This window comes from Mesorhizobium escarrei, assembly GCF_935825525.1.
Taxonomy (GTDB): Bacteria; Pseudomonadota; Alphaproteobacteria; order Rhizobiales; family Rhizobiaceae; genus Mesorhizobium; species Mesorhizobium escarrei.
In genome coordinates, this window is the sequence record NZ_CAKXZT010000113.1 from 111,859 (window position 1) to 167,434 (window position 55,576).

General features: G+C 63.5%; 56 protein-coding genes and 2 pseudogenes (1 of these 58 cut by a window edge). 35 read left to right on the top strand and 23 right to left on the bottom strand.

Going from position 1 to position 55,576, the window contains the following annotated elements; all coding sequences use genetic code 11:
• The first annotated feature begins 66 nt into the window (after positions 1-66).
• From NMG80_RS08165 to NMG80_RS08175, 3 genes are all read left to right on the top strand, one after another.
• Complete coding sequence (locus NMG80_RS08165; RefSeq protein ID WP_254017645.1) at positions 67-294, top strand: DUF1127 domain-containing protein; 228 nt, start codon at positions 67-69, stop codon at positions 292-294.
• Between the two features lie 97 nt (positions 295-391).
• Positions 392-724, top strand: a complete 333-nt coding sequence (locus NMG80_RS08170) for an NIPSNAP family protein (protein WP_254017646.1) — start codon at positions 392-394, stop codon at positions 722-724.
• Positions 721-1,065 (top strand): antibiotic biosynthesis monooxygenase family protein, encoded by a 345-nt coding sequence (locus NMG80_RS08175; protein WP_254017647.1) that lies wholly within the window; start codon positions 721-723, stop codon positions 1,063-1,065. The genes NMG80_RS08170 and NMG80_RS08175 overlap by 4 nt, the downstream gene beginning before the upstream one ends.
• 6 nt (positions 1,066-1,071) lie before the next feature.
• Here the strand turns inward: NMG80_RS08175 and mbfA are convergent, their stop codons facing one another.
• The gene (gene mbfA, locus NMG80_RS08180) at positions 1,072-2,055 is read right to left on the bottom strand and encodes an iron exporter MbfA (RefSeq protein WP_254017648.1); all 984 of its coding nucleotides are present in this window, start codon (positions 2,053-2,055) and stop codon (positions 1,072-1,074) included.
• 172 nt (positions 2,056-2,227) lie between these two features.
• Between mbfA and NMG80_RS08185 the strand changes: the two genes are divergently transcribed.
• The 4 genes from NMG80_RS08185 (at position 2,228) to NMG80_RS08200 (ending at position 6,203) form a co-directional block, all read left to right on the top strand.
• Positions 2,228-2,551: a hypothetical protein gene (locus NMG80_RS08185; protein WP_254017649.1), complete on the top strand. Its 324-nt coding sequence runs from the start codon at positions 2,228-2,230 to the stop codon at positions 2,549-2,551.
• Between the two features lie 126 nt (positions 2,552-2,677).
• A complete protein-coding gene (locus NMG80_RS08190) occupies positions 2,678-3,655 on the top strand; it encodes a threonine/serine dehydratase family protein (RefSeq protein ID WP_254017650.1) in 978 nt (325 codons plus the stop codon).
• An 84-nt stretch (positions 3,656-3,739) separates the two neighbouring features.
• Positions 3,740-4,402, top strand: coding sequence for a glutathione S-transferase family protein (locus tag NMG80_RS08195; protein ID WP_254017651.1), 663 nt, complete (start codon positions 3,740-3,742; stop codon positions 4,400-4,402).
• 130 nt (positions 4,403-4,532) lie between these two features.
• Positions 4,533-6,203 carry an FAD-dependent oxidoreductase gene (locus NMG80_RS08200; protein WP_254017652.1) on the top strand — a complete coding sequence of 557 codons (1,671 nt, stop codon included), beginning with the start codon at positions 4,533-4,535 and terminating at the stop codon, positions 6,201-6,203.
• Between the two features lie 10 nt (positions 6,204-6,213).
• Here the strand turns inward: NMG80_RS08200 and NMG80_RS08205 are convergent, their stop codons facing one another.
• The 4 genes from NMG80_RS08205 to NMG80_RS08220 are packed head-to-tail and all read right to left on the bottom strand — an operon-like array spanning position 6,214 to position 9,954.
• Positions 6,214-7,350: an ABC transporter permease gene (locus NMG80_RS08205; RefSeq protein ID WP_254017713.1), complete on the bottom strand. Its 1,137-nt coding sequence runs from the start codon at positions 7,348-7,350 to the stop codon at positions 6,214-6,216.
• An 8-nt stretch (positions 7,351-7,358) separates the two neighbouring features.
• Positions 7,359-8,279, bottom strand: a complete 921-nt coding sequence (locus tag NMG80_RS08210; protein ID WP_254017653.1) for an ABC transporter ATP-binding protein — start codon at positions 8,277-8,279, stop codon at positions 7,359-7,361.
• Positions 8,276-9,229 (bottom strand): HlyD family secretion protein, encoded by a 954-nt coding sequence (locus NMG80_RS08215; protein WP_254017654.1) that lies wholly within the window; start codon positions 9,227-9,229, stop codon positions 8,276-8,278. The genes NMG80_RS08210 and NMG80_RS08215 overlap by 4 nt, the downstream gene beginning before the upstream one ends.
• The gene (locus NMG80_RS08220; protein ID WP_254017655.1) at positions 9,226-9,954 is read right to left on the bottom strand and encodes a CerR family C-terminal domain-containing protein; all 729 of its coding nucleotides are present in this window, start codon (positions 9,952-9,954) and stop codon (positions 9,226-9,228) included. The genes NMG80_RS08215 and NMG80_RS08220 overlap by 4 nt, the downstream gene beginning before the upstream one ends.
• 91 nt (positions 9,955-10,045) lie before the next feature.
• Between NMG80_RS08220 and NMG80_RS08225 the strand changes: the two genes are divergently transcribed.
• Both NMG80_RS08225 and NMG80_RS08230 read left to right on the top strand, forming a co-directional pair.
• A complete protein-coding gene (locus tag NMG80_RS08225; RefSeq protein ID WP_254017656.1) occupies positions 10,046-10,519 on the top strand; it encodes a CYTH domain-containing protein in 474 nt (157 codons plus the stop codon).
• Positions 10,516-11,463, top strand: coding sequence for a CHAD domain-containing protein (locus NMG80_RS08230; RefSeq protein ID WP_254017657.1), 948 nt, complete (start codon positions 10,516-10,518; stop codon positions 11,461-11,463). Before NMG80_RS08225 ends, NMG80_RS08230 begins: the two co-directional genes overlap by 4 nt.
• Positions 11,464-11,514: 51 nt before the next feature.
• Here the strand turns inward: NMG80_RS08230 and NMG80_RS08235 are convergent, their stop codons facing one another.
• The 4 genes from NMG80_RS08235 to NMG80_RS08250 form a co-directional block, all read right to left on the bottom strand.
• Positions 11,515-13,236: a SulP family inorganic anion transporter gene (locus NMG80_RS08235; protein ID WP_254017658.1), complete on the bottom strand. Its 1,722-nt coding sequence runs from the start codon at positions 13,234-13,236 to the stop codon at positions 11,515-11,517.
• A 118-nt stretch (positions 13,237-13,354) separates the two neighbouring features.
• Positions 13,355-13,624: a helix-turn-helix domain-containing protein gene (locus NMG80_RS08240; RefSeq protein ID WP_254017659.1), complete on the bottom strand. Its 270-nt coding sequence runs from the start codon at positions 13,622-13,624 to the stop codon at positions 13,355-13,357.
• Positions 13,625-13,823: 199 nt separating this feature from the next.
• Positions 13,824-14,525, bottom strand: coding sequence for a phosphatase PAP2 family protein (locus NMG80_RS08245; RefSeq protein WP_254017660.1), 702 nt, complete (start codon positions 14,523-14,525; stop codon positions 13,824-13,826).
• 120 nt (positions 14,526-14,645) lie between these two features.
• A complete protein-coding gene (locus tag NMG80_RS08250) occupies positions 14,646-14,984 on the bottom strand; it encodes a hypothetical protein (protein ID WP_077376061.1) in 339 nt (112 codons plus the stop codon).
• 203 nt (positions 14,985-15,187) lie between these two features.
• Between NMG80_RS08250 and NMG80_RS08255 the strand changes: the two genes are divergently transcribed.
• The gene (locus NMG80_RS08255) at positions 15,188-17,179 is read left to right on the top strand and encodes a PhoX family protein (protein WP_254017661.1); all 1,992 of its coding nucleotides are present in this window, start codon (positions 15,188-15,190) and stop codon (positions 17,177-17,179) included.
• A 128-nt stretch (positions 17,180-17,307) separates the two neighbouring features.
• On the opposite strand, the gene NMG80_RS08260 is transcribed toward NMG80_RS08255, so the two are convergent.
• Positions 17,308-18,069 (bottom strand): ABC transporter permease, encoded by a 762-nt coding sequence (locus NMG80_RS08260; RefSeq protein ID WP_254017662.1) that lies wholly within the window; start codon positions 18,067-18,069, stop codon positions 17,308-17,310.
• A complete protein-coding gene (locus NMG80_RS08265; RefSeq protein ID WP_254017663.1) occupies positions 18,066-18,992 on the bottom strand; it encodes an ABC transporter ATP-binding protein in 927 nt (308 codons plus the stop codon). Before NMG80_RS08265 ends, NMG80_RS08260 begins: the two co-directional genes overlap by 4 nt.
• Between NMG80_RS08265 and NMG80_RS08270 the strand changes: the two genes are divergently transcribed.
• The 7 genes from NMG80_RS08270 (at position 18,979) to NMG80_RS08300 (ending at position 24,642) form a co-directional block, all read left to right on the top strand.
• Positions 18,979-19,158 (top strand): hypothetical protein, encoded by a 180-nt coding sequence (locus NMG80_RS08270; RefSeq protein ID WP_143744499.1) that lies wholly within the window; start codon positions 18,979-18,981, stop codon positions 19,156-19,158. The two genes, NMG80_RS08265 and NMG80_RS08270, sit on opposite strands and share 14 nt — an antisense overlap.
• Before the next feature lie 54 nt (positions 19,159-19,212).
• Positions 19,213-20,571, top strand: a complete 1,359-nt coding sequence (locus NMG80_RS08275) for a cytochrome ubiquinol oxidase subunit I (RefSeq protein ID WP_254017664.1) — start codon at positions 19,213-19,215, stop codon at positions 20,569-20,571.
• A 10-nt stretch (positions 20,572-20,581) separates the two neighbouring features.
• Positions 20,582-21,586, top strand: a complete 1,005-nt coding sequence (locus NMG80_RS08280; RefSeq protein ID WP_254017665.1) for a cytochrome d ubiquinol oxidase subunit II — start codon at positions 20,582-20,584, stop codon at positions 21,584-21,586.
• Between the two features lie 200 nt (positions 21,587-21,786).
• Positions 21,787-22,557 carry a transporter substrate-binding domain-containing protein gene (locus NMG80_RS08285; RefSeq protein ID WP_254017714.1) on the top strand — a complete coding sequence of 257 codons (771 nt, stop codon included), beginning with the start codon at positions 21,787-21,789 and terminating at the stop codon, positions 22,555-22,557.
• A 40-nt stretch (positions 22,558-22,597) separates the two neighbouring features.
• A complete protein-coding gene (locus tag NMG80_RS08290) occupies positions 22,598-23,269 on the top strand; it encodes an amino acid ABC transporter permease (RefSeq protein WP_254017666.1) in 672 nt (223 codons plus the stop codon).
• A gap of 10 nt (positions 23,270-23,279) precedes the next feature.
• Positions 23,280-23,939 (top strand): amino acid ABC transporter permease, encoded by a 660-nt coding sequence (locus NMG80_RS08295; RefSeq protein ID WP_254017667.1) that lies wholly within the window; start codon positions 23,280-23,282, stop codon positions 23,937-23,939.
• On the top strand, positions 23,917-24,642 hold the full coding sequence (locus NMG80_RS08300) for an amino acid ABC transporter ATP-binding protein (protein ID WP_254017668.1): 726 nt from the start codon (positions 23,917-23,919) through the stop codon (positions 24,640-24,642). The genes NMG80_RS08295 and NMG80_RS08300 overlap by 23 nt, the downstream gene beginning before the upstream one ends.
• A gap of 192 nt (positions 24,643-24,834) precedes the next feature.
• Here the strand turns inward: NMG80_RS08300 and msrA are convergent, their stop codons facing one another.
• The 3 genes from msrA to NMG80_RS08315 form a co-directional block, all read right to left on the bottom strand.
• On the bottom strand, positions 24,835-25,575 hold the full coding sequence (msrA, locus tag NMG80_RS08305; RefSeq protein ID WP_254017669.1) for a peptide-methionine (S)-S-oxide reductase MsrA: 741 nt from the start codon (positions 25,573-25,575) through the stop codon (positions 24,835-24,837).
• 101 nt (positions 25,576-25,676) lie between these two features.
• The gene (locus NMG80_RS08310; protein ID WP_254017670.1) at positions 25,677-25,955 is read right to left on the bottom strand and encodes a hypothetical protein; all 279 of its coding nucleotides are present in this window, start codon (positions 25,953-25,955) and stop codon (positions 25,677-25,679) included.
• A 212-nt stretch (positions 25,956-26,167) separates the two neighbouring features.
• Positions 26,168-27,217 carry a TadE/TadG family type IV pilus assembly protein gene (locus NMG80_RS08315; protein WP_254017671.1) on the bottom strand — a complete coding sequence of 350 codons (1,050 nt, stop codon included), beginning with the start codon at positions 27,215-27,217 and terminating at the stop codon, positions 26,168-26,170.
• Between the two features lie 158 nt (positions 27,218-27,375).
• Between NMG80_RS08315 and lepA the strand changes: the two genes are divergently transcribed.
• Entirely contained in the window at positions 27,376-29,181 is a 1,806-nt protein-coding gene (gene lepA, locus NMG80_RS08320) for a translation elongation factor 4 (RefSeq protein WP_254017672.1), read from the top strand.
• A 115-nt stretch (positions 29,182-29,296) separates the two neighbouring features.
• Here the strand turns inward: lepA and NMG80_RS08325 are convergent, their stop codons facing one another.
• The gene (locus NMG80_RS08325; RefSeq protein WP_436798566.1) at positions 29,297-29,896 is read right to left on the bottom strand and encodes a TetR/AcrR family transcriptional regulator; all 600 of its coding nucleotides are present in this window, start codon (positions 29,894-29,896) and stop codon (positions 29,297-29,299) included.
• Between the two features lie 107 nt (positions 29,897-30,003).
• Between NMG80_RS08325 and NMG80_RS08330 the strand changes: the two genes are divergently transcribed.
• From NMG80_RS08330 to NMG80_RS08350, 5 genes and pseudogenes are all read left to right on the top strand, one after another.
• Positions 30,004-31,212, top strand: a complete 1,209-nt coding sequence (locus NMG80_RS08330; protein WP_254017674.1) for an MFS transporter — start codon at positions 30,004-30,006, stop codon at positions 31,210-31,212.
• Positions 31,213-31,345: 133 nt separating this feature from the next.
• Positions 31,346-31,605 (top strand): annotated as a pseudogene (locus NMG80_RS08335) (endonuclease domain-containing protein).
• A gap of 181 nt (positions 31,606-31,786) precedes the next feature.
• A complete protein-coding gene (locus NMG80_RS08340) occupies positions 31,787-33,808 on the top strand; it encodes a hydantoinase/oxoprolinase family protein (protein WP_254017675.1) in 2,022 nt (673 codons plus the stop codon).
• Between the two features lie 216 nt (positions 33,809-34,024).
• Positions 34,025-36,217 (top strand): malate synthase G, encoded by a 2,193-nt coding sequence (locus NMG80_RS08345; RefSeq protein ID WP_254017676.1) that lies wholly within the window; start codon positions 34,025-34,027, stop codon positions 36,215-36,217.
• Positions 36,218-36,361: 144 nt separating this feature from the next.
• Positions 36,362-36,904 (top strand): hypothetical protein, encoded by a 543-nt coding sequence (locus NMG80_RS08350; protein ID WP_254017677.1) that lies wholly within the window; start codon positions 36,362-36,364, stop codon positions 36,902-36,904.
• Between the two features lie 291 nt (positions 36,905-37,195).
• Here NMG80_RS08350 and NMG80_RS08355 read toward each other — a convergent pair.
• Positions 37,196-37,651 (bottom strand): annotated as a pseudogene (locus NMG80_RS08355) (magnesium chelatase subunit ChlI family protein); the annotation flags it as partial.
• A 284-nt stretch (positions 37,652-37,935) separates the two neighbouring features.
• Complete coding sequence (gshB, locus tag NMG80_RS08360; RefSeq protein WP_254017678.1) at positions 37,936-38,877, bottom strand: glutathione synthase; 942 nt, start codon at positions 38,875-38,877, stop codon at positions 37,936-37,938.
• A 307-nt stretch (positions 38,878-39,184) separates the two neighbouring features.
• Between gshB and NMG80_RS08365 the strand changes: the two genes are divergently transcribed.
• The 12 genes from NMG80_RS08365 (at position 39,185) to NMG80_RS08420 (ending at position 50,181) form a co-directional block, all read left to right on the top strand.
• A complete protein-coding gene (locus NMG80_RS08365) occupies positions 39,185-39,952 on the top strand; it encodes an SDR family NAD(P)-dependent oxidoreductase (protein ID WP_301943078.1) in 768 nt (255 codons plus the stop codon).
• A complete protein-coding gene (locus NMG80_RS08370; protein ID WP_254017679.1) occupies positions 39,949-40,896 on the top strand; it encodes a 2-dehydro-3-deoxygalactonokinase in 948 nt (315 codons plus the stop codon). The genes NMG80_RS08365 and NMG80_RS08370 overlap by 4 nt, the downstream gene beginning before the upstream one ends.
• 22 nt (positions 40,897-40,918) lie before the next feature.
• A complete protein-coding gene (locus tag NMG80_RS08375) occupies positions 40,919-41,560 on the top strand; it encodes a 2-dehydro-3-deoxy-6-phosphogalactonate aldolase (RefSeq protein ID WP_254017680.1) in 642 nt (213 codons plus the stop codon).
• Positions 41,557-42,438, top strand: coding sequence for an SMP-30/gluconolactonase/LRE family protein (locus NMG80_RS08380; RefSeq protein ID WP_254017681.1), 882 nt, complete (start codon positions 41,557-41,559; stop codon positions 42,436-42,438). The genes NMG80_RS08375 and NMG80_RS08380 overlap by 4 nt, the downstream gene beginning before the upstream one ends.
• Before the next feature lie 160 nt (positions 42,439-42,598).
• Positions 42,599-43,669, top strand: a complete 1,071-nt coding sequence (locus NMG80_RS08385) for a D-alanine--D-alanine ligase family protein (RefSeq protein ID WP_254017682.1) — start codon at positions 42,599-42,601, stop codon at positions 43,667-43,669.
• A 156-nt stretch (positions 43,670-43,825) separates the two neighbouring features.
• Positions 43,826-44,494 (top strand): helix-turn-helix domain-containing protein, encoded by a 669-nt coding sequence (locus NMG80_RS08390; protein WP_254017683.1) that lies wholly within the window; start codon positions 43,826-43,828, stop codon positions 44,492-44,494.
• A 30-nt stretch (positions 44,495-44,524) separates the two neighbouring features.
• Positions 44,525-45,595 (top strand): extracellular solute-binding protein, encoded by a 1,071-nt coding sequence (locus NMG80_RS08395; protein ID WP_254017684.1) that lies wholly within the window; start codon positions 44,525-44,527, stop codon positions 45,593-45,595.
• A 10-nt stretch (positions 45,596-45,605) separates the two neighbouring features.
• On the top strand, positions 45,606-46,496 hold the full coding sequence (locus NMG80_RS08400) for an ABC transporter permease (RefSeq protein ID WP_254017685.1): 891 nt from the start codon (positions 45,606-45,608) through the stop codon (positions 46,494-46,496).
• Complete coding sequence (locus NMG80_RS08405) at positions 46,496-47,281, top strand: ABC transporter permease (RefSeq protein WP_254017686.1); 786 nt, start codon at positions 46,496-46,498, stop codon at positions 47,279-47,281. Before NMG80_RS08400 ends, NMG80_RS08405 begins: the two co-directional genes overlap by 1 nt.
• 1 nt (position 47,282) lies before the next feature.
• Positions 47,283-48,392 (top strand): ABC transporter ATP-binding protein, encoded by a 1,110-nt coding sequence (locus NMG80_RS08410; protein WP_254017687.1) that lies wholly within the window; start codon positions 47,283-47,285, stop codon positions 48,390-48,392.
• Between the two features lie 24 nt (positions 48,393-48,416).
• A complete protein-coding gene (locus NMG80_RS08415) occupies positions 48,417-49,802 on the top strand; it encodes an NAD(P)/FAD-dependent oxidoreductase (protein ID WP_254017688.1) in 1,386 nt (461 codons plus the stop codon).
• A 25-nt stretch (positions 49,803-49,827) separates the two neighbouring features.
• The gene (locus tag NMG80_RS08420) at positions 49,828-50,181 is read left to right on the top strand and encodes a cupin domain-containing protein (RefSeq protein WP_254017689.1); all 354 of its coding nucleotides are present in this window, start codon (positions 49,828-49,830) and stop codon (positions 50,179-50,181) included.
• 23 nt (positions 50,182-50,204) lie between these two features.
• Here NMG80_RS08420 and NMG80_RS08425 read toward each other — a convergent pair whose 3' ends face one another.
• The 6 genes from NMG80_RS08425 to dnaK form a co-directional block, all read right to left on the bottom strand.
• Entirely contained in the window at positions 50,205-50,492 is a 288-nt protein-coding gene (locus NMG80_RS08425; RefSeq protein ID WP_077374344.1) for a DUF1330 domain-containing protein, read from the bottom strand.
• A 269-nt stretch (positions 50,493-50,761) separates the two neighbouring features.
• The gene (pyrF, locus tag NMG80_RS08430) at positions 50,762-51,445 is read right to left on the bottom strand and encodes an orotidine-5'-phosphate decarboxylase (protein ID WP_254017716.1); all 684 of its coding nucleotides are present in this window, start codon (positions 51,443-51,445) and stop codon (positions 50,762-50,764) included.
• Between the two features lie 20 nt (positions 51,446-51,465).
• Entirely contained in the window at positions 51,466-52,062 is a 597-nt protein-coding gene (locus tag NMG80_RS08435; protein WP_254017690.1) for an NADPH-dependent FMN reductase, read from the bottom strand.
• A gap of 148 nt (positions 52,063-52,210) precedes the next feature.
• Complete coding sequence (gene pmtA, locus NMG80_RS08440) at positions 52,211-52,816, bottom strand: phospholipid N-methyltransferase PmtA (RefSeq protein WP_254017691.1); 606 nt, start codon at positions 52,814-52,816, stop codon at positions 52,211-52,213.
• Between the two features lie 142 nt (positions 52,817-52,958).
• Positions 52,959-54,089, bottom strand: coding sequence for a molecular chaperone DnaJ (gene dnaJ, locus NMG80_RS08445; protein WP_254017692.1), 1,131 nt, complete (start codon positions 54,087-54,089; stop codon positions 52,959-52,961).
• Positions 54,090-54,399: 310 nt separating this feature from the next.
• Positions 54,400-55,576: the 3' portion of a molecular chaperone DnaK gene (gene dnaK / locus NMG80_RS08450; RefSeq protein ID WP_254017693.1), read on the bottom strand. The gene runs 740 nt beyond the window's last position; 1,177 of the gene's 1,917 nt are visible here — the last part of the coding sequence; its start codon lies off the right edge, out of view — the gene reads right to left on this strand; the stop codon is at positions 54,400-54,402.

The window sequence follows — 55,576 nt, forward strand, 5'->3', positions numbered from 1 at the left end:
TTAGTCCTTCATCGAAGCATTGACGTCAGATAACCACTATCCTCCGCTGAGATCAAGGAGACGACGATGACCGCAAGAACCATTCCCCACACCATGCTTGTCAGCCGCTTCGGCCGTCGGCCGTCTCCGTTCATGATCTTGCGCCGGGTGCATCTGCGGCTGCTGGCACGGTGGTACGATCGTCATCTGCAGCGCCTCGACCTCGCCGGGATCGACGAGCATCTTCTGCGCGACCTTGGCCTGACGCCACAAGACGTTCGCCGCGAATGCGCGAAATCCTTCTGGCAAGCGTGATCAACATGGAAAATTGCTAGCACATAGAACCACAGAACGTTTCGACACCGTTCGAACTGTCGGCGCAAACTGCATCCACCTGTACAGGAGACAAAAGATGACCATCACCTGCTTCATCCGCTACGAGATCGACCCGTTCGGCAAGGCGGCGTTCGAGGAGTATGCCCGCAACTGGGGCCAGGCGATCCCGCGTTGCGGCGCCGATCTGATCGGCTATTTCGCGCCGCATGAGGGCTCGGCCACGACAGCCTATGCCGCCTATAACATCGACAGCCTGGCGGCTTATGAAGCCTACCGTATCAGGCTCGCCGCCGACCCGGCCGGCAAGGCCAATTACGAATTCGCCCGACGTGAAAAATTCATCCTGAAAGAGGAGCGGACTTTTCTGAAACTCGCATCCGGGCAGCACGCCTCTCTGGTGAAGCTATGATCGCCGTTATCTTCGAGGTCGAGCCGGCAACAGGCAAGCGCGACGCCTACCTCGGCATCGCCGCCGACCTGCGGCCGCTGCTCGACGGCATGGACGGTTTCCTGTCGATCGAACGCTTCCAGAGCCTCGTCGATCCGAACCGCATCCTGTCGCTGTCGTTCTGGCGCGACGAGGAGGCGGTGAAAGCCTGGCGCAACACGGAGGAACACAGGCAGGCGCAGAAGGCCGGCCGTGGCGGCATCTTTGCCGGCTATCGTCTGCGCATTGCCCATGTCGTGCGCGACTATGGCCTGACCGAACGAGCCGAGGCGCCTGAGGACAGCCGGGTAGTGAATGGGTAGGGTTTGCTATGCATTCCCGATCAGCACTCCAGCCGCAAACACCAGCGCGCCGCCCAGCACCACCTGGAAGGCGGCGCGCCAGAACGGCGTCTGCATGTAACGGTTCTGCACAAAGGCGATCGCCCACAGTTCGAAGAACACCACGACCGCAGCGACAATCGTCGCCGTCCAGAAAAATGGGATGAGGTAAGGCAGCGCGTGGCCGAGGCCACCCAGCGCCGTCATCACGCCTGTGGTGATGCCGCGTTTCACCGGCGAGCCGCGGCCCGACAGCTTGCCGTCGTCGGAGGCGACCTCTGTGAAGCCCATTGAGATGCCGGCGCCGATCGAGGCGGCAAGCCCGACCAGGAAGGTCTGGAACGTGTCGTGCGTGGCGAACGCAGCGGCGAAGATCGGCGCCAGCGTCGACACCGATCCGTCCATCAGCCCGGCCAGTCCCGGCTGCACATAGGTCAGGATGAACTGGCGCTGCTCGGCCGCTGCTTCTTCGGCCTTCACCGCGCCCGGCACATGCTTTTGCTCCAGCCGCTGCGCCAGCGTCTCGTGGCCCTGTTCGGCCACCGCCAGATTGTCGAGCAGCTTTCGCGTCGAGGCGTCGCTGGTGCGTTTCGCCGCTTCGACGTAGAACAGGTAGGCCTGACGCTCCATCGTTGCGGCCTGTTGGCGCACTTGTTCGATGCCGAGCGGCCGGACCAGCCAGTCGGGCTTGCGCTCGTAATAGCCCTTCACATGCTCGCGCCGGATCAGCGGAATGCGCTCGCCAAAACGCTCGCGGTGAAGCTCGATCAGCGAGTCGCGATGGCCGTCCTCCTCCTCCGCCATTTCCTCGAACACTTTGGCCGAATGCGGAAACCTATCCGCCAGCCCGTCGGCATAGGCGCGGTAGATACGCCCGTCATCCTCTTCGGAAGAGATGGCGAGCGCCAGGATCTCTTGCTCCGAGAGCGACTCGAAGGGACGGCGACCGAAACCGAAAACACGGGAAAGCATGAGAAATCCGCCCTAGTTTAGAATGATTCTAAACTAGGGTTTGGCGCACCGTTGGTCAATCGGGCTCGTAGCCGGAGGTTCAAATTTATGGCTGCGGGATCCTCCTCTGGCCTTCATTATTAGCGAATGTTCACCTATATAGATGGGCTTGAGCCAATAGAAAGGAATCCGGATGCCGGCAAAACAGCCCACCCATGCATTTGACCCGAAACCCGTTCTCGACCTGATCGCCAGCATAGAGGGGGACCTGCAGCGCCTGAAAGGCCTGATCGAGCAGCAGGTCGAAAAATTCGATCCGGCCAATCCGCACAACAAGGCCCCCGACGGCAAGCTGACCGAGGAGGGCGTCGAATGCTGCTACCGCCTGTTCGACGAGGGCAAGTCACGCTATTCGGTTGCCCAGCAGATGAAGATATCCTTTGCCGCCGCCACCCATCGCTTCAACACCTGGCGCAAGATGGGTGGCGCCAAACGGCAACGGACGCTTTTGGGGTGAGGAGCGGGCGGCGAAGCGCGCCACTCTCTGCTCGCAATCCACGAATTGTCTCGGTCACATTTTTCCAGTGGTGCGCGGCCTGGTTTTCCGTGCACCATGGGCGGTCTCATTCTGCAGGACCTCACCATGACCACCCCTCCCGGCATCGCCGATATCCACCGCGCAGCAACGCGATTGTCCGGCTTGATCGTCGAAACGCCGCTGATCGAATCGCCGGAGCTGAATAAGCGTTTCGGCGCCAGGATCCTGTTCAAGCCGGAGACGCTGCAGCGTACCGGCTCGTTCAAGTTCCGCGGCGCCTACAACAAACTGTCGTCGCTCAGCGATGAGCAGCGCAGCCGCGGCGTCGTCGCCTTCTCGTCGGGCAACCATGCGCAAGGCGTAGCCGCGTCGGCGGCGATGTACGGCGTCAAGGCGGTTATCGCCATGCCCACCGATGCGCCGGCGATGAAGGTCGGCAATGTCAGGAAAATGGGCGCCGAAGTGGTTCCGTTCGACCGGTTTCGCGACGATCGCATGGCGATGGTTCGCCCGTACATGGAACGGGGCATGGTCCTGGTCCCGCCATTCGACGATCCGGCCATCATCGCTGGCCAGGGAACGATTGGCCTCGAGCTGATGGCACAGGCGAAAGCGCTCGGGGTGAGCCTCGACGCCGTCGTCATTCCCTGCGGCGGCGGCGGCCTGAGCAGCGGCATCTCCATTGCAGTCAAGGACGCCTCGCCGGGCACGGCCGTCTGGGCCGTGGAACCCGAGCATTTCGACGACACCTGTCGGTCACTGGCCAGAGGCGCCCGGGTTCCGATCGAACCCGGCCACACGTCGATTTGCGACGCGCTCCTAACCACCGAGCCGGGCGCGATCACCTTCGAGATCAACCGCAGGAATCTCGCCGGCGGCATTGCCGTTTCCGACCAGGCCGCCGCACAGGCGATGCGCGACGCCATGGCCCATCTCAAGCTGGTGGTCGAGCCCGGCGGCTGCGTCGGGCTGGCCGCGCTGTCATCGGGCGAGATCAAGCTATCAGGCAAATGCGTCGCCGTGGTGCTGTCCGGCGGCAATGTCGATTTCAGCACCTATGCGGAGATCATGGCGGCGGCATAGGGTGGCAAGCGGTTCCGGCTTCGCTCCGATGCCAAGTGTCAAAGCTCCTGCGCGTCCAGTCGACCATTCAAGGACTGACATGCAATGAAGCTGTACTTCAGCCGCAATCCCAATCCCCGCCTCGCGGTCGCGGTGGCACGCTATCTCAACGCGAAGGTCGAGTTTGAATTCGCTTCCCCCTTCGCTCCCGGGCAGGCTGAGCGATATCGCCCGCTAAATCCAAATCTTTCATTGCCCATACTCGTAGGCTTGGGAAAGAGCCTCTGGGAGGCCGATGCCATAGCCTGCCGGCTTTCACGCGACGCGCATTCGGATCTCTGGCGCACCGGCGACGACGAACCCGAGATGATCCGATGGCTCAGTTGGGGCAAAGAGAACTTCGCGAGAGCTTGCGACGTCGTGCACTTCGAACGCGGGACCAAACAGCGGTATGGGCTCGGCCCGATCGATCAGGACCGGGTTGAGGAGGGGCTGAGAGACTTCCGCACGGCCGCTGCTACACTTGAGGCCGAGCTTTCCGAGCGAGAATGGCTGGTCGAGAATTCGGTTTCCTATGCCGACTTTCGAATGGCGACGTTTCTGCCCTTCAACGATGTCGCCGGATTGCCGCTCGATGATTATCCTTCTGTCAGCCGCTGGTATCGTCAGTTTGAAGAAATCCACGCCTGGCGCAATCCTTTCCAAGGACTGGATGCGCCTGAATTGCCGCCGGTCCCGGGAAGCCGGCATGAACCTCGATCCGAATGATCATGCCTATCGGCACAACCCAATGCGCTTTCAAAGGGTACTGCTTCACGCTATCCGCCAAGGCGAGACTCCGCCCTTTTTCAGTTGATCAAAACGGGAAAACAACGCTAACTGGCTCCCGCGAGGGACCATGCTGACAGTTGATGAAGTGGGAGCAATCCCGTTGTTTTCGGGTTTGCCGCCGCGCGAGCTCGAGCGGCTGGCGCGGACAGCGGCTGACCTCCATCTCAGCCCCGGAGAGTTCGCGGTTCACGAGGGCGGAGAGGCCGCGCTGTTTGCTGTTGTCGCCGGCAGGATCGAAGTCGTAAAGACCTTCGACGGCGTCGAGCGGACGCTCGGCTGGCGGCTGCCGGGAACGATCTTCGGTGAGGTGCCGATTGCCCTGGGCTCCGGTTTTCCGGGCGGGTATCGCGCCGCCGAACCGTCCCGCGTGATGCGGATCGAGGTTCAGCAGTACTATTCCGTCGCGGCGGTTTCAAAGGACGTGGCCCAGAAAGTCAGCGCGCTTGCCCGCGAGCGGATGGGCGGGCTGCAGAGCGTCACTGCCGAGCCGCAGAAGCCGCGGGTGACATTGGTCGGCCATCGCTGGGACACGGCGTGCGGTGATCTGCGCCGATTTCTGACCCGCAACCAGATTTCATTCACCTGGCTGTTGCCCGACACATCCGATGCCGAGGCTTTCTGGTCTGCCCTGGGCAGGCCGGCTCTCGATGGTCCCGTTGCCCGGCTGGCGGACGGAGAGATCATGGAAAATCCCGTCGTGCGCGATCTTGCAATACGCCTGGGGCTGCAGACGCGCCCGCGCGGCGCCGAGTACGATGTCGCGATTATTGGCGGCGGGCCGGCCGGCCTTGCCGCGGCGGTCTACGGCGCATCCGAGGGGCTGCGCACCATCGTCGTCGAGCGCGAGGCGCCTGGCGGACAGGCGGGGACATCGTCGCGGATCGAGAACTATCTCGGCTTTCCCAGCGGAATCTCCGGCGACGAACTGGCCAGTCGCGCGCTGCAGCAGGCGAGGCGGCTGGGCGCCGAAATCCTTGTCACCCGCTCCGTCGCCGGCATCGATCCGGCGACGCACCAGCTGTTTCTCGACGGCACCGATGCCGTGCGGGCGCGCAGCCTCATTCTTGCGACCGGCGTGACATGGCGTCGTCTCGCCATCGACGGGTTCGACCGGCTTATCGGCAAGGGCGTCTATTATGGAGCCGCGCGCAGCGAGGCAAGCACCACCCATGGACTGGATGTCTTCCTGATCGGCGCCGGCAACTCGGCCGGCCAGGCAGCACTGCATTTTTCGGGCCATGCGCGCAGCGTGACACTGCTCGTGCGAGGCCCGTCGCTTGCAGACAGTATGTCTCACTACCTGATCGAGCAGCTCAGGGCGAAATCGAACGTAAAAGTGCAGCTTCGATCCGAAGTCCAGGCCGTGCACGGCGAGACTCACCTGACGGCGATCGACATTCTCGACAAGGCCGGCAACGAGGTGACCCGGCACGATTGCGGCGGGCTGTTCGTTTTCATTGGCGCCAACGCAGAGACCGAGTGGCTGCCGGCCGACGTCGTGCGCGATACCCGCGGATACGTGCTGACCGGGGACGATGTGAAGAAGGCCGGGGGCTGGTCGCACGACCGCGACCCCTATCTGCTCGAAACCAGCGCGCTCGGCGTTTTCGCATGCGGCGACGTACGCCTGAGCCCGATCAAGCGCGTCGCCTCAGCGGTCGGCGAGGGCAGCATGGCGATTGCGTTCGTCCACCAGTATCTGGCGAATGAAGAGAAGGCCAAACGCGGCCAAAGCTAGGAGAGTTGCATTAGTCCAGCGTGCGGCGGAACCGCACCAGCGCCACACCGGCAAACAGCGCCACGAACACGACGAGCCAGCCGATTTCGGTTGCGACCGCCGGCAGGTCGGCGCCCTTCAGCATCACCGCCCGGATGATGCGCAGGAAATGCGTCAGCGGCAGGATCTCGCCGAAGATCTGCGCCCAGCCGGGCATGCCGCGATAGGGGAACATGAAGCCCGACAACAGGATCGACGGCAGGAAGAAGAAGAAGGTGAGCTGCAGTGCCTGCATCTGCGTGCGCGCCATCGTCGAGATGGTGTAGCCGAGCAGCACCAGCGCCAGCACGAAGACCAGAACCGCCGTTAGCAGCAGCGACAACGACCCGGTGAAGGGAACCCCGAACAGCAGCTTGGCCGCCGCCAGCACCACCACCACTTGCACGGCGCCGACCACCAGATAGGGCAGCACCTTGCCCAGCATGATTTCGAGCGGGCTGGACGGCATCGCCAGAAGGTTTTCCATTGTGCCGCGCTCGGTCTCGCGCGTCAGCGCGATCGAAGTCATCATCACCATCGTCATCTGCAGGATGACGCCGAGCAGGCCGGGCACGATGTTGTATTGCGAGATGCCTTCCGGATTGTAGCGTCGGTGCACAACGACTTCGAGTTGGCCTCGGGCAGCTTCGGCGGCCGTCTCCTGCATGCCGCGCGCCCTGAGCAGCGCCTGGTTGGCGACGGTGCCGAGGGTCGAAATGGCGCCGCTGGCGACGGCCGGGTCGGTAGCATCAGCCTCGATCAGGATTTGCGGCTGGTCGCCGCGCTCGACTCGCCGGGCAAAATCGGCGGGAATGGTGACGACAAAGGCGACGTCGCCACGCGCCATCAGGAATTCCGCCTCGGCGGCACTTTGCGCGAAATGGTCGAAGCGGTAGTAGCCGGTGGTCTGCAACGCCGAAACCATGGCCCGTGTGTAAGGATCGCTGCTCATCGCCACCAGGGCCGCCGGCAGGCTCTTCGGATCGTTGTTGATGGCATAGCCAAACAGCACCAGCTGCATCAGCGGCACGCCCAGCATCATGGCGAAGGTGATGCGGTCGCGCCGCATCTGGATGAACTCCTTGATCAGCAACGCACCGAGTCTGGCGAAGGAAAAGACGCTGTTTATCCCGTTTTTCATCCCATATTGTCCTTCGAGCCGGACATGAACTGGATGAACACATCCTCCAGGCTGGTCTCGCCCGGCGTCACCGTGACGCCCTTGTGCTCCTTCTCGACATCGGCGAGGGCTGCCTGAAGCGCCGTCTTGTCGGAACCAACGACATGCAGCGTCGCGCCGAACGGCGCCACCTGGTCGACGCCGGACCGCCCGCTGAGTGCGGCAGCGACCTGGTCGAGCCGCGGACCCTGCACGACGAAGGTCGTCAGCCCGGCATTCCTGACCACCTCGTCGACCGTGCCGGTGGCCAGCATCCTGCCGTAGGAGATGTAGCCGATGCGGTGGCAGCGCTCGGCCTCGTCCATGTAGTGGGTGGAGACCAGCACGGTCAGCCCGCCGCTGGCCAGCCGATGGATCTCGTCCCAGAATTCACGCCTGGCTTTCGGATCGACGCCCGCCGTCGGCTCGTCGAGCAGCAGCAATCTCGGCTTGTGCATGATGCAGGCGGCCAATGCCAGCCGCTGCTTCCAGCCACCGGACAGCGTGCCGGCCAATTGGTCCTTGCGCGAGGTGAGGCCAAGATCCCCCAGCGTCCTAGCCACATGCTCGTTGAGCGGCTTCAACCCATAGAGCCGCGCCACGAATTCAAGGTTCTCGGCGATGGTCAGATCCTCGTAGAACGAGAATTTCTGCGTCATATAGCCGACTTCGCGCTTGATCCTCAGGCTGTCGGTGCGGATGTCGAAGCCGAGCACCGTGCCTTCGCCCTCATCCGGCGTCAGCAGGCCGCACATGATGCGGATGGTCGTCGTCTTGCCCGAGCCGTTGGGGCCGAGAAAGCCGACGATCTCGCCCTCGGCCACCGTCATCGTCACATGGTCGACGACGGTCTTGTCACCAAAACGCTTGACCAGGCCGTGGACGTCGATGACGTTCATTTGCCGATATCCGCCAGTTCGACATCGACGATCTGCCCCGGTTGCAGCGCGCCGGCGTCGCCCTCCGGCCGCGCCTCGACCAGATAGACCAGCTTCTGCCGGGTTTCGAGCGAGTAGATCACCGGCGGCGTGAATTCCGGGTCCGGCGACACGTAGCTGACGCGAGCCTTCACGTCCGGCCCGCAGCCGTCGCAATGGACGTTGAGCAGCGTGCCGACTGCTACCGATGAGAATGCGGTTTCCGGCACATAGACGCTGAGCTTCACCGCGCCGTCCGGCAGAATCGAAATGACCGGCGCGGTCGGCCCGGCGGTGTCGCCGGGATAGCGGATCACATCGTTGATGCGGCCGGACGAAGGCGCCGCCAGCTCACGCTTCGACAGCCGCCACCGCGCTTGCTCCAGCGCCGATTGCGCCTGCCTGACCTGATTGTCGGCGGCCTTGATCGTCTCGGGCCGCGCCGGCAGGCCGCCGACCGCAAGATTGGCTTCCGCCTGGCCGAGCTGCGCGTTGGCAATTTCCAGCGTCGCGGAAGCCGTATCATAATCGGCCTGGGTGCCGGTGCCGCGTTTGAACAAATCGCTGGCGCGGTTGTATCTGCGTTTGGCGTCGGCGGCTTGCGCCTTGGACATGTCGACCTGCGCCTTGAGCACCTCAATCTCTTCGGGCCGCTTGCCGACCTGCAGGTCGGCAAGTTGCGCCTGGGCCTGTGCAAGGGCCGCGTCGGCTTGCGCGACGGCTATTTTTGCGTCGGCGCTTTCCAGCGTCACCACTGGCGTGCCCGGCGCGACGCGGTCGCCGCGCTTGACCGAAATCGTCTCGACCTGCGCCACCTCGATCGGCGCGAGCAGCACATAGTCGCCCTCGACATAGCCGACGGCGAGCGGCGCCGCCGGTGCGCAGGCGCTGAAAAGCAGGGCGGCGAGCGGCAGAGAGCAGAGGAAACTCATGACCTACCATCCTTCCGGTCGGTTAAATGACGCCGAGCCAAAATCGCGCCGAGATTATCCGTCACTGCCGCCGCGATCTTGGCGGCCTCGGCGTCGCCGATCGCGCGCCAGCCCATGCGGCGCATCACCGCCTCGCGGCCGATGCGGAAATAGACGACCTGGCCGATCAGCGTGAACACGGTCAGTCGGGTAGCCTCGCTTTCGGCCGGCTCGCCCGTCGCCTGCTCCCAGATCAGGCAGAGCCGGCGATGCGTCGGCTCGAACACGCCGTTATAGATGCGGTCGAGTGCCGCCGTCGGATGCGACAACTCACGCAGGACGAACTGCACGATCTCGCCGGCCTCCGGCCTTGCCACGATGAAAGCCACCATCCGCTCCAGCGCGGTGAACAGTTGTGCCCGCGCCGCTTCGGGGTCGTCCGTTTCTGAGTCGCCCGCTTCTGAGTCGCTTGGCCCTTGCAGATTGCCGATTGCTTGGCCGGCAATGGTCTGGATGGTGTCGACGATGTAGTCGGCCGCAGCGTTGCGAAGCCCTTCCTTGCCGCCGAAATGATAGGCGATCGAGCCGATATTGGCCCTGGCCTCAGACGCGATCTCGCGCGTCGAGGTGCCGTCGAAACCCTGGCGTCCGAACAGCTTCAGCGCTGCGCGAACAAGTGCCGCGCGCGTCATGTCGGCGGCGGATGCCTCGCGTCGCGGAATTTTGGAGTTTGCCGGTTTGCTCATGATCCACAATTTAATCAATCGAATGATTAAAGTCAAGCTTTGCCGATCTCCACCTTGCCATCTCCAGCCGCACGCGCTTTAGTGCGAAGCCATGGTCAAGGAAATCGAGCGCAAGTTCCTGGTCTCCGGCAATGGCTGGCGGGGTCTGGTCGAAGCGGACATCCGCATTCGCCAGTTCTATCTCGTTGCCGCGCCCGACCGCTCGGTCCGCGTGCGCATCAGCGACGGCGCCTCGGCAAAGCTGACGCTCAAATTCGGCAGCAAGGCCCGCGAACGCGACGAATTCGAATATCCAATTGCTCTGGCGGAGGCGGAAGAGATGCTGGCCTTCGCCATCGGACGTGTCATCGAGAAGACACGTCACCATGTTAGGCACCGCGGCCATCTCTATGAAGTCGATGTCTTCGGCGGGATGCTTAGCGGTCTGGTGGTCGCCGAGCTTGAGACGCCGCAGGACGTGCAGGACGAAATGCTGCCAGATTGGCTCGGCCGCGAAGTCACCGGCGAGCACAGGTTCTACAACGCGTCGCTCGCCCTCGAGGGGATTCCGGAGATCGCCGCATGAGCTATCGCATCGATCCGCGCCTGCCGTTGACTGGCGAGGTCAGGCGCATCCTCGCTGAGGAAATAGGCAAGGCGCTCGTCCATCTGGACGTGGCGCATGACAGGCCGGAGCAGGCGCTGCACAAATGCCGCAGGCGGCTGAAGAAGGTGCGTGCCTTGCTGCGCCTGGTCCGTCCCGGGAACGAGACATTTTGCAGTACCGAGAATCACTGCTACCGAGAGGTGGCTGCCCTGCTTGCCGAACCGCGCGAGGCGACCGCGCTGGTTGAAACCATCGACCGACTGGCAAAAAACTTTCCCGAGCAAAGCGCTGGCGGCGGTCTCGATGTCGTTCGCGACACGCTGGTGGCGCGCCAGCACGAATTGCATGGTGGAGCTGGCCTCGGCGCCGCGATAGCTGCCGCGACTGCCGCTTGCGAGGACGGCATCAGCCGCATCGATACGCTGGCCTTGCCCGACCAGCCCGAACAAGCCGCCGACGTGCTTGCCGAAGGCGCCCGCATCACTCTGCGTCGCGCCAGAAAGGCGCTGGACAAGGCAGGCTCCCGCGGTGAGGCCGACGATTTCCACGATCTGCGCAAGGCGGCAAAGACTCACGGCCTGCATCTGTCGCTGCTTGGAAGGCTGTGGCCGACGCCGATCAAGGCCCGGCGCAAGGCGGTCGACGAACTCGGCGAAAAGCTGGGCGAACTGCATGATGTGTTCGTCTTGCGCACGCTTCTCGATGCCGGTGACCGGCCGCTCGGCTCTCCTCAGGAAACGCGGCTGCTGAGCAAGCTGTTGAAGCGTTCGGAGAAAAGCCTGAAAAAGACCTGTCTTGCGGCGGCAGCCGATCTGTTCGGCGATGGGCCCAGGCGCTCGACAAAAAAACTCGCGCGCAAGGCGCGCGATGATCTGGCCGCTGCGCCGCACGAAGACGCCAGCGCGCCCGGCGCCGCTGCCTGACGCGGTGCTTGCGTCGGTATCGTCCGACATCGCTGACAATGATGGAGAGGCTTAGACCTCTCCAGGCGCGGCATTCTTCAACTGCGCCCGCGCGTCCCTGATCGAGGCGGCGTATGTCACCAGCGGCCGTTTGACGCCATGGTTGATCAGCATGCGGCGTGTCTGCGGCGAAGCGCCTGATATGATGAAGCGCACGCCGGCGCGCCTTGCCTTGTGGGCAGCGCTCTCAATGACGTTGGCCGCCGTTGAATCGAAGAACGGCACGGCCGAGCAGTCGAGGATGAAGTTCTTGCGCTGGTCGGCGATGCGGTCCAGCACCGTGGCGACGGTCGAGGCGGCGCCGAAGAAGAAGGCGCCGGAAATCCGGTAGACGACGGTGTCGGCATCGCTGGCTTCGCTGGAATCGTATGCGCTGTCGGCGCCGGTTCTGTCGGCGACATCGTCCTGCACCAGTCCCTGGTCCGGCTCGACCGCAATGCTCTTGGCCATACGGTCGATGAACAGGATCGAGCCTAGCGCGAAGCCGACGACGATGCCTTCGGTGAGATCGCGGAAGATCACGATCAGGAATGTCGCCATCAGTACCAGCGCGTCGCCGCGCGAGGCACGCAGCAGCGTGGCAAAGGCCTGCTTCTCGAACATGTTCCAGCACACCACCGCCAGCACGCCGGCAAGGGCTGCAAGCGGGATGTAGCTGGCCAGCGGCGCCGCCACCAGCATCAGGGCAAGCAGGAGGGCCGAGTGGATCATGCCCGAAACCGGTCCATGCGCGCCGGCCCGCACATTGGTCGCCGTGCGGGCTATGGTGCCGGTGGTGCAGATACCGCCGAACAGGGCGGACGCGATGTTGGCAAAGCCTTGCGCCACGAGTTCGCAGTTGGAGCGGTGCCGCCTTCCTGTCATGCCGTCGGCGACCACCGCCGACAACAGCGATTCGATCGCGCCGAGCAGCGCAAAGGCTAAGGCGTCTGGCAGGACGTCGACTATCCTGTCAAAGCTGATCGGCGGAAAGGCCGGCATTTGCAGACTGCGCGGGATGCCGCCGAAGCGCGTGCCGATCGTTTCGGCAGGCAGCGAAAACAGCGCCACGACAAGCGACGCTAGACCAATGGCGATTAGCATGGCTGGCCATTTCGGCCGCCACCGCTTCATCAGGGCAATGGCGACGATGGTCAGTAGAGCGACGAAGGTGGCGGCGAGATTGATCGTTCCGGCCGCCTCGCCGATCGCCAACAGCTTCGGCACCAAAGGTCCAGGTTCTTTGCCGGCGAGCTTCAGCCCGAACAGCTCGACGATCTGGCCGGAGAAGATGATGATGGCGATGCCGGCGGTGAAGCCGACGGTCACCGGATAGGGAATGAATTTGATGTAGGTGCCAAGCCTGACGTAGCCGATGGCGAGCAGCAAGACGCTGGCCATTATCGTCGCCAGCAGCAAGCCGTCGACGCCGACCCGTGCCACCGTTGCCGCGATCAGCACGATAAAGGCGCCCGCCGGCCCGCCGATCTGGAAACGGCTGCCGCCCAGCGCCGAGACGAGGAAACCGCCAATGATGGAAGTGTAGAGCCCGCGCTCCGGGGACACGCCCGATCCGATCGCGATCGCCATCGACAGCGGCAGCGCCACGATGGCCACGGTCAGTCCGGCGATGGCATCGGCCTTGAAATGCTCTGATGTGTAGCCCTCGCGCAGCACCGTCACCAACTTCGGCGTGAACAGTTCGGAAAATGTCGGCTGCGCCGGTTGATGAATTGCCCGCCGGGCTCGATTCATGACTGCCTTCCGCTCCTGATGCATGCCGCCCAAAGTGGACAGCGGCCACGCAAAACCAAGCAGGCGGCGGGATCGTCGGCAGGACTGTCGGCGGTCGCCGTCGCGACTCTATTTCGGTTCAGCCTGGCGGTTTCTGCGGCACGACCGGCTTGAGGCGCACGCCCCTGCCGCCGCGCTCGCTGGCCTGGTTCTCGCCGATCAGCTCCACGCCGGCCTCGTCGAGGGCCTGGATGACCTTCATCAGCGTATCGACCACGCCCCTGACCACGCCGTCGCTCGCTTCCATGCGCTGAATGGTTGGAAGCGAAACCCCGGCGCGCTCGGCGAGCGTCTTTTGATCGATGCCGGCCAGCGCCCTTGCGGCGCGCATCTGCGCGGCAGTGATCATCGGCTAAAAACCCCCGTCTGAGTCTGCATTCCCATGTATAATACAATCATTATGATGGTTTAAGCATCATTATGCACATGTCAGACATACACGCCAGGCCGGTCGCGTCCTGGAGAGCCTGCGCGCCTGCTGGACCAGCACGCCCCCGCCCCCGCAACTTTCGAGGGAAATTGGCGCAGCGTCGTTCGGAACGGCCGGTTCAGGCGCCGGCGGTCTGCCCGCGCCATCGCTGGAACGCCCATGCGGCCAGCCAGCACAGCATCGCCCAGGCGAAGCCGGCGCACCAGCCGGCCAGCACGTCCGATGGCCAATGAACGCCGAGATAGACGCGGCTGATGCCGACCAGCAGTGTTGTCAGCACGGCAAGTGCCAGCACATAGATCCTGGTCGTCCGCCCAGGCAGGAAACGCGACGCCATGCTGCCCAGCGTCAAATATGTCACCGCCGACAGCATCGCATGGCCGCTTGGAAACGAAAGCGTCGCCACGTCGGCGAGATGCGAGACAAGGTCGGGGCGCGGCCGATCGATTCCGAGCTTCAGCGTGCTCGACAGGACCTGCCCGCCAGCCACCGCGACGAAGACCAGAAACGCTGCTCCCGGCTTGTGGATCAGCAGCAGATAGACGATCACCGCCGCTGTGATCAGCCCGAGCACGATGGCGCTGCCGAGGCTGGTGATGTCGCGCATCGCCCCTTCCAGCCACAGCGGTCCGATCGGATTGTCGGGCTGGCCCGCTTCACGGAAGGCGAGCATGATTTCCGTGTCGAAGGCGTGCGGCGTGGTGTCTCGCGCCACCTCCATCAACTCCTCGAACCCCCACAGTCCGCCGGCGATGACCAGTCCGGCCAGCAGCACCGGGAATTCGATCCAGTTGAGCAGCTTGCTTGCGTTATTCTTCATCGGCCCATCGTCCTACAGCGCCGCGCGTCCTTTTGGACGCGCAAAGGACGCTGTAGCACTTTAACTTTGGCGTATGATCCTTTCCGAAAATCGATTCCGATTTTTCGGGATCATGAGCAACTATAGTTTTTGCAGATAGGGTCCGAGCGTGATCAGCGCCACCGCTGCGACGGCGAGCACGATGCCGGTCGCCTGCAACGAATTGACGCGCTCGCCGAAGAACACCAGTGCCACCACGTTCACCGACACCAGTTGGATCACCGCCGACAGGCTGAACGACACCGACATGCCGAATTCACGGATCAGCCTCAGCATGATCAGATTGCCCAGCGAATAGAGCGCCAGAGTCAGAACGATCTTGCCGAGGCTCGGCGCCAGCCCCCATTGCTTGGCCGCCGTTGCCGCCAGCAGGAAGATCACCGTCGAAATGCCGAGCTGCCCCAGTCCCCAGAAACTCACGTTTTTGTCCCTCCGACGCAGTACTTCCGCGCCTGCCGCAGATCTTGTTTCGGAAGCGTCGGTCGCGGTCAAGCGGCCTGATCAAAGACATGAGATCGGGGCTGGAAATTGGCCGGCAACGTCATCAAACTGTGATCTGCTGGCGATACGCGGTAGTCAAGCAACACGCTCCAGCCATCCCAAAGAGCCAGAGGCAAGCCCCCATGACTGAACATCGCTCCCCCGACGCCCATTTCCGCACCAGCCTGCTCGAGGAAAACGATGGGCCAGGAACCAATCCCACCGACAACCAGACGATGGGCGAAATCATCGCCGGGCGGTTCTCGCGCCGTGGTTTCCTGCAGGGATCGCTCGCGGCAACCGCCATCGCCGTCACCGTTAGCCCGCTGGCGCTGATCCTCGCCGACGATGCCCGCGCCGGCGGCGGCTCAGCCTTCACCTTCGACGAGGTCGAGGCGGGCGTCGACGACAAGCACCATGTCGCCGCCGGCTATGACGCCGACGTGCTGTTGCGCTGGGGCGATCCCTTGTTTGCCGATTCGCCGGAATTCGATCCGACAAAACAGTCGGCGCAGGCCCAGGAAAGACAATTTGGCTACAATAACGACTATGTCGGCTATATCCCGATCGACGGCTCGGCCGAGCATGGTCTGCTGGTGGTCAACCACGAATACACCAATCCGCATCTGATGTTCCCAGGCCTCGTCACCATCGTCGATGGCGAGGCCAAGCAGGCCCCACTGAGCAAGGAACAGGTCGACGTCGAGATGGCCGCCCATGGCGGCACCATCGTCGAGATCCGCAAGGTGTCAGGCAAATGGCAGGTGGTGCGCGACGGCAAGCTCAATCGCCGCATCACCTCGAACACCGAGATGGCACTGTCCGGCCCCGTCGCCGGCCACGACCGTGTCAAGACCAGTGCCGATCCGACTGGCACGAAGGCCATCGGCACCGTCAACAATTGTGCCGGCGGCGTCACGCCCTGGGGCACCTACGTCATGGCCGAGGAAAACATCCATGGCTATTTCTCTGGCGAACTGCCGGCCGATCACGCGGAAGCCGCCAACTACAAGCGCCTGGGCATTCCCGAAGGCGCCTATGAATGGGCTGCGCATTATGACCGCTTCGACATCGGCAAGGAGCCGAACGAGCCCAACCGCTTCGGCTGGATCGTCGAGGTCGACGTCAACGATCCGACCTCGGTGCCGCGGAAGCGCACTGCCATGGGCCGCTTCAAGCATGAGGGTGCCGAATCGATCGTCGCCAAGGATGGCCGTGTCGTCTTTTATCTCGGCGACGACGAGCGCTTCGACTATGTCTACAAATTCGTCACCGCCGGCAAGTTCAACGCCGAGGATCGCGCCGCCAACATGGATCTTCTCGACGACGGCACGCTCTACGTCGCCAAATTCGCCGAAGACGGGTCGATCGAATGGCTGCCCATCGACTTCGGCCAGGGCCCGCTGACGGCGGAGAACGGCTTTGCCAGCCAGGCCGACGTGCTGATCGAGACGCGCCGTGCCGCCGACCTGCTCGGCGCCACCAAGATGGATCGCCCCGAGGATATCCAGCCCAATCCGACGACCGGCAAAGTCTACGTCATGCTGACCAACAATTCGAAGCGCAAGACGGACCAGGTCGATGCCGCCAACCCGCGCGCCGAAAACGCCTTCGGCCACATCATCGAGATCGTCGAGGACGGTGGCGATTTCACTGCTGCCAAGGGCAAGTGGGAAGTGCTGCTGAAATGCGGCGATCCCTCGGTGGCCGAAGTCGGCGCCACCTTCTCAACCGCAACCACCGCCAATGGCTGGTTCGGCATGCCGGACAATTGCGCCATCGATTCGGCCGGCCGGCTCTGGGTCTCGACCGATGGACAGGGCCCGAAGGCCACCGGCCGCACCGATGGCCTGTGGGCGGTCGACACCGAAGGCGAGGCGCGAGCGACCTCGAAGCTGTTCTTCCGCGTGCCGATCGGCGCCGAAATGTGCGGTCCGCTGTTCACGCCAGACGACCAGACCGCCTTCGTCGCGGTTCAGCATCCGGCCGATGGCGGCGAAGACTGGGAAGCTTTTGGCCGTCCTTCTTACTATGAGGACCTGTCGACCCGCTGGCCCGACTTCAAGCCCGATATGCCGGTGCGGCCGTCGGTCGTCGCCATCACCAAACAGGGCGGTGGCAAAATCGCGGTCTAAGCTCATCCCGCTGCAGGGTTCCACGCCGATAAATCGTGAGGAGGGGTTTCGGCTCGACCGAAGCCCCTCTTTCACGTTTCCCCTCTTTCACGTTTCTATGTCTGATTGCGCAGCGTGCTGTAAGCCGGTCAGTTCCGCAGCCGGTAGCCGGTCCTGAAGATCCACGCGACGATCGCTATGCAGATAAGCAGGAAAACCACGGTCATGCCGAGGCTGATGCCGATCGAGACGTCGGACTTGCCGTAGAAGCTCCAGCGAAAGCCGCTGACCAGATAAAGGACAGGGTTGAACAGCGTCACCGTGCGCCAGGTGCCCGGCAGCATGTCGATCGAATAGAAGCTGCCGCCAAGGAAGGTAAGCGGCGTGATGATCAGCAGCGGCACCAGCTGCAGCTGCTCGAAGCTCTTCGCCCAGATGCCGATGATGAACCCGAACAGGCTGAAGGTCACCGACGTCAGCACCAGGAAGGAGAGCATCCAGAACGGATGCTCGATGGTCAGCGGCACGAACAGCGACGCTGTCCCTAGGATGATCAGGCCGAGTATGATCGACTTGGTCGCCGCACCCCCGACATAAGCGATGATGATCTCCAGATAGGACACCGGCGCCGACAGCAGCTCGTAGATCGAGCCGACAAATTTCGGGAAATAGATGGCGAAGGAGGCGTTGGAGATCGACTGCGTCAGCAGCGACAGCATGATCAGCCCCGGCACGATAAAGGCGCCGTAGCTGATGCCGTCGATCTCGGTGATGCGCGAGCCGATGGCCGAGCCGAAAACGACGAAATAGAGCGATGTCGAGATGACCGGCGAGACGATGCTCTGCAGCACGGTCCGAAAAGCGCGCGCCATCTCCATCCTGTAGATCGCCCAGACTGCTCGCAGGTTCATGCGCCCTTCCTCACTAGGTTGACGAAGATCTCCTCGAGCGAGCTGTTTTGCGTGTCGATATCGCGGAACTGGATGCCGCACGTCTCAAGGTCGCGGAGCAGCGAGGCGACGCCCGGCCGCTCGCTCTGGTTGTCATAGGTGTAAGTCAGTCGATCACCGTCCGGCGAAAGCTCCAGCGTGTAGCGCGACAACGTCTCCGGTATGATGGCGAGCGGACTGCGCAATTCCAGCAACAGCCGTTTGCGGCCGAGCGTGCGCATCAGTTGCACCTTGTCCTCAACCAGCACGATCTCACCGCGATTGATGACGCCGACGCGGTCGGCCATCGCCTCGGCCTCCTCGATATAATGCGTAGTCAGGATGATGGTCACGCCATCCTCGCGCAGCCGGCGCACCATCGCCCACATGTCCTGACGCAGTTCGACGTCGACGCCGGCTGTCGGCTCGTCGAGGAACAGCACCCTCGGTTCGTGCGACAGCGCCTTGGCGATCATCAGCCGCCGCTTCATGCCGCCGGACAGGGTGATCGCCTTGGCGTCCTTCTTGTCCCACAACGACAGGTCGCGCAGCACTTTCTCGACGAAGGCGTGGTTGGCCGGCTTGCCGAACAGGCCGCGGCTGTAGTTGACCGTCGCCCACACGCTCTCGAAGGCGTCGATGGTCAGTTCCTGCGGCACCAGCCCGATGAGGCTGCGTGCGGCGCGATAATCCCGGCTGATGTCGTGGCCGTCCACGCTGACCGTGCCCGACGAGCGGTTGACGATACCGCAGACGATCGAGATCAGGGTCGTCTTGCCGGCGCCGTTCGGCCCGAGCAGCGCAAAAATCTCGCCGCGCTCGATATCGAGGTTGATCTCCTTCAGCGCTTTGAAACCGGTCGCGTAGGTCTTGGTGACCCCGGAAATGGAAATGATCGATGGCATGGCTGAAAAACGGCTGCTTGAAAGGAGGTCTGTTGATTTTAGTCCGCTGAATGTCGGTGCGCGCAGCCGGAAGTCAATGGCACTCCTGACAGTTCTGAACATCGGCGCATCCACCGCTGCCGCAGTCCTGCGGCGTTCCGCCTCGCGTGACGCCACGCCGCTTTGACCGCCTAGCGCATCCGGCCTATCTTCCCTGACATAGCAGCAGCCGGAGCCCGCCATGGACCCGCTCATCCTGTCGCGCATCCAGTTCGGCGCGAACATCTCGTTCCATATCCTGTTTCCGGCTATCACCATCGCGCTTGGCTGGATGCTGCTGTTCTTCAAGCTTCGCTACAACGCCACCGGCGATACCGCGTGGATGCGCGCCTATTTCACCTGGGTGAAGGTGTTCGCGCTGTCCTTTGCCATGGGCGTGGTTTCGGGCGTCACCATGAGCTTCCAGTTCGGCACCAACTGGCCGGGCTACATGGAGACCGTCGGCAACATCGCCGGCCCGCTGCTCGCCTATGAGATACTCACCGCCTTCTTCCTCGAGGCGGCGTTCCTCGGCATCATGCTGTTCGGCTTCCGCCGCGTCTCCAACCGCATCCACACGCTGGCAACCGTGCTGGTGGCCGGCGGCACCACCCTGTCCGCCTTCTGGATCATCGCGCTCAATTCATGGATGCAGACGCCTGTCGGCTTCGAGATGCGCGACGGCGCAGCCCACGCTACCGACTGGTGGGCGATCGTCTTCAACCCGTCCATGCCCTACCGGCTCGTCCACATGCTGCTTGCCTCCGGCCTGACGGTTTCGTTCCTGATCGCCGGCCTGTCGGCGCTGCGCTATCTCTATGGCGACCGTTCGGAATCGATGTGGAAGGCCTTGCGCACCGGTGTTTTCACCGCGGCGATCCTGATCCCCATCCAGATCTTCGCCGGCGACCAGCATGGCCTCAACACGCTCGAGCATCAGCCGCAGAAGATCGCCGCCATGGAGGCCAACTGGAACACCGGCCCCAACGTGCCGCTGGTCCTTTTCGCGCTTCCCGACGAGGCGGCAAGGGAGAACAAATTCGAGATCACCATCCCCGATGGCGCCAGCCTCATCCTCAGGCACAGCGCCAGCGGCGTCGTGCCGGGGCTGAACGACTATGCCGGCAACCACCCGCCGGTATTCCCGGTGTTCTGGGCTTTTCGCATCATGGTCGGCACCGGCGTTCTGATGCTCGTCGTCTCCTGGTCGGCCGCCTTTTTCCTCAAGCGGCGCCACAGCCTGCCGAGACCGCTGGCGCTGGTGATGGTGCCGATGGCGCTGTCCGGCTGGCTGGCAACGCTGGCCGGCTGGTACACCACCGAGATCGGCCGCCAGCCCTGGCTGGTCACCGGCGTGCTCAGGACTGTCGATGCCATCGGCCCGGTCGCCGGCAGCCAGGTCGCGCTGTCGCTTGCGGTCTATCTCATCCTCTATGCGCTGCTTCTGATCGCCTATCTCGGCGTGCTGGTCTATCTGGCGCTGAAGGCGGCGAAGGACGGCGATACCTCGCCGCTGCCGGGCGTTCTCGAGGCGCCGCTGTCGCAGCCGGCGGCGAAATAGGAGAACGGCGATGACCCTCGACTGGCCGACATTGCTCCCCCTCATCTTCGCCGGCCTGATGGGCCTTGCCATCCTGATCTATGTCATCCTCGACGGCTTCGATCTCGGTATCGGCATCCTGTTCGCAGCCGCCGAGGACGCCGAGCAGGACACGATGATCGCGGCAATAGGCCCGTTCTGGGACGCCAACGAGACCTGGCTGGTGCTGGCCGTCGGCCTGCTGCTGGTCGCCTTCCCGCTGGCGCACGGCACCATCCTCACCGCGCTCTACATTCCGGTCTTCCTGCTGCTTGTCGGCCTGATCCTGCGCGGCGTTGCCTTCGATTTCCGGGCCAAGGTGCCGGCCGGTCGGAAGCATCGCTGGAACCGCATCTTCTTCCTGGGCTCGGTCATCGCTTCGCTGGCGCAGGGCTACATGCTGGGGATCTATGTGCTGGGCCTTGATGTCGGCCTCGGCGGCATGGCCTTCGGCGCGCTGGTGGCGCTCTGCCTTGCCGCCGCCTATGCGGCGATGGGCGCGGCCTGGGTCATCTACAAGACGGAAGGCGAATTGCAGAAGAAGGCGGTGCTATGGCTGCGCCGGGCGCTGGTGCTGACCGCGCTCGGCATGGTCGCCGTCTCGCTGGCCACGCCGCTCGCCAGTCCGCGCATCTTCGACAAATGGTTCGTCTGGCCGGCCATGTTCTATTTGTCGCCGCTGCCGGTCCTGTCGGCGGTGCTATTCACATGGCTGTGGCGGCAGACCTTCCATCTGCCTAAGGCCGACGACCGCCATGCGCTGACGCCGTTCTTGACGCTGGCAGCCATCTTCACGCTGGGCTTTGCCGGGCTCGCCTGGTCGTTCTATCCCTTCGTCGTGCCCGACAGGCTGACCATCTGGCAGGCGGCGTCCGCGCCTGAAAGCCTCGCCATCATCCTGGCCGGCACGGTGGTCGTGCTGCCGATCATCATTTTCTATTCGTTTTATGCCTACCGCGTCTTCGGGGGCAAGGCGACGGATCTGACCTACGACTGACAGGCGAACCGCCGAACTGCACAATATTTAGGCAGCCCACTGGTCGGGCGGCATCGGCTCGCAATGACCGCCTTGCCAATCCCACCGGGAAAGTCCAATTCGCAGCGATTTCGATGGTTTGGCATGTCTGTTGCTTTGCCCTGGCGACCAATTGGTTTTGTCAGTCAAAGGGAAAGATAATGAACCGTCGCAATGTCTGCATGCTGGCCTTCGTCGCCGCCGTTGGAATGGCCATGGCTTCGTCTCCGCAGGCGCAGGCTGACGCCTTGAGCGACATCACGGCGCGGGGCACCGTCCGCATCGCCGTTCCACAGGATTTCCCGCCCTTCGGCAGTGTCGGCGCCGACATGACGCCGCAAGGCTACGACGTCGATATCGCAAATCTGATTGGCGAAAAGCTCGGCGCCAAGGTCGAAATCGTCCCGGTCACCAGCGCCAACCGCATTCCCTATCTCCAGACCAACAAGGTCGACCTGGTCATTTCCAGCCTCGGCAAGAATCCCGATCGCGAGAAGGTCATCGACTTTTCCGAAGCCTATGCTCCCTTCTACAACGGCGTGTTCGCTCCGGCAGATGTCGCGGTCGCAAAAGCGGAAGACCTCGCTGGCAAGACCGTTGGCGTCACCCGCGGCGCGATCGAAGATCTCGAATTGACCAAGGTTGTGCCGGCGAGCGTCGAGATCAAGCGCTACGAGGACAATAACGGCACTATTTCCGCTTTCCTTTCGGGCCAGGTCGAGGTGATCGCGACCGGGAATGTCGTCGCCGCCGCCATCCTTGAAAAGAACCCGCCCAAGCGGCCGGAGCTCAAGTTCCTGATCAAGAACTCGCCTTGCTACATCGGCATGAGCAAGGAGCAGCCGGCGTTGATGGCCAAGATCAACGGCATCATCGCCGCCGCCAGGTCCGATGGCGTCCTCAACGCGATTTCGCAAAAATGGCTGAAGGTGGACCTGCCGGCTGACCTGTGATCGTCGCCCGCCGCATGTGGCTGAGGTCGGATAGCAAGCCATGACCTATCAGTTCGATTTCGGCTGGCTGATCGGTTCTCTGCCGGTGCTGCTCAAGGGCATCCGGATCACCGTACAACTCATCCTGATCGGCGCGGTGTTCGGCGTGGCATTGGGCATTGCCTGCGCGTGGGTGCGGACGCTGGGGCCGAAATGGCTAAAACCCGTCGTCGCGACCTATGTCGAGCTGATCCGCAACACGCCCTTCCTCATCCAGCTGTTCTTCATCTTCTTCGGCCTGCCGTCGCTTGGCATCAGGATGTCGGAACTGACCGCCGCCAACCTCGCCATGATCGTCAACCTCGGCGCCTACAGCTGCGAGATCATCCGCGCCGGCATCCAGGCCACGCCACGCGGCCAGTTCGAGGCCGGCGCCAGCCTCGCCATGACCCCGTTCCAGACCTTCTGGCACGTGGTTCTGGTCCCGGCGCTGCAGCGCATCTGGCCTGCACTGTCATCGCAGATCGTCATGGTCATGCTGGGTTCGGCCGTCGTTTCGCAGATTGCCGCCGAGGACCTGACCTTCGCCGCCAATTTTATCCAGTCGCGCAATTTCAGGGCCTTCGAAACCTACATCGTCTCCACCTTGATCTACCTGGCGCTCGCCATCCTGCTACGCCAACTGCTGGCCGGCCTGGGCTGGATGCTGTTCCCGAGGAAGGCGTCGCGATGAGACAGGCGCCATGACCGAGTTCAGCTTCTGGGACATCCTGCGCAACCTGCTTCTGGCCGCCCGCTGGACCGTTGTCCTCTCGCTGGTCTCCTTCATCGGTGGCGGCATCGTCGGCGTGGCCCTGCTTTTCCTGCGCATCGGCGGCCGGCGTGGGATGCGGGTTCTGTCACGCGGCTACATCCAGCTATTTCAGGGCACGCCGCTCCTGATGCAGCTCTTTCTGGCTTTCTTCGGGCTTGGCCTGTTCGGCATCGACGTTCCCGCCTGGCTTGCCGCCTGTGTCGCGCTCATCCTGTGGACCGCCGCCTTCCTCGCCGAAATCTGGCGCGGCTGCGTCGAGAGCATCGCCAAAGGTCAATGGGAGGCGTCCGCCAGCCTCGGCATGGGTTATCTCCAGCAGATGCGCTACGTCATCCTGCCGCAGGCACTGAAAGTGGCGGTGCCGCCGACCGTCGGCTTCTCGGTGCAGGTGGTGAAGGGCACCGCGCTCACCTCAATCATCGGCTTCGTCGAACTGTCGAAGGCCGGTTCGATCGTCACCAACGCGACGTTCCAGCCGTTCACCGTCTATGGCCTGGTCGCGCTCATCTATTTTGCCTTGTGCTGGCCGCTGTCGAAATCCAGCCAGCGCCTGGAAAGGAAGCTCAATGTCGCTCATCGCAATCACTGAGGTGAAGAAGCGCTTCGGCGACAACGAGGTGCTGAAGGGGATTTCCATCGACGTCGCGCCGGGCGAGGTCGTCGCCATCATCGGCAAGAGCGGTTCGGGCAAGTCGACGCTGCTGCGCTGCATAAACGGGCTGGAGACCATCGATGAAGGCTCGATCGTCGTCGCCGGCGCCCAGTTCCTGCCCGACGAGGTGCATCTCAAGGCGCTGCGCCTGAAGGTCGGCATGATTTTTCAGCAATTCAACCTGTTCCCGCATCTCACCGCTGGCGGCAATGTCATGCTGTCGCAGATGGTGGTGAAGAAGACGCCGAAAAAGGACGCCGAAGCGGTCGCGCGAAAAATGCTCGACCGCGTCGGTCTCGCCCACAAGTTCGATGCCTTGCCGGACGAATTGTCCGGCGGCCAGCAGCAGCGCGTGGCGATCGCCCGGGCGCTCGCCATGCAGCCCATCGCGCTGCTATGCGACGAGATCACCTCGGCGCTCGATCCCGAACTCGTCGCCGAAGTGCTGGCCGTCGTCAAGGAATTGGCCGCGGAAGGCATGACGCTGGTGATGGTCACCCACGAGATGCGCTTTGCCCGCGACGTCTGCTCGCGCGTCGTCTTCATGCATCAGGGCCGCGTCCACGAGATCGGCGCCCCCGAGGAGGTCTTCGCCAACCCCAGGACGCCGGAGCTCCGGCAGTTTCTGGGCGTGCAATAAGGTATATTGATGTTCATGTGATGCCGGCCTGCAAACGGCGGCTTCCTGCGCTTCCGGTACTCGCGTACCCGAAAGTACGCTCCGTTCCGGTTCTCGGAATCCACCATTTTCGGCGCGGCTTAACTTGAATCTCAACACACCTTACGCCGACGTGCGTCCATTAGGAGGCACCAAGTACACACTGGTAAAAGATCAGCTCTTGCTGGCGGCCAGCACCAGCACCGGCTTGTCGCTGTAGAGGTCTGGGAATAGCGTCTTCAAATTCTCGACCTTGGGTAAGTCGTTGTAGACGATGTAGGGATAGGTCGGGTTCAGCGTCAAAAAGTCCTGGTGATAGTCCTCGGCCGGATAGAACGTCTTTCCGGTCTCCAGCGTGGTCACGATCGGCTCTGGAAACACCTGGGCCTTGTCGAGCTGGGCGATATAGCTCGCGGCGATCTTCTTCTGCGCGTCGCTTTCGGCAAAGATAGTCGAACGGTATTGGGGGCCGCGGTCCGGACCCTGGTAGTTCAGCTGAGTCGGGTTGTGCGCGACCGAGAAATACACCTGCAGCAACTGGCCGTAAGTGACTTTGGACGGCTCGTAAGTGATCTCGACGGCTTCGGCGTGCCCGGTCCGGCCGGTGCCGACCGTCTCGTAGTCGGCGGTGTCCTTGTCGCCGCCGGCATAGCCGGAGACGGCGCTGGTCACGCCCTTGACGTGCTGGAACACGCCTTGCACGCCCCAGAAGCAGCCGCCGGCGAAGATCGCCCTGGCGGTGCCGGCGGCGGGTTTTTCGTCCATCGCCGGTGGCGGGATCACCAGCGCCTCCTCGGCCGAAATCGCCGGCGTCTGCCACAAGGCGGCGCCGGCCGCCGCGAGCATCAGCGCCGCAAGCGCGCCCCAGGCGATATTCGTCAATCGTTTCGCGGCGGTTTTTTCGATGCCGGTCATCTCTGATCTCCATGCAAGAGTTTTTCGACTATACGACAGATAGGTCCGTCGCGGTCTCACATTGCCGTGCGGGCGTCGGACGGACCCCGTCCGGACGCGGCCTACTTGGCCGTCCCCATTGCGTCGCAGGTCTTGGTCGCTTCGTCCTTCTTCATCGCGTCGGTTTCCATGGCAGCCTTGTCCATGCAGTCCTTCAGCTTTTCGACCGCCATCGGACTCGCGGGCTTCATCGCGTCGGTCGCCGGCTTCATGGCGTGAGTCGCCATCGCAGCGGCCGGCTTCATCGCATCTTCGGCGCGTGCAAGGCCGCCGGCAAAAAGCGCCGTCGAGCAAAGCGCGAAGGCAAGTGCCGGCAAGGTCAGGCGGGTGAAATTGGTCATGATGGTCTCCCAGGGTTGGTGGCGCGCCGGAATGGCGATCACATCAACTCTTCGCCGCCGCCTGGGCCATCGTTACAGCCATCACCGCTTCGTGATCGCCACCTCCGCCCGTCCTCGAATTGGGCCACAAATTAAAACGCCGCCCGGTGGCGGGCAGCGTTGTGATTGCATTGCTTCGATAAGGTCGAGCGTTGCGCCGTTCCCGTCCAGCGCTATTGCGTAAGCACTGTTTGCGAGGGCCGCTGATTGAAGTCGCACTTGCCGGTCACAGTGTAGAAGAAGTCAGCGTTGGACACCGGAGCCGGCACGGGATTTCCGCCGTCCTCCCAGGCCTGCTGGCTGGATTGGCCGCACGGCACTGCGGTGAAGATGTCCACCTTCTCGCCATTCGCGACCTCGACGCCGTCGATGTACAACCGGTTTGATGTGCTTGCGTCATTCGACTTGAGTCTGGGTGGCTGAGCCGACGGCACATCCATCTGCAGAAACAGTGAATCCATAAGACTGACGTCGATCACCGCGCCGGCGCCGTTCGCGGGGTACATGGTGTTGGCGCAGGTGGTCAGGTATTTCTTGTTGCCGCTAACCTGTGTGATCGCCCCGGTTGGCAGGTTATTGAAATTCTGCACCGTCTTGGTCGTGCATTTTTGTTCCTGGACCTTCGTCTCCGTCGCTCCATTGACCGTAAAGACCGTCGACGTGCCGTAGCCTTTCGGATCACCAAAATTGTTGTAGACATAGGTGATCTTCATCAGCGGGTTGACCGCAGTCTCGGTGAATTTCGTGCCGTAGAGCGCCACGGTCTTGTTCCAATGGCCCGACACCTTTTGGACCTTGAACGTGGTCTGCACCAGCGCCGGCCTCTTGCGCACCGCCGACGCGACGCCGATCTGCACGGTATCGACGCGGGCGATCTGCATGAAGTTCGTCGGCATGGCAAAGCTGGCCGAAGCATTGATGCTGGCGGTGCCGTCGGCGGCGACGACGAAGCCGTCGAGCTTGGCGGTGCCTTGCCCGCTATTGGCCGCAAACGACTCCTGCAGTTTCACCTGACGGTCCGCCAACGACGTGCTGGTCGGCAGCGTCGTGATCGACAAGGTCGCGGCATCGAGCGCATTCTGCATCGAGCCCTTGGTCGCAATGGCCGCGTTATAGTCGACCGAGAGGCCCAGAGCTGCACACATCGGGATTAGCATGATGGCGAGTATCGGCGCTAAGGAGCCGCTCTCGGAACTGAGAAAATGGCTTCCGGACAGTGGCATTTCGCGTTCCCCAAACGGTAACAGGTCGTGGCCTATCACGCAGGGCGCGAATTATGCTCTAATCTGATGGAGCAAAGTTTAACGACGTGCGCCCGCCGGCGGCTCATGCGGCGCCCGGCCGCTTGCCCGGGCAAGCGGCCCCTGCTAAAGCGCGCGACATGACCACGCCGATCAAGAACATCCGCAATTTCTCCATCGTCGCGCATATCGACCATGGCAAATCCACGCTTGCCGACCGGCTGATCCAGCTGACCGGCGGGCTGGAGCTGCGCGACATGAAGGAGCAGGTGCTGGACTCGATGGATATCGAGCGCGAGCGCGGCATCACCATCAAGGCGCAGACCGTGCGGCTGAAATACCACGCCAACAATGGCGAGGACTATCTCCTCAACCTGATCGACACACCCGGCCATGTCGACTTCGCCTATGAAGTGTCGCGGTCGCTGGCCGCCTGCGAAGGCTCGCTGCTGGTCGTCGACGCTTCGCAAGGCGTCGAGGCGCAGACGCTGGCCAATGTCTACCAGGCCATCGACAACAATCACGAGATCGTCGTGGTGCTGAACAAGGTCGACCTGCCGGCCGCCGAGCCCGAGCGCATCCGCGAGCAGGTCGAGGAGGTGATCGGTATCGATGCCTCCAACGCCGTGCTGATATCGGCCAAAACTGGGCTCGGCATTCCCGATGTGCTGGAGGCGATCGTCAACGATTTGCCGCCGCCGCGCGAGGGCGACATTGCCGCCCCGTTGAAGGCGATGCTGGTCGACAGCTGGTACGACGCCTATCTCGGCGTCATCGTGCTGGTCCGCATCATCGACGGCGTGCTGAAGAAGGGCCAGACCATTCGCATGATGGGCACCGGCGCAAAATATCTGGTCGAGCGCACCGGCGTCTTCACGCCGGCCCGCATCAATGTCGACGAACTCGGCCCCGGCGAGTTCGGCTTCTTCACCGGCTCGATCAAGGAAGTCGCCGACACCCGCGTCGGCGACACCATCACCGAGGACAAGCGCCAGACGGCGCAGGCGCTGCCCGGCTTCAAGCCGGCGCAGCCGGTGGTGTTCTGCGGCCTGTTCCCGGTCGACGCCGCCGATTTCGAGGATCTGCGCGCCGCAGTAGGCAAGCTGCGCCTCAACGACGCTTCTTTCTCTTATGAGATGGAAACCAGTGCCGCCCTCGGCTTCGGCTATCGCTGCGGCTTCCTTGGCTTGCTGCATCTCGAAATAATCCAGGAGCGGCTGGAGCGCGAGTTCAACCTCGACCTCATCGCCACGGCGCCTAGCGTCGTTTACCGCCTGTTGCTCAATGATGGCTCTGTCAAGGAATTGCACAACCCGGCCGACATGCCCGACGTGGTCAAAATCTCGGCCATCGAGGAGCCGTGGATCCGCGCCACCATCCTGACGCCCGACGACTATCTCGGCGGTATCCTGAAACTCTGCCAGGACCGGCGCGGCATCCAGGCCGACCTCTCCTATGTCGGCAAACGCGCCATGCTGACCTATGATCTGCCGCTCAACGAAGTTGTCTTCGATTTCTATGATCGCCTAAAATCGATCTCCAAGGGCTACGCTTCCTTCGACTATCACCTGACCGACTATAAGGAAGGCGACCTGGTGAAGATGTCGATCCTGGTCAATGAGGAGCCGGTCGACGCGCTGTCGATGCTGGTCCACCGCACGGCGGCGGAAAAGCGCGGCCGGCTGATGTGCGAGAAGCTGAAGGAACTGATCCCCCACCACCTGTTCAAGATCCCGATCCAGGCCGCCATCGGCGGCAAGGTCATCGCCCGCGAGACCATCTCTGCGCTGCGCAAGGACGTCACCGCCAAATGCTACGGCGGCGACGTCTCGCGCAAGCGCAAGCTGCTCGACAAGCAGAAAGAAGGCAAGAAGCGGATGCGCCAGTTCGGCAAGGTGGATATCCCGCAGGAGGCGTTTATCCAGGCGCTGAAGATGGGCGATTGAGGAGTGAGCGGTGTAAGCTTCAACAAGGACGCTTATCAAATAGCTTGGAATTGGTTTCGCATACATGCCGCATAGGACGGCCCTTGAGAGGGTCTGCTCTGGGACCGGAGAGCAGTCATTTATTGGCCGTGGCGTCGGTGTTGCCTTCCCCTAATGGGTACGTCAGGACCTCGTCGAGAAGGCGGCGCGCTTCTTCGGCCGTGGGCGGCGCCGGAGTGAACAAAATCCGATACATGAGGGGCGCGATGACGCGTTCCAACAAGAGCTCTGCCGGAGGCGGTAATTCGCCTCGGTCGAGTGCACGAGCGTGAATGTGTTCGATCTGCCCATAGGTGAAAGCGGAGCATTGGCTGGCATTCCCCGGCAGCGTTTCGCGGAGTATGTCACGGATCATCGCACGCCCCGGGGCGGAAGCCATCTCCTCAACATACTGTTCGAGCCACAGAATTAGGTCCCCCTTGAGGCTTCCCGTGTCAACAGGGGCCGTTTCGGGGCGCAACTTCTCCAGCGCCACATCGGACAAAAGCTGCGACAGCGTCCCCCAGCGTCGGTAAATCGTCGACGGCGTGACCCCCGCCCGAGCCGCGACGGCGGGCACGGTCAGTTCCCCTTCGCCGGCCTGAAGCTCGCGAACGGCCCGATGCACGGCCTTCTGCACCCGCGCGCTCCGTCCGCCGGGTCGCGGACTGGACCTATCGACTGCCTCCTTCTGCATACTCCCACGCGCCTCCGCCCCATCTAACGCTAACGATTTGCTTTAGTGGCAGGTTTATCCTATATCACCAAAAGCACACTTTTTGCTTTTACCACGAGGCCACGCGCATGACCACGTCTACGGCCGAAGCTTTCGCTCAGGATCGGCAGCCTCGCTTCCTCCATGCTGTGACGTTGGTTTTGTTCCTCGCGGCGGCAAGCGTACCTACCCCCCTGTATCGTCTATATCAGCGAGAATGGGGGTTTTCTCCATTGATGCTCACCGTGATCTTCGCGGTTTATGCATTGGCCCTACTTGCCGCCCTACTCATCTTTGGGTCGCTATCCGATCGGGCAGGTCGTCGCCCTGTCATCCTAGCGGCGCTGACGCTTGAGGGCGTCGCCCTAGTGCTCTTTCTCACCGCTCGGGGTATCGAGTGGTTGGTGTTTGCCCGGCTGATCCAAGGCTTCGCGACCGGCCTTGCGACCACATCGCTCGGGGCTGCCATGCTCGACATCGACCGGCAGGGAGGAGCGCTGACCAACGCTCTCGCGACGATAGCAGGCACGGCGTTCGGGGCAGTGGGTTCCGGCCTTCTGGCGCAATACGCGCCCGCGCCACTCCATCTCGGCTATGTCCTGCTGTTCGCGCTCGTCGTCGTCCAGGCGATCCGGACGGCGCACGCCCCTGAAACGATCACTACGCGATCGCTCCAACGATGGTCCTTCAAGCCGAGGGTCGCTGTGCCGGCGCGGGCGCGGGTCGCATTCCTCGCCATGACCCCGATCAATGTAGCGCTTTGGGCCCTATCGGGCTTCTACCTGGCGCTGATGCCGTCCTTGCTCGTGACGATAACCGACCCTGCCGCCGCCTGGTTGGGCGGGCTCGCGGTCGCCGCGTTGATGGCAGGCGCCGCCGTTGCCATTCTAGTCCTCCGTCGCTACTCGGCTTCATCCGCTCTCATTCTAGGAGCGGGAGCGTTGGTGGCCGGCCTGCTCGGGGTTCTCGCCGGAGCAAATGTCGCGTCGCCTTCCCTGCTGTTGGCGAGTTCCGCGCTCGCTGGCATCGGCTTCGGCGCTGCCTTTCTCGGCGCGCTGGGCAGCATCGCGCCACTGGCGGAACCGCATGAGCGCGGCGCCTTGATGGCGGCTTTCTATATCGAGGGCTATCTGTCCTATGCTTTGCCTGCTGTCGGGGCTGGCTACTTGGCGCAGGAGATCGGGCTACTTGCGGCGGCCAACGTCTTCGGTGCTGCTCTCATCCTGCTCGCGTGCTCGGCGATATTCCTTGCGCTCGCTCAGCGTCGAAACCTTAGCTGGCGCAGGAGATCAGCGTAGTTCACCGGACTCGGAACGGATGTCAGCTTTGGGTCATTCGCGACGGAGCCGCCGGGAGCGGAAGACGAGATCAAGGTCGCAGCACATTCCTGCCGAGCTAAAACTCTGGAACGAACTTCGCGCGCACCGGCTGATGGGCTTGGCTTCCGGCGACAGTTTCCCATTGCCGGCTATATCGTCGAATTCGCTTGCCCGGAAAAGAAACTGATCGTCGAGGTCGACGGCTCCCAGCATGCGCAGGGCGATGCTGTTGCCGGCGATGAGGCGAGGACATTGCGTCTGAAACTGGATGGCTGGACCGTCCTGCGCTTCTGGAATGACGACATCATCCGCGACATCGACAATGTCTGCCAGCATATTGTGATTGCGGCGGGGCTTGGGGCGTGCTTCTGAATGAACGGCCGGCGCGGGATGTAACCACGGCGAGGCCGGCGGGACAGCGCCCCCCTCTGTCCTGCCGGACATCTCCCCCACAAGGGGGGAGATCGAACTTCATCGTGGCCCAGCGCTCGTGGCTTTATCCGCCGTTCCGTATCGGCTAAGGGGCGGGGACGAATTCGCCGGACCCGCCAGAATGACCACCAAACCCTCGCCCCTGTTCCTCGGCATCGACACCGGCGGCACCTATACCGATGCCGTGCTGTGGTCGGAAGCCGGCGGTCCTACCGGCAAGGTGCTCGCCAAGGCCAAGGCGCTGACCACCCGCCATGATCTCGCGGTCGGCATTTCGGGCGCGGTCGATGCGGTGCTGGAGAAATCCGCCACCGATCCGGCCGCGATCAAGCTGGTGTCGATGTCGACGACGCTCGCCACCAACGCGCTGGTCGAAGGGCAGGGCGGGCGTGTGGCGCTGATCATGATCGGCTTTTCCGAAGGCGACCTCGCCCGCGACGGGCTGAAGGCGGCACTCGGCACCGACCCGGTCGTGTTCTGCCCCGGCGGCCATGATGTCCATGGCAGCGCGGCAAAGCTGGACCTCGCCGGGCTGGAGGCAGCGCTGCCAGAGCTCGGCGCCTCGGTGTCCGGCTTTGCCGTCTGCGCCTATTTCGCCACCCGCAACCCGGCGCATGAGATCGCGGCTCGGGAACTCATCCGCGAAAAAACCGGCCTGCCGGTCACCGCCAGCCACGAACTGTCGGCCAAGCTTGGCGGCCCGCGCCGGGCGCTCACCACGCTGCTCAACGCCCGGCTGATCTCGATAATCGACCGGCTGGTGGCGGCGACCGAAGGGTTTTTGGCCGCGCGCGGCATCGCCGCCCCGCTGATGGTGGTGCGCGGCGACGGCGCCTTGGTTTCGGCCGCCTTCGCCCGCCAGCGGCCGATCGAGACGATTCTTTCAGGCCCGGCCGCCAGCCTTGTCGGCGCTCGCCACATGACCGGCCTCGACAATGCTGTCGTCTCCGACATCGGCGGCACCACCACCGACGTCGCCGTGCTCGACAACGGCCGTCCCAGGCTTGACCCGGAAGGCGCCACCGTCGGCGGCTTCCGCACCATGGTCGAGGCGGTCGCTATGCGCACCTTTGGGCTCGGCGGCGATTCCGAAGTGACGCTGGAGGATGGCGCGCTCAACCCAAGAATCCTGCTCGGGCCGCGCCGCCTGGTGCCGCTGGCGCTGGCCGGCATGATGCATGGCGAAGCGGTGACCGTCGAACTGGAACGCCAAATCCGCGCGGCCAATCCCGGCCGCATGGATGGCCGCCTGGCGGTCAGGACCGGCGTGCCGGAGCGGCTCGCGGCCGGCCTGACCGGCGCCGAGGCCAAGCTTTATGAGCTGATCGGCGCTGTGCCGCTCGCCGTCGACAGGCTTTTGACATCAAACGCCCAGAACGCCACCTTAAACCGGCTGGTATCGCGCGGGCTGGTGCATCTTGCCGGCTTTACGCCGTCGGACGCCGCCCATGTGCTGGGCAAGCAGGCCAACTGGGATGCCGCCACGGCTCGGCTCGGTGCCGAGCTGTTCACCCGCAAGCGCGACGGCCGCGGACAGGCGATCGCCGCCTCACCGGAGGCGATCTCGGAACGGGTGCTGACCACGCTGACCCGGCTGTCGGCGGAAGTCATCCTCGAAACCGCCTTTGCCGAGGACGGGCTGGATGGCGCGGCGACCGTGGCGCACGCGCTGGTCCAGCGCGCCGTCGATTCCCATCCCGGCATCGCCCGGCTCAGCGTCGCGCTCGACCGCCCGGTCATCGGCCTCGGCGCCTCGGCGCCGCTGCATTATGCCGGGCTGCCACCGCTGGTCGGCCATGACTGCGTGGTGCCCGAAGATACCGATGTCGCCAATGCGCTCGGCGCTGTCGTCGGCCAGGTCAGGGTTTCGGCGGAGGCGCGCGTCAGCCAGCCCAAGGAGGGGCTGTTTCGCGTCGCCTCAGGCGAAACCGTGCGCGATTTCGCCGACGAGGCGGCGGCGATCGCCGCGGCGGAAACCGACGTGCGGACGATTGCCGCCGGGCGGGCCAGGGACGCCGGCACCGACAGCGCCGAAATCGAGATCGCCAGCGAATTCCGCGTTTCGACCGTCGAGGGCCAGCGCATGTTCATCGAGGCGCATGTGGTGGCGGTGGCGTCGGGCAGGCCAAGGATCGCGGTGTAGGGCGCGTAGTCTCCCGCCGCGCATGAAGCGCGACGCGATTTGGTGCAAAAAAGGGGTCGCGCTCCACGCGAGGCAACCCCCTCTGGCCTGCCGGCCATCTCCCCCTCAAGGGGGGAGACCGGCTGCAAAATACCTCCCCTTCACCCTAAGCTGAATTGACCCTGCCACCCTGACATGTCAAAGGCCCGGCCAAAGCCTTTCGTCTGGAGAAGCCCGATGACCGATCGCGTCGAAATCGCCGGATTGCGGATTGCCCGCGAGCTTTATGATTTCGTGGTGAACGAGGCGCTGCGGGGCGCCGGCATTGCAGCCGACGCCTTCTGGACCGGCTTCTCGGCCATTGTGCATGATTTGGCGCCGAAGAACCGGGCTCTGCTCGCAAAGCGCGACGCGCTGCAAGGCCAGATCGACCACTGGTATCGCGACAATGGCGCGCCCGGCGACATGGAAGCCTACAAGGATTTCCTGAGGGAAATCGGCTATCTCGTGCCGGACGGGCCGGCCTTCTCCGTCGCGACGGACAATGTCGACCCTGAGATCTCGGTGGTTGCCGGGCCGCAATTGGTGGTGCCGGTGATGAACGCGCGCTACGCCCTGAATGCCGCCAATGCGCGCTGGGGCTCTCTCTACGACGCGCTCTACGGTACCGATGCCATTCCCGAGACCGGCGGCGCCGAGAGGGGCGCCAAGTTCAATCCCGAGCGTGGCGCCAAGGTCATTGCCTGGGCGAAGGGTTTGCTCGATGAATCGGCGCCGCTGACGACGGGTAAATGGGCTGGGGTGAACGGGCTTTCAGTTGCCAACGGCATGTTGCGGCTGGGCGAGGGCGCCGGCGCCACCACGCTCGCCGATCCCAAACAGTTTGCCGGCTATGGCGGCGACGCCGATAATCCAGAAGCCGTCCTGCTCACCCGCAATGGCCTGCATATCGAGATTGTGATCGACCGCAGCAACCAGATCGGCCAGACCGATCCGGCCGGCATTGCCGACGTCGTGCTGGAATCGGCGCTGACCACCATCCAGGACTGCGAGGATTCGGTCGCGGCGGTCGATGCGCAGGACAAGGTCGTGGTCTACCGCAACTGGCTCGGCCTGATGAAGGGCGACCTTGCCGAGGAGATCACCAAGGCCGGCAGCACGTTTACGCGAAAACTCAATCCCGACCGGTCGTACACCGCGCCCGATGGCGGCGCACTGACGCTGCCCGGCCGCTCGCTGATGCTGATCCGCAACGTCGGTCACCTCATGACCAATCCGGCGATAACGGACCGCGATGGCAACGAAGTTCCGGAAGGCATCATGGATGCGGCGATGACGGCACTGATTGCGCTGCACGATGTCGGGCCGGACGGCCGCCGGCAAAACTCGCGCGCGGGCTCGATGTATGTCGTGAAGCCCAAGATGCACGGACCGGAGGAAGTCGCCTTCGCTGTCGAGATTTTTGGCCGCGTCGAAGCGCTGCTCGGCATGGCGAAAAACACCATCAAGATGGGCATCATGGACGAGGAGCGGCGCACCACCGTCAACCTCAAGGAGGCGATCCGCGCCGCCAAAGATCGCGTCGTCTTCATCAACACCGGTTTCCTCGACCGAACCGGCGACGAGATCCACACCTCGATGGTAGCCGGCCCGATGATCCGCAAGGGCGACATGAAGCAGGCCGCCTGGATTGCCGCCTACGAAGCCTGGAACGTCGACACCGGGCTGGAATGCGGGCTGGCCGGCCGCGCCCAGATCGGCAAGGGCATGTGGGCGATGCCCGATCTGATGGCGGCGATGCTGGTGGAAAAGATCGCCCATCCCAGGGCCGGCGCTAACACCGCCTGGGTGCCGTCGCCGACAGCGGCGACGCTGCACGCCACCCATTACCACAAGGTCGACGTCCACGCTGTCCAGGCGGCGCTGAAGAGCCGCCCCAAGGCAAAGCTCGACGACATCTTGTCGGTGCCGGTAGCGGTGCGGCGGAACTGGTCGCCGGAGGAGGTCCAGAACGAGCTTGACAACAACGCGCAAGGCATTCTGGGCTATGTCGTTCGTTGGATCGACCAGGGCGTCGGCTGCTCGAAAGTGCCTGACATCAATGACGTTGGCCTGATGGAGGACCGCGCCACGCTGCGCATCTCCTCGCAGCATATCGCCAACTGGCTGCATCATGGCGTCTGCACCTCAGACCAGGTCATGGAGACGATGAAGCGCATGGCCGCCGTCGTCGACCGCCAGAACGCAGGCGATCCGCTCTACCGGCCGCTGGCCCCCGACTTCGACAGGTCGATCGCCTTCCTCGCCGCCTGCGACCTGGTCTTCAAGGGCAGCAATCAGCCCAACGGCTACACCGAGCCGGTGCTGCACGCGCGGCGGCTGGAGCTGAAGGCGAAGGAAAGACCCTCGATAGCGCGCACAGCGTTTTAGTATAACCCGACAGATATTAGCAATTGCTAAAACGTCGTTGTCCCGGTGCACGCGATCTGCTACGATTTAACCACCGACAAACGGCTCTGGGATGCCGTGCGTCCGACATCATGCACAAGATCAACTCAAAACCGGAGAACGGCCATGAAACGGCTTCTGACGGTCACTGCCCTTGTGGCGGCGGGCAGTTTGGTTGCGATGCAAGCCGCAGCCGCCGATGACGCTGCGATGATCAAGAGCGCTGAATCCGCCGCACCCCCCGCAGTAGCAAGCGGCGCTGCGATCCACGCTATGGATGAGAAGGGTGCAATGCGCACACTGCGCGAGGGCACGAACGGCTTCTGGTGTATGCCGGACAACCCGGGCACACCTGGCCCGGATCCAATGTGTGGCGATGCCAACGCGATGGAATGGGCCATGGCGTGGATTGGAAAAAAGGAACCGCCCAAGGGCAAGGTCGGCTTCATGTATATGCTGGCCGGCGGCACCGACGGCAGCAACACCGATCCTTATGCGACGAAGCCCGAGCCCGGCAACAATTGGGTGGAGACCGGACCGCACGTGATGATCGTCAACGCAATGGACATGATGCAGGGCTATCCGGCTGACCCCAAGCCTGACACGTCCAGGCCATATGTGATGTGGGCGGGCACTCCCTACGCACATCTCATGATCCCAGTTAAGTAGCTGCCGCGGAAATGACTGGCCACAACGATCGGGCCGCGTAGCTCAGACCGTCGAGTTCCTTGCGGGCCGGGCCGCTCCCGGCCCGCAGGCGGAGGAGCAGATTCTTGTTTCCGGTTGACGCCTATCGCCGCTGGCGACGGCGGCGATAGGGGCTTGGCTTCGACGGTTCCGTCGCCTTCCTCGCCGCCTGCGACCTCGTCTTCAAGGGCTGGCAGGGCCGAGCGTCTCCTCGGCCCTCCCGGCTGCTTCGCGGCCGCCCTCCCCTCAAGGGCCCTCAAGGGGGAGGGAACGTCACGCCGCCTGCGCCATCCGCTCCGAGCTCATGCGATACGAAATCGCCTCGGCCAGATGGATGCGGCCGACCGTCTCGCTGGCCTCGAGATCAGCCAATGTCCGCGCCACTTTCAGCACCCGGTGATATGCTCGCGCCGAAAAGCCGAGCTTTTCGCTGGCATCCCTGAGCAGCGACAGGCCTGGTGCATCCGGCATCGCGATCTCCTCGATGACCGAGGGTGAGCAGTGCGCATTGGTGGTGGCCGAGGTCGCGCCGAGCCGCTCGAAACGCTCGCGCTGGATCGTTCGGGCGCGGGCCACGCGCAACGCCACATCGGCACTTTTCTCCGCCCGGTCCGGCCGGATCAGGTCGCTGGCCGAGACCGCCGGCACCTCGATCCGGAGATCGATGCGGTCGAGCAGCGGGCCGGATATGCGCGCCTGGTAGTCGGTGCGGCACCTTGTCGCCGAGGCCGACGATGTGCATGTTGACCTTGCCGGGCGCGATCATCACCTGCACGTCGACCGGCACGGCCTCGATGCCCTGGAAAGCGACCGTGCGGACCCGCGCAACCATTTTCTGCCCCCGGACATGGGCTCGCCCGAAGCCCATGCGATTATGCCGCGAACGGCGTCATCTGAGACAACCACAGATTTTGGGCAAAGGCAAGAACATTACGGGAACAATCGAGCGTTGTGCATTGATGGCGTCGCATCGGCTACGCATCGGAAAACCGTTGTTCCGCCAAGCATGGACGCTACTTGCGCTTGTCTTCAACCGCATCCCAGAACAGGCTGGCGATGTCGGCACCGCCGAAGCGTTTTACCTCGCGCACGCCGGTCGGCGACGTCACGTTGATCTCGGTCATGTAGTCGCCGATCACGTCGATGCCGACGAGGATGAAGCCGCGCTCCTTCAGCGACGGGCCGATGCGGGCGCAGATCTCGCGTTCGCGCTCCGTCAACTCGGTTTTTTCGGCGCGGCCGCCGACATGCATGTTGGAGCGTGAATCAGTCTCGGCCGGCACCCGGTTGATGGCGCCGACCGGCGCGCCGTCGATCAGGATGATGCGCTTGTCGCCGGCGCGCACCTCTTTCAGATAGCGCTGCACGATATAGGGCTCGCGGAACATCTGGCCGAACATTTCGAGCAGCGAGGCAAGGTTGCGGTCGGCCTCATGCAGGTGGAAGATGCCGGCGCCGCCATTGCCGTAGAGCGGCTTGACGATGATATCGCCGAACTCCTTGCGGAAGGCGGCAACCTCTTGGCTATCCTTGGTGATCAGCGTTTCCGGCATCAGGTCGGGAAACTCGGTGACAAAGATTTTTTCCGGGCTGTTGCGCACCCAGGCCGGGTCGTTGACCACCAGCGTCTTGGGGTGGATGCGCTCGAGTATGTGCGTCGTGGTGATGTAGTTCATGTCGAACGGCGGATCCTGCCTGAGCAGGACGACGTCCATCTCCGACAGGTCGGTGCGCACTTTCTCGCCGAGCGAATAGTGATTGCCCTTCTCGTCGCGGACCTGCATTTCCTCGACTCTGGCAAACACCTTGCCGTCGCGCAGCGACAGCCGGTCGGGCGTATAATGGAACAGCTGGTGGCCGCGCCGCTGCGCTTCCAGCGACAGCGCAAACGACGTGTCGCCGGCAATCGAAACGGTGGAGACGTGGTCCATCTGGACGGCGATTTTCAGACGCATGGCGGATCTCCGGCGGATCGGATGGGCTGCTTGCCTGTACAACCTCGCCGGTCATCTGCCAATCGCGACGTTCGAGGATTGCCGCTGCAAGCTGGGCGTGTGTCCGTCAGTTGGAGACAAGGCGAGCTGGGCGTGCGCTTGCTGTGCGTGCGCTTGATGCCTTCGTGGGGTTGGCCGCCGCTGCGAGGACGCGTAGTGGGGCGTGATCGTCTTTTTGTCTGACATAAGCCTCGGGAATCGGTTTTTCGCCCTTGCTCCCCCGACCGGGCTGGCTAGGATGCGCGCCGACTGAGCCAGGGAGAAAAAAATGATGCCATCGGCACGCTTTGCCGACCTTGAAGGGGCTTCGGTGCTGATCACCGGCGGCGGTTCCGGCATTGGCGCGGCGCTGACCGAGGGTTTTGCCCGCCAGGGGGCAAAGGTCGCCTTCATCGACATCGCCGACGGCCCGAGCCTGGCGCTGGCCGACCGCATCGAGAAGGAGCTCGGCCGGCGGCCTCTCTATCTCAAGACCGACATACGCGACGTCGAGGCTCTGCGGGCTTCGGCCGCCAGGGCGGCAGAGGCGCATGGCGACGTCACCGTGCTGGTCAACAATGCAGCACTTGACGACCGCCACGCGGTGGAAGACGTCACCGTGGAGTTCTGGGACAACAACCAGGCGGTCAACCTGCGTCCGCATTTCTTCTCCGCACAGGCGGTGGCGCCGGGCATGAAGCGCGCCGGCGGCGGCTCGATCATCAACTTCACGTCGACGTCGTTCCTGATCAATCACCCCGACATGCCGGCCTATACCGCCGCTAAGGCGGGCATCGTCGGCCTGACCAAGGGGCTTGCCGGCAAGCTCGGCGCCGACGACATTCGCGTCAATGCGATCGCACCCGGCTGGGTGATCACCGAGCGGCAGAAGCAGCTCTGGGTCACCGAACAGGCGCTCGCCGCCCACGTGGCCAAGCAATGCATCAAGCAGGTGATGCAGCCGGAAGACGTCGTCGGCACGGTGCTGTTCCTGGCGTCGGACGCTTCGCGGATGCTGACCGCGCAGATGCTGATCGTCGACGGAGGCTTCCTGTGAGCCCAGGATCGTCGCGCAAGGCGCCGGCCGTCGCCGCCGTCGACTGGGGCACGACCCGTCTCAGGGTCTGGCTGGTCGATGAGGCCGGAAACGTCCTTGCCGAGCGCCGCGGCGACGACGGGCTGATCACCGCGCAGGCGGCCGGATTTTCGACCATCCTCGAAGGACATCTGGCGGCGATGGGCGCGCCGGAAACGATGCCCGTCATCATCTGCGGCATGGCCGGCTCGCGCCAGGGATGGCTGGAGGCGCCCTATGTCACCGTGCCGGCGCCGCTAGGTGCCATCCTTGCCGGTGCTGCGCGCGTTCCCGGCCAGCGCCGCGACATCCGCATCGTGCCGGGCCTGGCCCAGCGCCAGGCCGACGCGCCCGATGTCATGCGCGGCGAGGAAACGCAGCTTGCCGGCGCCGGTTTGCCGGCAAAAGGCCGCCATCTCGTCTGCATGCCCGGCACCCACTCGAAATGGGTGCTGGTCGAGGACGGCGCCGTTGCCGGTTTCGGCACCTGGCCGACCGGCGAGCTGTTTTCGGTGCTGGCGGCGCATTCGATCCTGCGCCATTCGCTGGGCGAGCAGCCCAAGCCGGTTGCACCAGGCAATCCGTTTTTCCAGCGCTGGTGCGAGACCGCGCTGGCCGAGGGCGGCGATGTCACGTCGAGACTGTTCTCGATCCGCGCTGCGGGCCTTTTGCAGGACCTGAAGGCCGACGATGCCGCTGCTTGCCTGTCCGGCCTGCTGATCGGCGGCGAGATCGCCTCGGCCAGCCGCCGCTATGGAAAAGGCGCGGCGTCGATCGTGCTGGTCGCATCCGGCGCGCTCGGCGCGCTCTACACTGAAGCGCTCGGCCTTGCCGGACTTGCGGTGAGAGCCGTCGATGCCGACGAGGCGGTGCGTGCCGGCCTGATCGAGGCGGCGCGCGAAAATGGCATGATTGCCCAGACATGATCGACAACAGCGGAGTTGCCGCATGACCGAGACCACATCGTTTCCGAAGCTCGAGCGCGGGCTTGTTGCCATTCTGCGCGGCCTCAAGCCGGACGAGGCAGTGGCCGTCGGTCGGGCGATCTTCGAGGCCGGCATCGAAGCGATCGAAGTGCCGCTCAATTCGCCGGACCCGTTTGTCTCCATCGCAAAGATCGTGGAGGCGCTGCCGGCGACGGCACTAGTCGGCGCCGGGACTGTGTTGACCGCAGCCGATGTCGACGGATTGAACAAGGCCGGCGGGCGGCTGCTGGTCAGTCCCAACATCGATGCGGAGGTCATGGGTCGCGCCATGAATTACGGCATGGTGACGATGCCCGGCGTGTTCACGCCGACCGAGGCCTTCCAGGCCATCCGGCTCGGCGCCTCGGCGCTGAAATTCTTCCCGGCCAGCGTGCTCGGCGCGGCCGGGATCGCGGCGATGCACGCGGTTCTGCCTACCCGGACGTTGGTCGGCGCGGTCGGCGGCGTTTCGGAAAGGGACTTTGCCGGCTACAAGGCGGCAGGTGTCAGCGTCTTCGGCCTTGGCTCCAGCCTGTTCAAGCCCGGTATGAGCGTCGATGAGGTGGCAACGCGGGCGCAGGCCGCAGTCGCAGCCTGGGATGCGGCGTTTGGAGCGGCAGGATGAGCGAAGCCATCGTCTCGGTTTTTTCCGACCATGTCTGCCAGCTCGGCGAAGGCCCAAGCTATGACCCCGCCACCGATACGCTCTACTGGTTCGACATCGTCAACGGCCAGCTTTTGGAAAAGCCCCTTTCCGGCGGTGCGGTCAAAATCCAAGAGCTTGGCCAGATGGCCAGCGCGATCGCCATCGTCGACGACAAAAGACAGTTGATCGCCACCGAAACCGGCCTGCACGTCCGCGATGTCGCGACAGGCAAGATGACGCTGCATACGGCCATCGAGGCCGACAATGCGGCGACGCGCTCGAATGATTCGCGCGTCCACCCCTGCGGCGCCTTTTGGGTCGGCACGATGGGCAAGGGCGAGGAAAAGGCCGCCGGTTCGATCTACTGGTTCTTCAAGGGGGAGTTGCGCCGGCTTTATTCCGACATCACGGTGTCGAACTCGATCTGTTTTTCCGAAGATGGAACCGTTGCCTATTACACCGACACCAGCACCGGCCTGCTGATGCGCGTCGGCTGCGATCCGGCGACCGGCTTGCCGATTGGCGAGCCAAAAATCTTCGTCGATCATCGCAAGGCCAAGGGCTATATCGACGGTTCGGTGCTCGATCGCGACGGTGTCCTGTGGAACGCCTGCTGGGGCGGCAGCGTCGTTGAAGCCTACGGACCTGACGGCAAGCTCATCCGTTCGGTCGCGATGCCGGTGACGCAGCCGTCCTGCCCGGCCTTTGTCGGCAGGGATGCCGACCGGCTGGCGGTCACCTCCGCATGGTCGGGCAAGGATGAGAAACAGCGCCTGCTGGACCCGCAAGCCGGCATGACGTTTTTGCTCGACATTCCGGTCAACGGCCGCTTCGAGCCGCGCGTGCTGATCGCCTAGACCATGATCCGGAACCTCCGGTTCGGAAAGATCATGGTCAAACAGGAAGATCGCGCCAGCACTGTCGCGCAGGCGCCCGGCTGACGTCGGTTACACGAAAGCCCGATACATCAGCCGTGCGATGGTAGGCCAATCGCGCTGCCAGGACCCATTCACATCGATGTCAAGCCGCAGGCCGAAGCTGATCCTTGTCTACGAGCCGGAAAAGGCCTGTTTCGAGCGGCTGGTCGCCGATGGCCACGTGGCGGGGCGCGCCGCCGAAATCGCCTCCTATCTGGCGCAATCGACCGACATCGCCCCTGAGTTCGACGCGCTGGCCGCAGCCTGCCAGACGCGCGGCCTGTCCTTCGCGCCGGTGGCGCTCGACGATGCCGCAAATGTGCTTGCCGGTGAGGATCCGAAGACGACGCTGGTGTGGACGCTGACCGACGGCATCGCCTATTTCCGCGGCGGTGCAGCGCCGGCGCTGGCAAGGCTGAACGGCCTGAAGCTGCTCGGCGCCGATGATGCGCTGTTTGCGCTCTGCCAGGACAAGTTCCGCTCCGGCGCCGTGCTCGGCGCACTCGGCCTGCCGGTGCCGCAATCCGGTTTGGCCCGCGACGGCCGCTGGCTGGTCGAGCCACCGGCTTCGCCAGCCGGCTGGTTTGTCAAACCGAACCGGCTCGGCGCCAAGATCGGCATCTGGCCGGATTCGCGCAGCAGAGATCTCGGCCACGCGCTTGAGCTTAGCCGGCGCGTCTTCGCTGACTATCGCGACGATGTCGTCGTGCAGCCCTACGTCACCGGGCGGAATGCGCGCGCCAGTTTTCTCGGTCTAAAGCCGGACACCGGCGTCGAAGCGCTCGGCATCGTCATTGTCGATTCGGGAAGTGATTTCCAGACCATGGAAGACAGCCTGGCGCTCTACGGCGACACCGGCGAGGCTGCCAGGGCGGCGGGAACCTATGCCGAGCCGGTGCTGCTGCCGGTTGCCGCCAGCCAGCCGCGTGCCGATGCAAGGATCCGACGGATCGCGCAAAACCTGATCGCCGGGCTTGGCCTGCGGGATGTGTTTTCCATCGATTTTCGGGTCGAAGCCGACGACAGCGTCCATCTCATCGAATTCGAGGTTTGCCCCGGCCTGCCCTGCTTCGATTTCCGCGCCTATTGCCGTACGCAATGGGAGATGGGACTCGCCGATGCTATGGCCGAGACCGCCGCGAGCCGTTTTAGCCGATTGGCCGCGTCCTGAGCAGAAACCCTGCGCGAAGCTGCCCAGAGAGCCAAGTCCGCCAGCAAGATGAGCAGCGCCCGCGTCGCAGCTGACCGGCGGCCCAGGATCGTTTCTCGACAAAAGGCTTGCGTTCCGACATCTCACTTAATAAGGTGTTAAGTGAGGAGGCAATCGGTGAAAGTCGACCCTGCGACATCCCCCGCGATGACGGCGCTGGCAGCGCCGGAAGCAGAAAAGGCGAAGCATGTCGGCGGCCGGATCAAGGCCATTCGCACAGCCCGGCGCATTTCGCTTCGCCAGCTGGCCGACATGGTCGGCACGACGGCGAGCTTCATCAGCCAGCTCGAGCGCAACCTGAGCGGAGCCAGCGCCAGCACTCTGATGCGGATCGCGGCTGCGTTGGATCTCGGCATCAACGACCTGTTCGAGCAGACCGAGGGCGGGTTCCACAAGGTGCTTACCAGAGCCGAACGCCCCTTGCTGCCGATCAGCCACGGTTGCCGGAAGACGCTACTGTCGCGGCGGCCGATCCATGAATTCGAGGTTTATTCGGGGGAGTTCGACGTCGGCGGCTCGACCGGCGACGACGCTTACACGCATGGCGGCAAGCACGAGATGTTCGTCGTCCTGAAGGGGACGGTCGAGTTGACGCTGGCAGGCGAGTGTTTCGTCATGAACGAGGGCGACAGCATCGAATACGCAACCTCGACGCCGCATCGCACCGCAAACATCGGCGAGACGCCGGCGCAGGTGCTCTGGATCATCGCGCCCCCGACCAGCGGCGCGGCGGAACTCAATCGATACACGCCCGGACAAGGCTCGCAGCCGGGCGAACCGAACTAATGCGGGTGCAAATAAATGGGAGATAAAACTATGAAGACCAAGATCGGACAGGTGGCCGCACTCGGGCTGCTGATGATCACGACCGCAGCGCTTGCGCAGAGCAAGCCCGTGGCAGGCGAGGTGGCCGAGGGCTCGCTGAAGGGCAAGACGCTTACCTTCGTCTCGTATGGAGGCATTTACCAGGATGGTCAGATCGCCGCGCTGAAAGAGTTCGTCGACAAATCCGGCGTGACGCTGCTCAGCGACGGGCCAACTGAAATCTCGAAACTGAAGGCGCAGGTCGAGTCCGGCAATGTCACCTGGGACGTTGTCGATACCGGCGATTTCCCGCCCTACGTCTATTGCGGCAAGCTGTTCCAGAAGCTGGACTTCTCGAAGATCGATACGTCCAACATTCCGGAGGGCCAGATCAGCGAATGCAGTGTGCCGGCCATGAACTATGGCGTGGTGCTGATGTACAACACCGAAAAATACAAGGATAACCCGCCCAAGAGCTGGAGGGATTTCTTCGACATCGAGAAGTTCCCAGGATCGCGCGCGTTGGACGGCAGCGGCGATCTGTCCGGCGGAATGATCGAGCAGGCGCTGCTCGCAGCCGGTGGGTCGGTCGAAAACATGACGGTTGCCGATATCGACAAGGCGATGGAGAAGCTGAAGTCGCTCGGTCCGGACACGATCTTCTGGAAGACCGGCGCCGATTCCCAACAGCTCGCCGAATCCGGCGAAGCCGACATGATCGCGATGTGGACCGGACGTGCCATGACCGCGGTCAAGAACGGCGCGAAGTACACGCCGGCGTGGCAGGACTGGCTGGTTGTGATGGACCAGATGACCGTTCCGATGGGCGTCAAGGATCCCGACGCGGCGCATGCGCTGATCAACGCCTATGTCGGCAAGAGCGCGCAGGAGACGCTTGCAAAAACCACCTCGTATACCCCTATCCACAAGGACGCGAAGCCCGAAGTGGACGAGGTCACCGCGGCGTTCATGACCAACACGCCGGACAAGCTGAAGCTTGGCTACCAGCAGAACATCAAGTTCTGGGTGGAGAACTTCGAGGTGGCGAACGAAAAGTGGAACGCCTTGATGGCGGGCAACTAGGTTCGCTACCGTGGCAACGAGAGCAATCGACAGCCGGAACACTGTTTCGGCTGTCGCCGCAGACGACCGGCGGCGCTGGTTTCGTGGACAAGCTTTTTGGCTTGTCGCGCCGGCGCTGCTGCTGCTCGTCATCTGCCTTGGTCTGCCGCTCGCCATCGTCACCTTGCGCAGCTTTTCCGAGCCGCAATGGGGATGGCAGAACTATGCCTGGTTCTTCGGCACGCCGGTCAACCTGACCGTGCTTCAGCGGACCTTCGCGATCTCCGCCTGGGTGACGTTGGTATGTCTCATTGCCGGCTATCCCTATGCCTATGTGATGACCGCGGTTGGACCCAAGATGCGGCTCGTCCTCATCCTGTGCGTGCTGGTGCCGTTCTGGGTGAGCGGCGTGGTGCGCACCTTGGCATGGGTCATCCTGCTGCAGGATTCCGGCGTGATCAACTCCGTCATCCGGGCAGTCGGCCTGAGCCCGGTCAAGCTGATCCGGACGCAGACAGGCGTGGTGATCGGCATGGCGCAGGTGCTGTTGCCGTTCATGATCCTGCCGCTCTATTCGGTGATGAAGACGATCGACCTGCGGCTCATGCAGGCGGCACGGAGCCTCGGCGCGAGCCCGGCGCGCGCCTTTGCCCAGGTCTATCTGCCGCTCTCGCTTCCGGGCGTCTACGCGGGCGCCATCATCGTGTTCATTCTTGCGCTCGGATTCTACATCACCCCGGCGCTGCTCGGTGGTCCGCGGTCGACCATGCTCTCGACCTTGATCCAGAACCAGGTGCTCAGCCTGCTCAACTGGGGTCGCGGCGGTGCGATGGGTGTGGTGCTGTTGATCGCGACCTTCGTCCTGCTCGCGCTCGCAGCACCGCTGTCGCGTCAACCGCACAAGACGGGCTCGAGGCGCTGATGAAACAGCCCGGTCGAATCCTGCTCGGTCTGTACTGCCTGCTGGTCGCGGTCTGGCTGGTCGCACCGACAATCGTCGTCGTGCCGATGTCGTTCAACGACAAGAAGTCGCTGGCCTTTCCGCCATCCGGCTTTTCCTGGCAGTGGTACCAGAACTTTTTCACCAATCCCGAATGGTCGGCGAGCCTGGTCGGCTCGCTCAAGGTTGCCGTCGTCACGGCGCTGTTCGCCACCGTCATCGGCACGCTGGCGGCATTCGGCCTCGATCGCATGAAAAGCCGCGTCAGCGGCGTGCTGCGCGCGCTGCTGATCACGCCAATGGTCGTGCCGGGGGTGGTGCTCGCCGTCGGAATCTACGCCGTCTATCTCGATACGCGGTTGGTCGGCACCATGGCCGGCTTCGTGCTGGCCCACACGATGCTCGCCGTTCCTTTCGTCATCATCGCCGTCTCCGCCAGCCTGGAAGTCTTCGACAAACGGCTGGAGACTGCTGCGGCCAGCCTCGGCGCGACCCGGCTGACGGCGTTCAGGACGGTGACGTTGCCGCTGATCGCGCCGGGCATCCTGTCGGGCCTGCTGTTTGCCTTCGTAACCTCGTTCGACGAGATCATCGTCGCGCTGTTCATCACCAGCCCGTATTTGAAGACACTGCCGGTCCAGATATTCTCGAGCATTACCCGGGATGCCGACCCCACCGTTGCGGCGGTGGGCACGCTGCTCTTCATCACGACGTCGCTGGTGATAGGGGCGGGGCTGCTGATCGGTTCGAGACAGGGAAAACGTTGACATGGCCTCTCCATCGACCCGCGGCGCAGCCATCGATCTCAAATCCGTCAGCAAACACTATGGCAGCTTCATCGCTCTCGATAAGGTCTCGCTGCACATCGAGCCGGGGGAGTTCATGACGCTGCTCGGACCCAGCGGCTCGGGCAAGACGACCACGCTCAACGTCATCGCCGGCTTCACTGAGGTCAGTTCGGGTTCGCTTGATGTCGGCGGCAAGAGCGTCATTGGCGTACCGGCGCATAAACGCAACATCGGCTTGGTCTTCCAGCACTACGCGCTGTTCCCGCACATGACGGTGAGCAGGAACGTCGCCTATCCGCTGACCCTGCGCGGCATCGCCAATCCCGATCGCGAGGGCCGGGTGCGCAAGGCGCTGGACATGGTGAAGATGGCGGATTTCGGCCACCGCTTCCCCAGCGAGCTCTCCGGCGGGCAGCAGCAGCGCGTCGCGCTGGCGCGTGCCATCGTATTCGACCCGCCGCTGCTCCTGATGGACGAGCCCCTCGGCGCACTCGACAAGAAGCTGCGTGAATGGCTGCAGCTCGAGATCAAACGGATCCACCGGGAACTGGGCACCACCTTCGTTTACGTTACGCACGACCAGGAGGAGGCCCTGGTGCTCTCGGACCGCATCGCCGTGTTCAACCAGGGACGCATCGAGCAGATCGGCACCGGCCGCCAGCTCTACGACGAGCCCGAGACCTTGTTCGTCGGAAAATTCGTCGGCGACTCGACGATACTGCGTGGCGCAGCCTCCACCTCCGGGAACGAGACCGCCATCGACGTAGCCGGACGGAAAGTGGCTGCCGCAAAACGCCTTGGCGACGGCGCTAAACCCGTGATGCTGCTGCGGCCGGAGAAGCTGAGCCTCGCCAGGCGGGGGAAGGGCGGACAAGATCGAAACACCCTGCCCGGGCGCATCGGTGAAGCCATCTATCTCGGATCGGGCTCCAAATACGAGGTCGTGCTGGCCGACACCTCCAAGGCCATCGTGCGCTCGACGCTGGACGCCGAGACCTTCGCCATCGGCGACGAGGTTGATCTCGTATTCGCGGGCAGCGACGTGAAGCTGTTGGCGGACGACGAAAACGCCGATTTCACGCTGACCTGAATCCTATCTGGGAAAATCTCGACAATGGACGTGAAGAAGAACGGCGACGTTTCATTCTGGTATGCCGACATCGGTGGCGTGCCCGGCCATCGGCCGCCGCTGCAGGGCGATATCGTGGCCGACGTCTGCATCGTCGGAGCCGGCTACACCGGCCTTTGGACCGCCTATTATCTGAAGCAGGCAGCGCCCCACCTCAACATTGTCATCGTCGAGAAGGAGTTCGCCGGCTTCGGTGCTTCGGGGCGCAATGGCGGCTGGCTGTCCGGCGGGTTCTCATGGTCACGCGAAAAATATGAGAAGGCAGCCTCGCGCGCTGGAGTCATCGCCATGCAAGCGGCAATGACGGGTACGGTGAACGAGGTCATATCGGTTGCGGAAACCGAAGGCATCGACGCCGACATTCGCCGTACCGATGAACTGCTGGTCGCAACCAACGAGGCGCAGGAGCAGCGTGCCAAGGCGATGTATGCCCATGCCAGATCCTGGGAACTGACCGACGAACGTGTGGGGTATATCGATGCAGCCGAGATGCGCCGGCGCATAGCGGTGCACAACGCGCGCGGCGCCTTCGTCATCAAGAAAGTTGCGCGGGTTCAGCCCGCAAAGCTGGTGCAGGGGCTCGCCAGGGCAGTGGAGCGCCTCGGTGTCCCGATCTATGAAAAGACGACGGTGCTGTCGATCGAAAAAGGCAAGGTCGCAACCAACCGGGGCGTGGTGCGAGCCGAAAAGATCGTGCGGGCGACCGAGGGTTTTACCGCGGGAATCGCCGGCCACGAAAGACTGTGGTTGGCGCTCAACAGCGCCATCGTGGTCACCGAGCCGTTGTCCGAAAAGCTGTGGAGCGAAATCGGCTGGGATGGCTACGAGGTGCTCGGCGACGCCGCGCACACTTACTGTTATGCCCAGCGCACCCGGGAAGGACGCATTGCCATGGGCGGACGCGGGGTGCCCTATCGGTTCGGCTCGAAGACCGACGTTCGAGGCGTCACCCAGCAGGCGACGATCGACAAGCTGCACAAAATCCTGACGACGCTTCTGCCGCAGACCAAGGGACTCAAGCTCGACCACGCGTGGTGTGGAACGCTGGGCGTGCCGCGCGACTGGTGCACGACGGTGGGCTTTGACAGGCAGACCGGAATAGGTTGGGCCGGCGGCTATGTCGGTCTCGGCGTTTCCACCTCGAACCTTTCGGGGCGCACTCTGCGCGATCTGCTGCTGGGCAACGACACCGAGCTGACGCGGCTTCCCTGGGTCAATCGAACCGTGCGCAAGTGGGAGCCAGAGCCGCTGCGCTGGCTTGGCGTCCATTCGATGTATCAGCTCTATCGAATTGCCGACGAGCGGGAAGCAAAGGGGCTGCCGCGCACGTCGCGGCTGGCCGCCCTGGCCGATCGCATCACCGGGCACTGAACCGCATCACTTCGAGGATTTAGCAATGATCGACTTCAAGACTTTCGCCCACCTGGCGCACATCGACCTCGGTGAGCCCCAGCCGAAACCCACCTCGCTGGAAGGCGATCAGCTGGAAGCAGCCAACACGCTTTGGACGTCGGAGGATGGCAAGATCGAAGTCGGTGTCTGGGAATGTTCGCGAGGCCGGTTCACCGCGCGCCGTGACACGAATTCCGAGGTTTGCCACCTCGTGTCCGGCCGCGTGACGCTGCACGGTCCTGGTGGCGCAGCCAAAAATGTCGGACCCGGCGAATTGCTCGTCCTGCCGCTTGGCTGGGAGGGCGAATGGACCATCCATGAGAAAACGCGCAAGCTTTATATCCTGCATGCGGTCTGACCGACACAGCGGTTGCCGCTGAGCTAAAGCCCCTCGACCAGCACGATCTCGCCGTCGGCTACTTTCTGGCGGATCGCGACCGCCCGCTGATACTCCGGCGAGTGATAGCAATCATGGGCCGCAGCCAACGACGGAAACTCGATGATGACGTTGCGGTCACGACCGGGCCCCTCGACTTTTTCATGTGCGCCGCCGCGTGCCAGGAATTTTACATCGAAACGGTCGAAGGCAAGCTTGGCGGCTGCGACATAGTCCTTGTAACCTTCCGCATCGCGCACATCGACGCGGGCAATCCAATATCCCTTGGGCATGCTTCTTCTCCTGTTTTGGCCGTGCGGACCAATTTTGAAAGTCGCTCCGGCGAGATTGCTGGGGGTGTTTTCGAGAACCGGAGCGGAGCGTACTTAAAGTACGTGAGCACCGGAAGCGGAGAAAACGCCGCCAGACGGCCGCCGGAGTAGAGTTTCGGAATCGGTCCCTACTGCATGTCGCGCAAAAGTGTGCAGCGGTTTTGCGATAACGACATGCATGAAACAACAACCTAAAGCGCGTCGCATGAGGCCGGTCAACGCGACGCGCTTTAGGCCGAGCGCATTTCGTCAAGAATGGCTTCCGCGACCGCTCGCCTGTCGGCGGCGCCGACGATCGGCCGGCCGACGACGAGATGGCTTGAGCCGTTGCGGATCGCTTGCGCCGGTGTGACCACGCGTTTCTGGTCGCCATGGTCGCTGCCCTTGGGCCGTATCCCCGGCGTGACGACGGCCATGTTGGGGCCGACGATCCGGCGCACCGCTTCTGCTTCCTCGGCCGAGCAGACGATGCCCCCCATGCCGGCATGCAGCGCCTGCTCGGAGCGCCTCAGCACCAGCGTATGCGGGTCATGCTCATAGCCGGCGTCGATCACGTCCTGCTCGTCCATCGAGGTCAGCACGGTGACGCCAAGCAGGCAGAGATCGCTGCCCCTGGCGGCCTCGACCGCTGCCTTCATCGTCTTCGGATAGGCGTGCAGCGTCAGCATGGTCATGCCCATCCTGGCAATGGCCTCGACGCCCTTGGCCACCGTGTTGTCGATGTCGAGCAGCTTCATATCGAGGAAGATCCTGGTGCCGCCGCTGGCGAGCTCGCGGGCGAAGTCAATCCCGCCAGCGAAGGCGAGCTGATAGCCGATCTTGTAGAAGGAGACGACCCCGTCGAGCTCGCGCACCACCTTCTCGGCGTCGTTCAGCGTCGGCACGTCGAGGCCGACGATCAGCCTGCCTTGCATGGTGCTGGCGCGCTCCCGGATCACGCCTCGATCCGCGTCGACAGCAGGCGCGAGGTTTCGATCAGCGTGCGGCATAGGTGCTCCATCGATCTGTGCAGTCGCTCGTCCCTGAAATTCCCGTCCGCGTCGAACGCGTTGCCGCCCTCCGGCACCAAGCACTCCGGCGTCACCACCTCCATCTGGCAGCGCACCAGCACGGCGCGCAGATGGTTGATGCAGCGTACCCCGGCGAAATGTCCTTTGGAAGACGAACAAAGGCCGGCGGGCTTGCCGGTGAACGGTCTGAACGACCGCCCGCCATCCGTGCGCACCCGGCTCACCCAATCGATGGTATTCTTGAGCAGCGGCGGGATCGAGCCGTTATATTCGGGCGTCGCGATCAGAAGCCCGTCATGGACCGCGATTTGCCGGGCAAGCTTGATGGCGTTCTCGGGAATGCCTTCCTCCTTTTCCAGATCCTCGTCGAAGATCGGCAGCGGATAGTCGGCAAGCGAGATGCGGGTCACCTCGGCGCCCTGCATGGCGAGTTCCTTCTGCGCTACATCGGCGGTCCTGCCGCTGTAGGCGCCAGAGCGAATCGAACCCGCGAAGACGAGAATTTTCGGGATCACTGCCATCGGCCCCCCATGTTCCCGGACAGGTACAGCCAAGGATCGGCCAAATCAACGCACCGGCCCAAAAATCGAAAAGCCATCTCGGGGGGCACTTGCGTGAGGGTGTGATGAGATTCAGGTCAGGCTGGCCTCACCTGAAAATCGGCACACCCTAATACGCCCCGCGCCGGTAGATCCACAGCTGCGTTGGCGGGATGTTGCGGATGACGAAATGGAAATGCTCGACCGTGTAGTCGCCGCGGCCGGGCGGGATCGGCGACAGCGGGCCGTAGGTCAGCTGCACGATGGGGCGGCCTGTCGGCATGCGGTCGAGAAGGCTTTCGACATAGGCGACGCGCTGGGCGACCGGGAAATTGAGCAATGGCACGCCGGAGATGACCGAATCGAAGGTCAGGCCGCTCTTGTCGCCGAGCGTCGCATCGAGATTGAAGGCGTCGCCCTCGATGACGTTGACGCCGGGATAGAGCTGGCGCAGATGGCGCACGAAATCGGGGGAGTATTCGACTGCGTAGAGATTTTCAGGCTTTACGCCCTGGGCGAGGATGGCTCGGGTGATGACGCCGGTGCCGGGCCCGACTTCGAGCACCGGCAGGCCCGAGTTCGGGTTGACGACGGACGCCATCTTGCGGGCCGTGATGGAACTGGTCGGCACGATCGAACCGACCGCCTTCGGCTTGTCGATCCAGCCCTTGAAGAACTTCAGTTCGTCGTCGAACTTCTCTGCCAGCGCCTTTCGCAGTCCGGGACCATGTGCCATGCAAGTTCTCCTGAACGGTCCCCCGAGTGGCTACTTAGCAGCTACGGGCTTCAAGACAAGGCGGACGCCGGTATAAGCTGTTGATGACGCTAGGGGAGCTTCCGCTCGATTGTAATCTACACCCGATTGGCGAGAGTCGCCATCAGCGCTCGCCGAAGGTCTCGAAAAAGTCCTTCATGCGGGCGAAAAAGCCGCTCGACTGCGGCGAATTATCCTTCGAGGAAAGCTGCTCGAACTCCTCCAGCAGCTCGCGCTGGCGGCGGGATAGGCTCTGCGGCGTCTCGACCGCGGTCTGGATGTAGAGATCGCCGACATTGTGCTGGCGCAGCACCGGCATGCCCTTGCCCTTGAGGCGGAACTGGCGGCCGTTCTGGGTGCCTTCCGGCACCTTGACCTTCGTCTGGGTGCCGTCAAGCGTCGTCACCTCGAAGGAACCGCCAAGGGCAGCCGTCGTCATTGAGATCGGCACCTTGCAGTAGAGATCGGCGCCGTCGCGCTGGAAGAATTCATGCGGCTTGACCGCCAGGAAAATATAAAGATCGCCCGACGGGCCGCCGCGCAGGCCGGCCTCGCCCTCATTGGCAAGGCGGATGCGGGTGCCGTCCTCAATGCCGGCCGGGATGTTGACCGACAGCGAGCGCTCCTCGGTGACGCGGCCCTGGCCGGCGCATTTCGGGCACGGCTCCTTGATGGTCTGGCCACGACCCTGGCATTGCGGGCAGGTGCGCTCGATCGAGAAGAAGCCTTGCGTGGCGCGCACCTTGCCGTGGCCGTTGCACATCGAGCAGGTGACGGGCTGGGTGCCGGGCTTGGCGCCGCTGCCGGAGCATTCCATGCAGGAAATCGAGGCCGGCACGTGGATCTGCGCCGTCTTGCCGGTAAACGCCTCCTCCAGCGTGATTTCCATATTGTAGCGCAGGTCGGCACCGCGCTCGCGTCCGCCTGACGAGCGGCGCTGGCGCCCGCCCATCATGTCGCCGAAAATATCCTCGAAGATGTCGGCGAACCCGCCGGCGCCGAAGCCGTGTGCGCCGCCGTTCATGCCGCCCTGTTCGAAGGCGGCGTGGCCGAAACGGTCGTAGGCCGCGCGCTTCTGCGGATCCTTCAACGTCTCGTAGGCTTCGTTGATTTCCTTGAACTTGTGCTCGCAGGCATGATCGCCGGGATTGCGATCGGGGTGGAACTGCATGGCCAGCTTGCGGAAAGCGCTCTTGAGCTCCTTCTCGTCGGCTCCCTTTTGCACGCCCAGCGTTTCGTAGAAATCAGCTTTCATCTTTTCCCGCAGTCCGGATATTCAACGTCTTGAAGCACTTTGCGTCGTTCGCCGGCACGCTGTTCCGATTTAGGTGCGATGGAGCCGGGATGCCAGTGTTGACACGGGCTTGCCCGCACTTTTTCGATCAGGCGCGCACTTTTTCGGCCAGAGTTGCAAAAAAGCCCGGCTTTGCGCCGGGCTTACTACAGCGCCGCGCGTCCTGTTGGACGCGCAAAGGACGCTGTAGCACTTGATTTTTGCGCATGATCCTTTCCGAAAATCGATTCCGATTTCGGGGTCATGCACCTAAACCCTGCCGTCAGGCCGCTCAGGCCGACTTCTTCTTGTCGTCGTCCTCGTTGATTTCCTCGAAGTCGGCATCGACCACGTCGCTGTCCTTGGCGGCGTCCGCCTTGGCGTCAGCTTCCGCGGCTTCCTTCTGCGAAGCCTCGTACATGGCCTGGCCGAGTTTCATCGAGGTTTCGGCGAGCGCCTGCGTCTTGGCTTCGATCTCGGCCACGTCGTCGCCTTCGGCAGCGGTCTTCAGCGCGGTGATCGCATCGGCGATCGCCGTGCGGTCGGCCTCGGAAACCTTCTCGCCATATTCCTTCAGCGACTTCTCCGAGGAATGCACCAGCGCCTCGGCCTGGTTGCGGGCCTCGACCAACGCGCGCCGCTTCTTGTCGGCCTCGGCATTGGCTTCGGCGTCCTTCACCATCTTCTCGATGTCGGCGTCCGAAAGGCCGCCAGACGCCTGAATGCGGATCTGGTGCTCCTTGCCGGTGCCCTTGTCCTTGGCCGAGACGTTGACGATGCCGTTGGCGTCGATGTCGAAAGTGACCTCGATCTGCGGCACCCCACGCGGCGCCGGCGGAATGCCGACCAGGTCGAACTGGCCGAGCGCCTTGTTGTCGGCGGCCATTTCACGCTCGCCCTGGAAGACGCGGATGGTCACCGCTGATTGTGAATCCTCGGCAGTCGAGAACACCTGGCTCTTCTTGGTCGGGATCGTCGTGTTGCGCTCGATCAGTCGCGTGAACACGCCACCCAGCGTCTCGATGCCAAGCGACAGCGGCGTCACGTCAAGCAACAGCACGTCCTTAACGTCGCCCTGCAGCACGCCGGCCTGGATGGCGGCGCCCAATGCGACGACCTCATCCGGATTGACGCCCTTGTGCGGCTCCTTGCCGAAGAACTGCTTCACGATCTCCTGGATCTTGGGCATGCGGGTCATGCCGCCGACCAGGACGACCTCGTCGATTTCGCCGGCCTTCAGGCCGGCATCCTTGAGCGCCGCCTTGCAGGGTTCGATCGTGCGCTGGACGAGATCCTCGACCAGGCTCTCGAACTTCGCCCGCGTCAGCTTCAGCGTCAGGTGCTTGGGGCCGGTGGCATCGGCGGTGATAAAGGGCAGGTTGATCTCGGTCTGCGTCGTCGACGACAGCTCGATCTTGGCCTTTTCGGCCGCTTCCTTGAGGCGCTGAAGCGCGAGCTTGTCGCTGCGC

Excerpts from the sequence above, each read along its gene's own strand:
- NMG80_RS08165 (WP_254017645.1), top strand. The coding sequence starts at position 67 with ATGACCGCAAGAACCATTCCCCACACCATGCTTGTCAGCCGCTTCGGC.
- NMG80_RS08170 (WP_254017646.1), top strand. The coding sequence starts at position 392 with ATGACCATCACCTGCTTCATCCGCTACGAGATCGACCCGTTCGGCAAG.
- NMG80_RS08175 (WP_254017647.1), top strand. The coding sequence starts at position 721 with ATGATCGCCGTTATCTTCGAGGTCGAGCCGGCAACAGGCAAGCGCGAC.
- mbfA (WP_254017648.1), bottom strand. The coding sequence starts at position 2,055 with ATGCTTTCCCGTGTTTTCGGTTTCGGTCGCCGTCCCTTCGAGTCGCTC.
- NMG80_RS08185 (WP_254017649.1), top strand. The coding sequence starts at position 2,228 with ATGCCGGCAAAACAGCCCACCCATGCATTTGACCCGAAACCCGTTCTC.
- NMG80_RS08190 (WP_254017650.1), top strand. The coding sequence starts at position 2,678 with ATGACCACCCCTCCCGGCATCGCCGATATCCACCGCGCAGCAACGCGA.
- NMG80_RS08195 (WP_254017651.1), top strand. The coding sequence starts at position 3,740 with ATGAAGCTGTACTTCAGCCGCAATCCCAATCCCCGCCTCGCGGTCGCG.
- NMG80_RS08200 (WP_254017652.1), top strand. The coding sequence starts at position 4,533 with ATGCTGACAGTTGATGAAGTGGGAGCAATCCCGTTGTTTTCGGGTTTG.
- NMG80_RS08210 (WP_254017653.1), bottom strand. The coding sequence starts at position 8,279 with ATGAACGTCATCGACGTCCACGGCCTGGTCAAGCGTTTTGGTGACAAG.
- NMG80_RS08215 (WP_254017654.1), bottom strand. The coding sequence starts at position 9,229 with ATGAGTTTCCTCTGCTCTCTGCCGCTCGCCGCCCTGCTTTTCAGCGCC.
- NMG80_RS08220 (WP_254017655.1), bottom strand. The coding sequence starts at position 9,954 with ATGAGCAAACCGGCAAACTCCAAAATTCCGCGACGCGAGGCATCCGCC.
- NMG80_RS08225 (WP_254017656.1), top strand. The coding sequence starts at position 10,046 with ATGGTCAAGGAAATCGAGCGCAAGTTCCTGGTCTCCGGCAATGGCTGG.
- NMG80_RS08230 (WP_254017657.1), top strand. The coding sequence starts at position 10,516 with ATGAGCTATCGCATCGATCCGCGCCTGCCGTTGACTGGCGAGGTCAGG.
- NMG80_RS08235 (WP_254017658.1), bottom strand. The coding sequence starts at position 13,236 with ATGAATCGAGCCCGGCGGGCAATTCATCAACCGGCGCAGCCGACATTT.
- NMG80_RS08240 (WP_254017659.1), bottom strand. The coding sequence starts at position 13,624 with ATGATCACTGCCGCGCAGATGCGCGCCGCAAGGGCGCTGGCCGGCATC.
- NMG80_RS08245 (WP_254017660.1), bottom strand. The coding sequence starts at position 14,525 with ATGAAGAATAACGCAAGCAAGCTGCTCAACTGGATCGAATTCCCGGTG.
- NMG80_RS08255 (WP_254017661.1), top strand. The coding sequence starts at position 15,188 with ATGACTGAACATCGCTCCCCCGACGCCCATTTCCGCACCAGCCTGCTC.
- NMG80_RS08260 (WP_254017662.1), bottom strand. The coding sequence starts at position 18,069 with ATGAACCTGCGAGCAGTCTGGGCGATCTACAGGATGGAGATGGCGCGC.
- NMG80_RS08270 (WP_143744499.1), top strand. The coding sequence starts at position 18,979 with ATGATCGATGGCATGGCTGAAAAACGGCTGCTTGAAAGGAGGTCTGTT.
- NMG80_RS08265 (WP_254017663.1), bottom strand. The coding sequence starts at position 18,992 with ATGCCATCGATCATTTCCATTTCCGGGGTCACCAAGACCTACGCGACC.
- NMG80_RS08275 (WP_254017664.1), top strand. The coding sequence starts at position 19,213 with ATGGACCCGCTCATCCTGTCGCGCATCCAGTTCGGCGCGAACATCTCG.
- NMG80_RS08280 (WP_254017665.1), top strand. The coding sequence starts at position 20,582 with ATGACCCTCGACTGGCCGACATTGCTCCCCCTCATCTTCGCCGGCCTG.
- NMG80_RS08285 (WP_254017714.1), top strand. The coding sequence starts at position 21,787 with ATGCTGGCCTTCGTCGCCGCCGTTGGAATGGCCATGGCTTCGTCTCCG.
- NMG80_RS08290 (WP_254017666.1), top strand. The coding sequence starts at position 22,598 with ATGACCTATCAGTTCGATTTCGGCTGGCTGATCGGTTCTCTGCCGGTG.
- NMG80_RS08295 (WP_254017667.1), top strand. The coding sequence starts at position 23,280 with ATGACCGAGTTCAGCTTCTGGGACATCCTGCGCAACCTGCTTCTGGCC.
- NMG80_RS08300 (WP_254017668.1), top strand. The coding sequence starts at position 23,917 with ATGTCGCTCATCGCAATCACTGAGGTGAAGAAGCGCTTCGGCGACAAC.
- msrA (WP_254017669.1), bottom strand. The coding sequence starts at position 25,575 with ATGACCGGCATCGAAAAAACCGCCGCGAAACGATTGACGAATATCGCC.
- NMG80_RS08310 (WP_254017670.1), bottom strand. The coding sequence starts at position 25,955 with ATGACCAATTTCACCCGCCTGACCTTGCCGGCACTTGCCTTCGCGCTT.
- NMG80_RS08315 (WP_254017671.1), bottom strand. The coding sequence starts at position 27,217 with ATGCCACTGTCCGGAAGCCATTTTCTCAGTTCCGAGAGCGGCTCCTTA.
- lepA (WP_254017672.1), top strand. The coding sequence starts at position 27,376 with ATGACCACGCCGATCAAGAACATCCGCAATTTCTCCATCGTCGCGCAT.
- NMG80_RS08325 (WP_436798566.1), bottom strand. The coding sequence starts at position 29,896 with ATGCAGAAGGAGGCAGTCGATAGGTCCAGTCCGCGACCCGGCGGACGG.
- NMG80_RS08330 (WP_254017674.1), top strand. The coding sequence starts at position 30,004 with ATGACCACGTCTACGGCCGAAGCTTTCGCTCAGGATCGGCAGCCTCGC.
- NMG80_RS08340 (WP_254017675.1), top strand. The coding sequence starts at position 31,787 with ATGACCACCAAACCCTCGCCCCTGTTCCTCGGCATCGACACCGGCGGC.
- NMG80_RS08345 (WP_254017676.1), top strand. The coding sequence starts at position 34,025 with ATGACCGATCGCGTCGAAATCGCCGGATTGCGGATTGCCCGCGAGCTT.
- NMG80_RS08350 (WP_254017677.1), top strand. The coding sequence starts at position 36,362 with ATGAAACGGCTTCTGACGGTCACTGCCCTTGTGGCGGCGGGCAGTTTG.
- gshB (WP_254017678.1), bottom strand. The coding sequence starts at position 38,877 with ATGCGTCTGAAAATCGCCGTCCAGATGGACCACGTCTCCACCGTTTCG.
- NMG80_RS08365 (WP_301943078.1), top strand. The coding sequence starts at position 39,185 with ATGATGCCATCGGCACGCTTTGCCGACCTTGAAGGGGCTTCGGTGCTG.
- NMG80_RS08375 (WP_254017680.1), top strand. The coding sequence starts at position 40,919 with ATGACCGAGACCACATCGTTTCCGAAGCTCGAGCGCGGGCTTGTTGCC.
- NMG80_RS08380 (WP_254017681.1), top strand. The coding sequence starts at position 41,557 with ATGAGCGAAGCCATCGTCTCGGTTTTTTCCGACCATGTCTGCCAGCTC.
- NMG80_RS08385 (WP_254017682.1), top strand. The coding sequence starts at position 42,599 with ATGTCAAGCCGCAGGCCGAAGCTGATCCTTGTCTACGAGCCGGAAAAG.
- NMG80_RS08395 (WP_254017684.1), top strand. The coding sequence starts at position 44,525 with ATGAAGACCAAGATCGGACAGGTGGCCGCACTCGGGCTGCTGATGATC.
- NMG80_RS08405 (WP_254017686.1), top strand. The coding sequence starts at position 46,496 with ATGAAACAGCCCGGTCGAATCCTGCTCGGTCTGTACTGCCTGCTGGTC.
- NMG80_RS08410 (WP_254017687.1), top strand. The coding sequence starts at position 47,283 with ATGGCCTCTCCATCGACCCGCGGCGCAGCCATCGATCTCAAATCCGTC.
- NMG80_RS08415 (WP_254017688.1), top strand. The coding sequence starts at position 48,417 with ATGGACGTGAAGAAGAACGGCGACGTTTCATTCTGGTATGCCGACATC.
- NMG80_RS08420 (WP_254017689.1), top strand. The coding sequence starts at position 49,828 with ATGATCGACTTCAAGACTTTCGCCCACCTGGCGCACATCGACCTCGGT.
- NMG80_RS08425 (WP_077374344.1), bottom strand. The coding sequence starts at position 50,492 with ATGCCCAAGGGATATTGGATTGCCCGCGTCGATGTGCGCGATGCGGAA.
- pyrF (WP_254017716.1), bottom strand. The coding sequence starts at position 51,445 with ATGCAAGGCAGGCTGATCGTCGGCCTCGACGTGCCGACGCTGAACGAC.
- NMG80_RS08435 (WP_254017690.1), bottom strand. The coding sequence starts at position 52,062 with ATGGCAGTGATCCCGAAAATTCTCGTCTTCGCGGGTTCGATTCGCTCT.
- pmtA (WP_254017691.1), bottom strand. The coding sequence starts at position 52,816 with ATGGCACATGGTCCCGGACTGCGAAAGGCGCTGGCAGAGAAGTTCGAC.
- dnaJ (WP_254017692.1), bottom strand. The coding sequence starts at position 54,089 with ATGAAAGCTGATTTCTACGAAACGCTGGGCGTGCAAAAGGGAGCCGAC.